Annotated in this window: 54 protein-coding genes and 3 riboswitches (2 of these 57 running past the window's edge); of the genes, 29 read left to right on the top strand and 25 right to left on the bottom strand. The window is 62.8% G+C overall.

What is annotated here, in order from left to right; translation table 11 throughout:
- Positions 1-397, bottom strand: the 5' portion of a protein-coding gene (locus ACYQ47_RS03985; protein ID WP_459904547.1) for a histidine phosphatase family protein. Its footprint begins 152 nt before the window's first position; 397 of the gene's 549 nt are visible here — the first part of the coding sequence; its start codon is at positions 395-397; the stop codon falls past the left edge of the window.
- Between the two features lie 41 nt (positions 398-438).
- Positions 439-562: riboswitch (cobalamin riboswitch) on the top strand.
- Between the two features lie 36 nt (positions 563-598).
- On the opposite strand from ACYQ47_RS03985, the gene ACYQ47_RS03980 reads away from it, so the two are divergent.
- Entirely contained in the window at positions 599-829 is a 231-nt protein-coding gene (locus ACYQ47_RS03980; protein ID WP_459904826.1) for a CbtB domain-containing protein, read from the top strand.
- 9 nt (positions 830-838) lie between these two features.
- Positions 839-1,621 carry a CbtA family protein gene (locus ACYQ47_RS03975; RefSeq protein WP_250493490.1) on the top strand — a complete coding sequence of 261 codons (783 nt, stop codon included), beginning with the start codon at positions 839-841 and terminating at the stop codon, positions 1,619-1,621.
- Positions 1,622-1,682: 61 nt separating this feature from the next.
- Here the strand turns inward: ACYQ47_RS03975 and ACYQ47_RS03970 are convergent, their stop codons facing one another.
- Genes ACYQ47_RS03970 through ACYQ47_RS03955 form a run of 4 tightly spaced genes read right to left on the bottom strand, consistent with a single transcriptional unit; the run spans position 1,683 to position 4,201 of the window.
- On the bottom strand, positions 1,683-1,919 hold the full coding sequence (locus ACYQ47_RS03970) for a DUF1289 domain-containing protein (protein WP_250526779.1): 237 nt from the start codon (positions 1,917-1,919) through the stop codon (positions 1,683-1,685).
- Entirely contained in the window at positions 1,916-3,217 is a 1,302-nt protein-coding gene (locus ACYQ47_RS03965) for a cobyrinate a,c-diamide synthase (protein ID WP_459904544.1), read from the bottom strand. The genes ACYQ47_RS03970 and ACYQ47_RS03965 overlap by 4 nt, the downstream gene beginning before the upstream one ends.
- 4 nt (positions 3,218-3,221) lie before the next feature.
- Complete coding sequence (cobO, locus tag ACYQ47_RS03960) at positions 3,222-3,824, bottom strand: cob(I)yrinic acid a,c-diamide adenosyltransferase (protein ID WP_244829493.1); 603 nt, start codon at positions 3,822-3,824, stop codon at positions 3,222-3,224.
- The gene (locus ACYQ47_RS03955) at positions 3,821-4,201 is read right to left on the bottom strand and encodes a cobalamin biosynthesis protein (RefSeq protein ID WP_459904542.1); all 381 of its coding nucleotides are present in this window, start codon (positions 4,199-4,201) and stop codon (positions 3,821-3,823) included. Before ACYQ47_RS03955 ends, cobO begins: the two co-directional genes overlap by 4 nt.
- 116 nt (positions 4,202-4,317) lie before the next feature.
- A riboswitch (cobalamin riboswitch) is annotated at positions 4,318-4,568 on the top strand.
- A gap of 145 nt (positions 4,569-4,713) precedes the next feature.
- On the opposite strand from ACYQ47_RS03955, the gene cobW reads away from it, so the two are divergent.
- The 4 genes from cobW (at position 4,714) to ACYQ47_RS03935 (ending at position 11,257) form a co-directional block, all read left to right on the top strand.
- Positions 4,714-5,793, top strand: a complete 1,080-nt coding sequence (gene cobW, locus ACYQ47_RS03950) for a cobalamin biosynthesis protein CobW (RefSeq protein WP_459904540.1) — start codon at positions 4,714-4,716, stop codon at positions 5,791-5,793.
- A 3-nt stretch (positions 5,794-5,796) separates the two neighbouring features.
- On the top strand, positions 5,797-9,570 hold the full coding sequence (gene cobN / locus ACYQ47_RS03945) for a cobaltochelatase subunit CobN (protein WP_459904538.1): 3,774 nt from the start codon (positions 5,797-5,799) through the stop codon (positions 9,568-9,570).
- Positions 9,567-10,577: an ATP-binding protein gene (locus tag ACYQ47_RS03940; protein ID WP_250467222.1), complete on the top strand. Its 1,011-nt coding sequence runs from the start codon at positions 9,567-9,569 to the stop codon at positions 10,575-10,577. Before cobN ends, ACYQ47_RS03940 begins: the two co-directional genes overlap by 4 nt.
- A 71-nt stretch (positions 10,578-10,648) precedes the next feature.
- Positions 10,649-11,257 (top strand): vWA domain-containing protein, encoded by a 609-nt coding sequence (locus ACYQ47_RS03935; protein WP_309960189.1) that lies wholly within the window; start codon positions 10,649-10,651, stop codon positions 11,255-11,257.
- Positions 11,258-11,267: 10 nt separating this feature from the next.
- Here the strand turns inward: ACYQ47_RS03935 and cobJ are convergent, their stop codons facing one another.
- Genes cobJ through cobG form a run of 4 tightly spaced genes read right to left on the bottom strand, consistent with a single transcriptional unit; the run spans position 11,268 to position 15,481 of the window.
- Positions 11,268-12,920: a precorrin-3B C(17)-methyltransferase gene (cobJ, locus tag ACYQ47_RS03930; RefSeq protein WP_459904535.1), complete on the bottom strand. Its 1,653-nt coding sequence runs from the start codon at positions 12,918-12,920 to the stop codon at positions 11,268-11,270.
- Positions 12,908-13,633, bottom strand: coding sequence for a precorrin-2 C(20)-methyltransferase (locus tag ACYQ47_RS03925; RefSeq protein WP_244829500.1), 726 nt, complete (start codon positions 13,631-13,633; stop codon positions 12,908-12,910). The genes cobJ and ACYQ47_RS03925 overlap by 13 nt, the downstream gene beginning before the upstream one ends.
- A complete protein-coding gene (locus tag ACYQ47_RS03920; protein WP_459904533.1) occupies positions 13,633-14,259 on the bottom strand; it encodes a precorrin-8X methylmutase in 627 nt (208 codons plus the stop codon). The genes ACYQ47_RS03925 and ACYQ47_RS03920 overlap by 1 nt, the downstream gene beginning before the upstream one ends.
- The gene (gene cobG / locus ACYQ47_RS03915) at positions 14,252-15,481 is read right to left on the bottom strand and encodes a precorrin-3B synthase (RefSeq protein WP_459904531.1); all 1,230 of its coding nucleotides are present in this window, start codon (positions 15,479-15,481) and stop codon (positions 14,252-14,254) included. The genes ACYQ47_RS03920 and cobG overlap by 8 nt, the downstream gene beginning before the upstream one ends.
- Positions 15,482-15,584: 103 nt before the next feature.
- Positions 15,585-15,784: riboswitch (cobalamin riboswitch) on the bottom strand.
- An 80-nt stretch (positions 15,785-15,864) separates the two neighbouring features.
- On the opposite strand from cobG, the gene cbiE reads away from it, so the two are divergent.
- The 6 genes from cbiE to ACYQ47_RS03885 all read left to right on the top strand — a co-directional run bounded on the left by cbiE (position 15,865) and on the right by ACYQ47_RS03885 (position 20,354).
- On the top strand, positions 15,865-17,067 hold the full coding sequence (cbiE, locus tag ACYQ47_RS03910) for a precorrin-6y C5,15-methyltransferase (decarboxylating) subunit CbiE (protein WP_459904529.1): 1,203 nt from the start codon (positions 15,865-15,867) through the stop codon (positions 17,065-17,067).
- 24 nt (positions 17,068-17,091) lie between these two features.
- The gene (locus ACYQ47_RS03905; RefSeq protein ID WP_459904825.1) at positions 17,092-18,180 is read left to right on the top strand and encodes a cobalt-precorrin-5B (C(1))-methyltransferase; all 1,089 of its coding nucleotides are present in this window, start codon (positions 17,092-17,094) and stop codon (positions 18,178-18,180) included.
- Entirely contained in the window at positions 18,177-18,908 is a 732-nt protein-coding gene (locus ACYQ47_RS03900) for a cobalt-precorrin-6A reductase (RefSeq protein WP_250526770.1), read from the top strand. Before ACYQ47_RS03905 ends, ACYQ47_RS03900 begins: the two co-directional genes overlap by 4 nt.
- Positions 18,905-19,630 carry a precorrin-4 C(11)-methyltransferase gene (cobM, locus tag ACYQ47_RS03895; RefSeq protein WP_250467207.1) on the top strand — a complete coding sequence of 242 codons (726 nt, stop codon included), beginning with the start codon at positions 18,905-18,907 and terminating at the stop codon, positions 19,628-19,630. The genes ACYQ47_RS03900 and cobM overlap by 4 nt, the downstream gene beginning before the upstream one ends.
- A 6-nt stretch (positions 19,631-19,636) precedes the next feature.
- Positions 19,637-20,035 carry a DUF4186 domain-containing protein gene (locus ACYQ47_RS03890; protein ID WP_459904526.1) on the top strand — a complete coding sequence of 133 codons (399 nt, stop codon included), beginning with the start codon at positions 19,637-19,639 and terminating at the stop codon, positions 20,033-20,035.
- Between the two features lie 91 nt (positions 20,036-20,126).
- The gene (locus ACYQ47_RS03885; protein ID WP_244829508.1) at positions 20,127-20,354 is read left to right on the top strand and encodes a hypothetical protein; all 228 of its coding nucleotides are present in this window, start codon (positions 20,127-20,129) and stop codon (positions 20,352-20,354) included.
- 4 nt (positions 20,355-20,358) lie between these two features.
- Here ACYQ47_RS03885 and ACYQ47_RS03880 read toward each other — a convergent pair whose 3' ends face one another.
- Positions 20,359-21,123: a TerC family protein gene (locus ACYQ47_RS03880; RefSeq protein WP_459904524.1), complete on the bottom strand. Its 765-nt coding sequence runs from the start codon at positions 21,121-21,123 to the stop codon at positions 20,359-20,361.
- A 310-nt stretch (positions 21,124-21,433) separates the two neighbouring features.
- Here ACYQ47_RS03880 and ACYQ47_RS03875 point away from each other — a divergent pair, with 310 nt between their 5' ends.
- From ACYQ47_RS03875 to ACYQ47_RS03865, 3 genes are all read left to right on the top strand, one after another.
- Positions 21,434-22,567: an OpgC domain-containing protein gene (locus ACYQ47_RS03875; RefSeq protein ID WP_459904522.1), complete on the top strand. Its 1,134-nt coding sequence runs from the start codon at positions 21,434-21,436 to the stop codon at positions 22,565-22,567.
- Positions 22,568-22,700: 133 nt separating this feature from the next.
- Positions 22,701-22,874, top strand: coding sequence for a DUF1328 domain-containing protein (locus ACYQ47_RS03870; protein ID WP_087628737.1), 174 nt, complete (start codon positions 22,701-22,703; stop codon positions 22,872-22,874).
- A gap of 123 nt (positions 22,875-22,997) precedes the next feature.
- Positions 22,998-24,863: a sigma-54-dependent Fis family transcriptional regulator gene (locus ACYQ47_RS03865; RefSeq protein ID WP_309960206.1), complete on the top strand. Its 1,866-nt coding sequence runs from the start codon at positions 22,998-23,000 to the stop codon at positions 24,861-24,863.
- Positions 24,864-25,043: 180 nt separating this feature from the next.
- Here ACYQ47_RS03865 and eutC read toward each other — a convergent pair whose 3' ends face one another.
- Together eutC and ACYQ47_RS03855 are read right to left on the bottom strand one after the other, a co-directional pair.
- Positions 25,044-26,003 carry an ethanolamine ammonia-lyase subunit EutC gene (gene eutC / locus ACYQ47_RS03860; RefSeq protein WP_459904519.1) on the bottom strand — a complete coding sequence of 320 codons (960 nt, stop codon included), beginning with the start codon at positions 26,001-26,003 and terminating at the stop codon, positions 25,044-25,046.
- Positions 26,003-27,391, bottom strand: a complete 1,389-nt coding sequence (locus ACYQ47_RS03855) for an ethanolamine ammonia-lyase subunit EutB (RefSeq protein ID WP_459904518.1) — start codon at positions 27,389-27,391, stop codon at positions 26,003-26,005. Before ACYQ47_RS03855 ends, eutC begins: the two co-directional genes overlap by 1 nt.
- Positions 27,392-27,571: 180 nt before the next feature.
- On the opposite strand from ACYQ47_RS03855, the gene mnmH reads away from it, so the two are divergent.
- Positions 27,572-28,639 carry a tRNA 2-selenouridine(34) synthase MnmH gene (mnmH, locus tag ACYQ47_RS03850; RefSeq protein WP_250493472.1) on the top strand — a complete coding sequence of 356 codons (1,068 nt, stop codon included), beginning with the start codon at positions 27,572-27,574 and terminating at the stop codon, positions 28,637-28,639.
- Between the two features lie 27 nt (positions 28,640-28,666).
- Positions 28,667-29,722: a permease gene (locus ACYQ47_RS03845; protein WP_459904516.1), complete on the top strand. Its 1,056-nt coding sequence runs from the start codon at positions 28,667-28,669 to the stop codon at positions 29,720-29,722.
- A gap of 58 nt (positions 29,723-29,780) precedes the next feature.
- On the opposite strand, the gene ACYQ47_RS03840 is transcribed toward ACYQ47_RS03845, so the two are convergent.
- From ACYQ47_RS03840 to ACYQ47_RS03830, 3 genes are read right to left on the bottom strand one after another with little or no spacing between them, the layout of a single operon-like run.
- On the bottom strand, positions 29,781-29,942 hold the full coding sequence (locus tag ACYQ47_RS03840) for a hypothetical protein (RefSeq protein WP_250467195.1): 162 nt from the start codon (positions 29,940-29,942) through the stop codon (positions 29,781-29,783).
- Positions 29,920-30,921 carry a cytochrome d ubiquinol oxidase subunit II gene (gene cydB / locus ACYQ47_RS03835; RefSeq protein ID WP_459904515.1) on the bottom strand — a complete coding sequence of 334 codons (1,002 nt, stop codon included), beginning with the start codon at positions 30,919-30,921 and terminating at the stop codon, positions 29,920-29,922. The genes ACYQ47_RS03840 and cydB overlap by 23 nt, the downstream gene beginning before the upstream one ends.
- Before the next feature lie 4 nt (positions 30,922-30,925).
- Complete coding sequence (locus ACYQ47_RS03830) at positions 30,926-32,332, bottom strand: cytochrome ubiquinol oxidase subunit I (protein WP_250467191.1); 1,407 nt, start codon at positions 32,330-32,332, stop codon at positions 30,926-30,928.
- A gap of 403 nt (positions 32,333-32,735) precedes the next feature.
- On the opposite strand from ACYQ47_RS03830, the gene ypfJ reads away from it, so the two are divergent.
- From ypfJ to ACYQ47_RS03815, 3 genes are all read left to right on the top strand, one after another.
- Positions 32,736-33,620, top strand: a complete 885-nt coding sequence (gene ypfJ / locus ACYQ47_RS03825; protein WP_250467189.1) for a KPN_02809 family neutral zinc metallopeptidase — start codon at positions 32,736-32,738, stop codon at positions 33,618-33,620.
- A gap of 136 nt (positions 33,621-33,756) precedes the next feature.
- The gene (gene waaC / locus ACYQ47_RS03820; protein WP_459904513.1) at positions 33,757-34,767 is read left to right on the top strand and encodes a lipopolysaccharide heptosyltransferase I; all 1,011 of its coding nucleotides are present in this window, start codon (positions 33,757-33,759) and stop codon (positions 34,765-34,767) included.
- A 155-nt stretch (positions 34,768-34,922) separates the two neighbouring features.
- A complete protein-coding gene (locus ACYQ47_RS03815) occupies positions 34,923-35,822 on the top strand; it encodes a flagellar brake protein (protein WP_459904512.1) in 900 nt (299 codons plus the stop codon).
- A gap of 109 nt (positions 35,823-35,931) precedes the next feature.
- On the opposite strand, the gene ACYQ47_RS03810 is transcribed toward ACYQ47_RS03815, so the two are convergent.
- Both ACYQ47_RS03810 and ACYQ47_RS03805 read right to left on the bottom strand, forming a co-directional pair.
- Positions 35,932-36,582 carry a DsbA family oxidoreductase gene (locus ACYQ47_RS03810; protein WP_250467183.1) on the bottom strand — a complete coding sequence of 217 codons (651 nt, stop codon included), beginning with the start codon at positions 36,580-36,582 and terminating at the stop codon, positions 35,932-35,934.
- Between the two features lie 125 nt (positions 36,583-36,707).
- Entirely contained in the window at positions 36,708-38,048 is a 1,341-nt protein-coding gene (locus ACYQ47_RS03805; RefSeq protein ID WP_459904511.1) for an NAD(P)/FAD-dependent oxidoreductase, read from the bottom strand.
- Between the two features lie 346 nt (positions 38,049-38,394).
- On the opposite strand from ACYQ47_RS03805, the gene ACYQ47_RS03800 reads away from it, so the two are divergent.
- Complete coding sequence (locus ACYQ47_RS03800) at positions 38,395-38,826, top strand: OsmC family protein (RefSeq protein ID WP_244829538.1); 432 nt, start codon at positions 38,395-38,397, stop codon at positions 38,824-38,826.
- Positions 38,827-38,887: 61 nt separating this feature from the next.
- Here ACYQ47_RS03800 and ACYQ47_RS03795 read toward each other — a convergent pair whose 3' ends face one another.
- Positions 38,888-39,862: a GGDEF domain-containing protein gene (locus tag ACYQ47_RS03795; RefSeq protein ID WP_459904510.1), complete on the bottom strand. Its 975-nt coding sequence runs from the start codon at positions 39,860-39,862 to the stop codon at positions 38,888-38,890.
- Between the two features lie 282 nt (positions 39,863-40,144).
- On the opposite strand from ACYQ47_RS03795, the gene ACYQ47_RS03790 reads away from it, so the two are divergent.
- The 4 genes from ACYQ47_RS03790 to ACYQ47_RS03775 all read left to right on the top strand — a co-directional run bounded on the left by ACYQ47_RS03790 (position 40,145) and on the right by ACYQ47_RS03775 (position 43,932).
- The gene (locus ACYQ47_RS03790; RefSeq protein WP_409014897.1) at positions 40,145-41,251 is read left to right on the top strand and encodes a calcium:cation antiporter; all 1,107 of its coding nucleotides are present in this window, start codon (positions 40,145-40,147) and stop codon (positions 41,249-41,251) included.
- 129 nt (positions 41,252-41,380) lie between these two features.
- Positions 41,381-42,190: an ABC transporter substrate-binding protein gene (locus tag ACYQ47_RS03785; RefSeq protein ID WP_244829543.1), complete on the top strand. Its 810-nt coding sequence runs from the start codon at positions 41,381-41,383 to the stop codon at positions 42,188-42,190.
- An 84-nt stretch (positions 42,191-42,274) separates the two neighbouring features.
- On the top strand, positions 42,275-43,390 hold the full coding sequence (locus ACYQ47_RS03780; RefSeq protein ID WP_459904509.1) for a succinylglutamate desuccinylase/aspartoacylase family protein: 1,116 nt from the start codon (positions 42,275-42,277) through the stop codon (positions 43,388-43,390).
- A gap of 77 nt (positions 43,391-43,467) precedes the next feature.
- Positions 43,468-43,932: an RbsD/FucU family protein gene (locus ACYQ47_RS03775; protein WP_244829546.1), complete on the top strand. Its 465-nt coding sequence runs from the start codon at positions 43,468-43,470 to the stop codon at positions 43,930-43,932.
- A gap of 42 nt (positions 43,933-43,974) precedes the next feature.
- Here the strand turns inward: ACYQ47_RS03775 and ACYQ47_RS03770 are convergent, their stop codons facing one another.
- Complete coding sequence (locus ACYQ47_RS03770; RefSeq protein WP_250467174.1) at positions 43,975-44,310, bottom strand: hypothetical protein; 336 nt, start codon at positions 44,308-44,310, stop codon at positions 43,975-43,977.
- Between the two features lie 453 nt (positions 44,311-44,763).
- Here ACYQ47_RS03770 and ACYQ47_RS03765 point away from each other — a divergent pair, with 453 nt between their 5' ends.
- Entirely contained in the window at positions 44,764-45,138 is a 375-nt protein-coding gene (locus tag ACYQ47_RS03765) for a hypothetical protein (protein WP_459904508.1), read from the top strand.
- On the top strand, positions 45,139-45,408 hold the full coding sequence (locus ACYQ47_RS03760; RefSeq protein WP_250510095.1) for a DUF1488 family protein: 270 nt from the start codon (positions 45,139-45,141) through the stop codon (positions 45,406-45,408).
- A 39-nt stretch (positions 45,409-45,447) separates the two neighbouring features.
- On the opposite strand, the gene ACYQ47_RS03755 is transcribed toward ACYQ47_RS03760, so the two are convergent.
- Positions 45,448-47,127, bottom strand: a complete 1,680-nt coding sequence (locus ACYQ47_RS03755) for a response regulator (RefSeq protein ID WP_250467170.1) — start codon at positions 47,125-47,127, stop codon at positions 45,448-45,450.
- A 4-nt stretch (positions 47,128-47,131) separates the two neighbouring features.
- Complete coding sequence (locus tag ACYQ47_RS03750; RefSeq protein ID WP_244829552.1) at positions 47,132-48,649, bottom strand: ATPase domain-containing protein; 1,518 nt, start codon at positions 48,647-48,649, stop codon at positions 47,132-47,134.
- A gap of 283 nt (positions 48,650-48,932) precedes the next feature.
- Between ACYQ47_RS03750 and ACYQ47_RS03745 the strand changes: the two genes are divergently transcribed.
- A complete protein-coding gene (locus ACYQ47_RS03745) occupies positions 48,933-49,085 on the top strand; it encodes a hypothetical protein (RefSeq protein ID WP_244829554.1) in 153 nt (50 codons plus the stop codon).
- A 154-nt stretch (positions 49,086-49,239) separates the two neighbouring features.
- On the opposite strand, the gene ACYQ47_RS03740 is transcribed toward ACYQ47_RS03745, so the two are convergent.
- The 3 genes from ACYQ47_RS03740 to ACYQ47_RS03730 all read right to left on the bottom strand — a co-directional run bounded on the left by ACYQ47_RS03740 (position 49,240) and on the right by ACYQ47_RS03730 (position 53,561).
- Entirely contained in the window at positions 49,240-50,646 is a 1,407-nt protein-coding gene (locus tag ACYQ47_RS03740) for an NCS2 family permease (protein ID WP_244829561.1), read from the bottom strand.
- A gap of 329 nt (positions 50,647-50,975) precedes the next feature.
- Positions 50,976-52,709 (bottom strand): gamma-glutamyltransferase, encoded by a 1,734-nt coding sequence (ggt, locus tag ACYQ47_RS03735; protein ID WP_250467169.1) that lies wholly within the window; start codon positions 52,707-52,709, stop codon positions 50,976-50,978.
- Between the two features lie 90 nt (positions 52,710-52,799).
- Positions 52,800-53,561 (bottom strand): SDR family NAD(P)-dependent oxidoreductase, encoded by a 762-nt coding sequence (locus ACYQ47_RS03730; RefSeq protein ID WP_250493457.1) that lies wholly within the window; start codon positions 53,559-53,561, stop codon positions 52,800-52,802.
- Positions 53,562-53,727: 166 nt separating this feature from the next.
- Between ACYQ47_RS03730 and ACYQ47_RS03725 the strand changes: the two genes are divergently transcribed.
- Positions 53,728-54,198 carry a VOC family protein gene (locus tag ACYQ47_RS03725; RefSeq protein WP_244829566.1) on the top strand — a complete coding sequence of 157 codons (471 nt, stop codon included), beginning with the start codon at positions 53,728-53,730 and terminating at the stop codon, positions 54,196-54,198.
- A 190-nt stretch (positions 54,199-54,388) separates the two neighbouring features.
- On the opposite strand, the gene ACYQ47_RS03720 is transcribed toward ACYQ47_RS03725, so the two are convergent.
- Positions 54,389-55,229, bottom strand: the 3' portion of a protein-coding gene (locus ACYQ47_RS03720; RefSeq protein ID WP_459904506.1) for a LysR substrate-binding domain-containing protein. Its footprint extends 62 nt past the window's final position; the window shows 841 of its 903 coding nt (coding positions 63-903); its start codon lies beyond the right edge, outside the window; the stop codon is at positions 54,389-54,391.

Raw genomic sequence — 55,229 nt, 5'->3', positions numbered from 1 at the left:
AGCATTCGTGCTCCGTATTCGAAGCAAGCCCCTCGAGCGCTTTCTCAACGCGCTTTGACAGCATTGCCACGCTCTCGCCGCCATGCGGCCTTGCATGGGGATCGGAAAGCCACGCCGCAACGTCTTGAGGCTCGCGCTCACTAATCTCGCGAATGGAACGACCGCGCCATTCTCCATAGTCGATATCGTCGAATGCGACATCGATCGAAAAATCTGTCGTGATCCAAGCCGCTGTTTCGCAAGCAACGCGGGCCGGGCTGGATGTGACGCGGCTTGGCTCGCCCGGGACATCGAGCGTGCATTTAGCCTGTTCGACAGGCTCGTCGCCTTGCGGAAAACGCCCGCTTTTCATGGCATGCGTGGCGGCGTGGCACAGCAAAATCAGTGTCGATTGCATAGGCTTTAGCTCATGGTCGTTTTACTTTGCCGGCAATCATCATAGAATGGCAAGCCTGCAGTGCGAGGAAGCCGGTGGAAGCCCGGCACGGTCGCGCCACTGTATGCGGTTCGCGCTAAGAGCGCGATGCCGCGAGTCAGACCCCGCTGCATGCTCTTCGTCTATCGGGACGCGCTTTTCCCTGGAGAAATTTCAATGAATATGTCCAACGCGCCGGCTTTTTCCGCTGGCATTGCAACGCCCGCTAACGATGCGCCGGTCCCCATTCCGGTGCGTGAGGTCCTTCCTTGGGCCGTTTTTATCGGCCTCGTTCTGCTGATCGCGATTTATTTCGTCAGCGCCGAGCAAGGTGCAACGTCCATTATCTCGGGCATGTACGTCCACGAATTCGTTCACGATGGCCGACACTTGCTCGGCTTTCCGTGCCACTGAGGACGAAGCATGATTCGCAACTTGCTTATACGCGGCATGGTCGCGGGACTCGTCGCGGGCCTGATCGGCTTTGGCTTTGCGCGCGGCTTCGGCGAACCTTCAGTTGCTCGGGCTATCGCGTTCGAGGAACAGCACGAGCATGCACAAGCGCCCGCACACGATCATCACGATGAAGCGGCGGCAGCGCAATCGCATAGTCACGGTGATGATGAAGAACTCGTTAGCCGGGACACGCAAGCGGGTTTGGGCTTACTAACGGGCGTGGTGGTATTCGGCACGGCTTTAGGCGGTATTTTCTCGCTGATCTTTGCCTTGGCTTATGGGCGGCTCGGCTCGTTGCATGCGCGCGGAACGTCGGTTTTGCTTGCGCTCATTGGTTTCGTTAGCGTTGCGCTCGTGCCGTTCATCAAATATCCCCCAAACCCGCCCGCCGTGGGCAATGCCGAAACCATCGGTCCGCGTACGGCGCTTTTCTTCGGCATGGTGGCCATATCAATCGTCGGCGCGGTGTTCGCGGTCTATGCGCAGCGACGCTTGCAGGCGCGTCGCGGCAACTGGAACGCGGCGCTTATTGCGGCGGCTGGTTATGTCGTCTTGATGGTTATCGCGCAAGTGGCACTGCCTTCTGTCGACGAAGTACCCGCCGACTTTTCCGCGTCGTTGTTGTGGAATTTCAGGCTGACTGCCGTCGGTATTCAAGCATTGATCTGGGCAACGCTTGGACTGCTCTTCGGCGCGCTTGCGTCACGTGAACTCGAGCGTCCGGCAGCGCGTCGCATGGCCGCTGCCTGAATCGAATGCTCGATGGATGTCAAAAGGCCCGCGTCGCTTGAGCACGAGCGCGAGCCTTCGTTCATTGCGAGGCCGCGCGCCGCTCAAGCAACTGGTCGAACAACGCGAGCTTCGCGTGATCGTCCATCGTTCTAAAGAATTTAATTTCCTCGCGGCTTCTAAAGCATCCCGCGCACAGGCCGCTCGATGCGTCGAGCTTGCAAACGCCGGTGCACGGCGAGCCGATTGGCTCCTGCGCGCTGGCGCGTTCGATCATCTCGGCGAGATCGCGTGGCCCGATTTCGGTCGATGTCGTCATAGCGCTTCGCCGCGAAAGAGCGCAGCCATTGCTGCAGGATTCGAGGGCCAGTAAGCGTGCATGTAAGTGGCCGTTATCGCGCCATGACGATAAAGCGCTTCGCCCTGCGCACCTGTCGTTGCGTGCGTGGCTGTCGTGAAAGGCTGCATCGATGTCTTGAGCGTCGAATAGTGAAAGGTGTGGCCGGTGAGTGGACCGTGGGCGGTGTCGACTCGTTGCATCGCCAGCCGCGAAAGACGGCGTTGCATGGTGGCGTCGCCGGGAAGGGCGCTTAGCATTGAATGACGATTGCCTTCGACATCCGTCAGTGCGTCGAGCAGGTAGAGCATACCGCCGCATTCCGCGACTACCGCGCGATTGCGCGCGATATGTTCTTTTATCGAAGCGCGCGTGCACGCATTGGAAGCAAGCGTCGCGGCATGAAGCTCGGGATAGCCGCCGGGCAAGTAGAGCGCATCGACATGGGCGGGTACGGGCTCATCCGCTAGCGGGGAAAAATAGCTGACGCTTGCGCCCGATGCCTTTAGCAAATCGACATTTGCGGGATAAATAAATGAAAACGCGGCGTCCCGCGCGATCGCAATGTGCAATCCGTCGAGAAGACGCGGCGGTTCACTTAGCGTGATGTCGTCGTCGAAGCGAACGAGCGGCGGCAAATCGGCAAGCGTGGTCGCGGCAATGGCATCGGCGGCGCGGTCGAGACGCGCATCCAGGTCCGCCACTTCCCGCGCTTGAGTAAGGCCGAGGTGACGTTCGGGTAGCGCGATATCGTCCGCGTTCGAAAAATGACCGCAATAGCGCAGCCCTTCGGGGATGGCTTCGGCCAGCATCTGTGCATGGCGCGCAGACGCCACGCGATTTGCAAGCACGCCGTGAAACGGCACATCAGGCCGATAACGCGCAAGTCCGAACGCAAGCGCGCCGAAGGTTTGCGCCATGCCATGCGCGCCGATTACCGCAAGCACGGGCACATTGAACGCAGCGGCGAGATCGGCGCTGCTCGGCGTGCCATCGAAGAGGCCCATTACGCCTTCGATCAAAATAAGGTCGGCTTCCTTGGCGGCCGCGGAAAGCATCGCGCGGCACGCTTCCAGTCCGACCATCCAAAGATGCAGCGAATAAACGGGCGACCCGCATGCCCGCTCGAGAATCATCGGATCGAGAAAATCCGGCCCGGTCTTGAAGACGCGCACGCGCCTGCCTTGCCGCGTGTGATGACGCGCAAGCGCGGCCGTCACCGTGGTCTTGCCTTGATGCGACGCGCTCGCGCCGATGAAGAGTGCGGGACAGTCTGCCATTGCGTCAAAACTCGACGCCGCGTTGCGCCTTGACGCCCTGCTCGCGATAAGGGTGCTTTACGAGGCGCATTTCGGTGACGAGATCGGCTATTTCTATGAGCTCATCGGCCGCGTGTCGTCCCGTCACGACGACATGCAGCATGGCCGGCCGTGCCTTGAGCACGCCGAGTACTTCCTCAAGCGGCAAATATTCGTACTTGAGCACGGCATTGAGCTCGTCCAGCACGACCATCTGATACTCGCCGCTTTGGATCATGCGTCGTGCTTCGTCCCATCCCTTGCGCGCCGTGGCGATGTCCGCCTCGCGATTTTGCGTGTTCCACGTATAGCCATCGCCCATCGTCACGAAATCGCAATGCGCGATTGCGCCAAGGAAATCGCGTTCCGACGTATGCAGCGCGCCTTTGATAAATTGCACCACGCCGAGTTTCATGCCGTGCCCGAGCACGCGCATGGCCATGCCGAATGCAGCGGTGGTCTTGCCTTTGCCGTTGCCGGTATTGACGATCAACAGGCCCTTTTCATGGTCGGCGGCGGCCTGCTTTTTTTCATGGCCTTCCTTGCGCCGCTGGGTCATGCGCAAATGCGATTCGGTATCGGTTTTCATGCTTGTTTCTTCGATGGTGTCTCTGCAATAGCGACCGTCACGCCGCCCGCGATAGTCTTGTGCACGACGAGCCGGCCGCCGCTGGCAATGAGCGCGCAAGGCTCGCATACGCCGTCGACATTCAAATGCCGCCTTGCCTGCGATAAGAATTCCCCAGGCGCGCGCTTGATTTGATCGGCGCTAAAGAAATCCACGCGCAATTGATGACGCTCGCAAAATGCGAGCAATCCTGCTTCGTCTTTCTTAGCGTCGATGCTTGCCACGCTGACGATATCGGCAAATGCGAGCGTGCCAAGCGCACCACGCACAGCGCGTTCTATTGCTTCGGCGCTTACGCCGCGGCGGCAGCCGATGCCGATGACGAGCGCGGCGCTCATGCTAAACGAAGCCAATTCATGGAGGTCGACTTGAAAAGCCTTAAGGCGGAGGAAAGATACCATACCGGACGCTTAGGCAGGCACCATGCTTTCTTGACGCCTAACCCCGCTAGCCCTAGACTTTCAATAGTTCAGGTGCTCGCGCGCCAAGTCTTTAGCGCGCAGTTGAACGGGAAACAGGAAGCGCGCGTTCAGGCGAACGCAAGCCAACCTGTGCTGCCCCCGCAACGGTAAGCGAAAGCCACGCATGACATGCGCGGCAAGCCGGTTTCAAAGCCACTGTGCTAGGCGTTCAAAGCGTCCGGCGCGGGAAGGCGAAGCGGCTATTTTCGTCAGCCCGGATACCGGCCAGAATTACCGAAGGGATTTCCTTAGCCGCGGGGTTGCGGCGTATCCCCAGATCCACCGAGTCGTGCGCTTTTCCATGTCCATGCCGCTGCAAAGGTCGAATAGACCGCATCGCGCACACCATCACGCATAGGGCGCACGCATCAATCAAGCACGGAGCAACGATGCAAACGCGCAAGATCCCCGTCACGGTCGTGACCGGCTTCCTCGGCAGCGGCAAAACCACGCTGATGCGGCACATTCTTTCGAACGCGCAGGGCAAGCGCATCGCGGTCATCGTCAACGAGTTCGGCGAGCTCGGTATCGATGGAGAAATTCTCAAGGGCTGCGGCATCGGTTGCGACGACGAAGCAGGCTCCGCCGAACGCAATCTCTATGAACTCGCGAACGGTTGCTTGTGTTGCACCGTGCAGGAAGAGTTTTATCCGGTGATGGAGCAACTGCTTGAACGGCGCGACAGGATCGATCACGTGTTGATCGAAACGTCCGGGCTTGCCTTGCCCAAGCCGCTCGTGCAGGCCTTCAACTGGCCGTCCATCAAGAACGCCTTCACCGTGGACGCGGTCGTTACCGTGGTCGACGGTCCGGCTGCGGCAAGCGGTCAGTTCGCGGCAAATCCCATCGCCGTCGATGCGCAGCGCAAGGCCGATCCGAATCTCGATCACGAATCGCCGTTGCATGAGTTGTTTGAAGACCAACTGTCGTCGGCGGATCTCGTCATCGTCAACAAGACCGATCTCATGGATGCCGCCGCGTTGAGCAAGGTCGATGCGCTCGTGCGCCCCGAGATTCCGCCCGAAGTGAAGATCGTTCCCGCGCAGATGGGCAAACTCGACGTGCATGCGCTGCTCGGCTTGCAATCCGCATCGGAAGAGACCATTCATCTGCGGCACGACCATCATGGCTCGCCCGACGAAGACGGTCATGCGGATCATCATCACGACGAGTTCGATTCCGTGGTGGTCGCAGCGGATGTCGAGTCGCGCGAACAGCTGCTTGCGGCACTGCACGTGCTGGTGGAAAAGCACACGATTTACCGTGTGAAGGGCTTCGCGGCGTTGCCGGGTGCCGCCATGCGGCTCGTCGTGCAAGGCGTGGGGCGACGCTTCGACAGTTACTTCGACAGGCGCTGGAACGAAGGCGAGGCATCGAGTCGCTTCGTGCTTATCGGCGAGGACCTCGACCGCGAAACGCTGCAACGTGCCTTCGTTTCCGCGTTGCAGAACTTACCCGTGCAGGCCTGAGCGATGCATCTGCTGCGCACGACTCCGGGAGGCTTCGTCGACGACGCAGCAGGCGTGATGCGGATAGAGCAGACGCGCGCGCCCATCGTCGTGCTCAGTTCGGCCGATACCACGCTCGCGCTGCTCGCAAGCGTCTTTCCACGTCTCGGCCCCGGCTTTCCGGAAGTGCGGCTCGCAAATCAATCGTTCCTGCGCCAGAACGCTTCGGTCGACTTTTATGTCGACGACATTCTGCGTCATGCAAAGGTCGTCATCGTCGATCATCTCGGCGGCGAATCGTATTGGCCCTACGGTATCGAGCGTCTCGTCGCTTTGGCAAAGCGCGAAAAGCAAATGCTCGCCATGTTTTCGGGCGATCTTGCGGAAGACCCGAATCTCATCGGCAAGAGTACGGCCGATGCCGCGTTCTGCCGCGACCTGTCGCGCTATTTACGTGAAGGCGGCGCGCGCAATGCCGAAGAGTTTCTACGCGCCATTGCGCATCGCGCGTTCGGTTGGGGACGCGAAGCGCACGCGCCGAGCGCGTTGCCCGCGGTCGCGATCTATCACCCCGAGCGCGAAAGCGCTTCTAGCGACGATTGGCGCGAACGCTGGACCGAAGGCGCGCCGGTGGTTGCCATTCTTTTCTATCGCGCACACCTTCAATCAGGCAACACCGCTGTGTTCGATGCATTCATCGAAGCGCTCGAACGCGAGGGCATGAATCCGCTGCCCATTGCGATTGCATCGCTCAAGGAAAGTCTGAGCCGCGAAGTAGTGGAGCGTTTGTGCGCGCAGCATGGTGCATCGCTCGTGCTCAATACCACGGCGTTCGCTGCGGGCGTGATCGGAGAAAGCGAAGCATTCGAAGTGGCCGGCGATGCGCCCGTGATGCAAGTGATCTTGAGCGGGGGCAATCGCGATGACTGGCAGAAGGACAATCAAGGCCTGAATTCGCGCGATGTCGCCATGCACGTGGCGCTCCCCGAGGTGGATGGCCGTATCATCACGCGAGCGGTGAGCTTCAAGGGGCTTGCTTATCGATGCCCGCATACGCAGGTCGACGTGGTGCGTTATCAAGCCGATACCGAGCGCATGCGCTTCGTCGCCGAACTCAGCGCGCGCTGGTGCAAGCTCAGACATACGCCGAACGAGCGCAAGCGCATCGCGCTTGTCTTGGCGAATTATCCGGCGAGCGAAGGGCGCATTGGCAACGGCGTGGGACTGGACACGCCGGCATCGGCCATCAACATCTTGCAGTTGCTCGAGCGTGAAGGCTATCGCTTAGACCAGATTCCCGAACATGGCGATGCGCTCATCGAAGCGCTTACACGAGGCGTGACGAACGACCCTGTCGTGCGCGATCTTCGCCCGGCCCTGCAAAGTCTTGCGCTCGAAGATTATCTCGATGCCTATCGCGCGTTGCCGCTGGATGCACGGCAAGCACTGGAAAAGACATGGGGCGCGCCTGAAGACGATCCGACGATACGGCGCGGCCGCTTCATGATTGCAGGCTTGCGTTGCGGTGAAGTGTTCATCGGCATTCAGCCTTCGCGCTCGCGCGAGCGCAACGATTATGCGAGCTATCACGATGCCGAGCTCGTGCCGCCGCATGCGTATCTCGCGTTTTATTTTTGGTTGCGCTTGCGTTTCCAGGCCGATGCGCTCGTGCATGTCGGCAAGCATGGCAGCCTCGAATGGCTGCCGGGCAAGAGCGTTGCGTTGTCGGCATCGTGCTGGCCCGATCTCATTCTCGGTCCCATGCCGCATCTCTATCCGTTCATCGTGAACGATCCGGGCGAAGGAAGTCAGGCCAAGCGTCGCGCGCAGGCGGTCATCATCGACCATCTGATGCCGCCGCTCACGCGTGCCGAAAACTATGGGCCGCTGCAGGATCTCGAACGACAAGTGGACGAATACTACGAAGCGCTCATGGTCGATACGCGCCGCGCGAAGCTGCTGCGCAAGTCCATCCTCGCGAACATCGTCGAGAACAGGTTGCATGAGGAACTCGGGCTCGACGCACCGGGCGACTTGCAGGGTGAAGACACACTGCTTACGCGTGCCGATGCCTATCTGTGCGAACTCAAGGAAGCGCAGATACGCGATGGTCTGCATGTGTTCGGCGTATCGCCCGAAGGCGTGCAAAGGCGCGATACGCTGCTCGCATTGGGCCGTTTTCCGACCGGCGACGGACGTGGTGCGAATGCAAGTCTCATCACGGCCATGGCGCGCGATCTCGCGCTCGGTGAAGCGTTCGATCCGCTCGATGCCGACTGGGCGGCGCCATGGAATGGACCTCGCCCCGACGCGCTTCAAAACGCGGTCGACGCGCCTTGGCGGCATCATGGCGATACACGCGAACGCCTCGAATCGTTAGCATTGCAACTATTTCAAGGCGATGCCGAATCGCCGGGGCCGCAAACGACGCTGGTGCTCGAACGCTTGCAAGGCGATGTGCTCGCGCGTCTTGACGCGTGTGGTCCGCAAGAGCTCGAGCAACTGAAGCGCGGGCTTGAGGGCCGCTTCGTGCCGCCTGGTCCGAGCGGTTCTCCATCGCGCGGCAGACCGGACGTGTTGCCTACCGGACGCAATTTTTATTCGGTCGACACACGCGCATTGCCGACGCAGGCCGCATGGTCCATCGGCCTCAAGTCGGCCAATCTGCTGGTGGAAAGACACGTGCAGGATCACGGCGATTTCCCGCGCGCCATCGGCCTTTCCGTGTGGGGCACGGCGACCATGCGCACTGGCGGCGACGATATGGCCCAGGCGTTCGCACTGATCGGCGTACGGCCGAAGTGGGCGGCGGGAAGCAATCGCGTGACGGACTTCGAGATACTGCCAATCTCCATCTTCAACCGGCCGCGTATCGACGTTACCTTGCGCGTATCGGGGTTCTTTCGCGACGCCTTCGCCAATCTCATGCATCTTTTCGATGCGGCGGTGCAAGCCGTCGCCGAACTCGAAGACGAGCCCGAGGATATCAATCCGATTCGCGCGCGCGTCATGCGTGAGCGCGATGAACTGATCGGTCGCGGTATGAATGCGAAAGAAGCGCGGCAACGTGCAGGCTGGCGCGTGTTCAGCACAAAGCCGGGCGCGTATGGCGCGGGCTTGCAGGAACTGATCGATGCGAAGCAATGGCAGAGCGACGCCGATCTCTCGGCCGCGTATCAAAGCACGGGAGGCTATGCGTATTCGCAGGCGCAAGACGGCGTGGATGCGCGAGCGAGCTTCGGCACGCGGCTTTCCGCGCTCGATGTCGTGCTTCAGAATCAAGATAACCGCGAGCACGATCTGCTGGACTCGAACGACTACCATCAGTTTCAGGGCGGCATGGTCGCGGCCGTGCGTTATCTTTCGGGCCTGCAACCGCAGGCGTATAACGCGGATCATAGCAATCCCGCCGCGCCGCGCGTGCGGACCTTGAACGAAGAAATTGCACGCGTGGTGCGCTCGCGCGTGGTCAATCCAAAATGGATCGACGGCGTCAAGCGTCACGGCTACAAAGGCGCATCCGAACTCGCTGCAACGGTGGATTATCTTTACGGATACGACGCCACGGCGCGTGTCGTATCGGATCATCAATACGCGCTCGTTACCGACGCTTACGTGAACGACGCAGACACGCGCGAGTTCATCACGCAGCACAATCCTCACGCGCTCCAATCGATATGCGAGCGTCTGCTCGAAGCCATGGAGCGCGGTTTATGGCAAGAGCCGGGCGGCTATCGCGCTGACGTGACGCGCCATTTGCTCGATGTCGAACTGCAACTCGAAGGCCGACAGACTTGAACCCGAACGACGCTGATTTTCCGGTGTTTCCCTTTACCGCGCTCGTCGGGCAGGAGGCCTTGCAGCAGGCGCTCGTGCTCGCGGCTATCGATCCGGCGCTTGGCGGCGTGCTCGTCAGCGGCCCACGCGGAACGGCGAAGTCCACTGCCGCACGCGCGCTTGCCGAGCTATTGCCCGAAGGCCGGCTCGTCACGCTGCCGCTCGGCGCAAGCGAAGAGCAGTTGATCGGCACGCTCGATATTCAAAGCGCCTTGCGCGACGGCGGCGTGACCTTTTCGCCGGGCTTGCTTGCAAAAGCGCATCTCGGCGTGCTCTATGTCGATGAAGTGAATCTGCTGCCCAACCCGCTCGTCGATCAGTTGCTGGATGTCGCGGCAAGCGGCGTGAACGTCATCGAGCGCGATGGTATTTCGCATCGGCATGAAGCGCGTTTCGTATTGATCGGCACGATGAATCCCGAAGAAGGCGAATTGCGTCCGCAATTGCTCGATCGCTTCGGGCTCGCGGTCGAATTGAACAATTGCTTCGATGCGAGCGTGCGGCAACGGATCGTCAGGGCGCGGCTCGCGTTCGATATGGATGCTGAAGCATTCTGCGCACGCCATGCCGACGCACAGTCCGCGCTAGCAGAACGCATTCATGCAGCACGTGCCGTGCTATTCGCGCTCGATCCGGACGACGCGGTGCATGCGCGCGTGAGCGCGCTTTGCATCGCCGCCCACGTGGATGGCTTGCGCGCCGATCTCGTGATGCTGCGTGCGGCGAGAGCGCTCGCGGCATTCGAAGGCGCGAGCAACGTGCAGACGCTTCATGTCGATCGCGTGGCCGACGCCGTGCTGAAGCATCGACGACGCGAGGCCGATGCATCGCAAGGCGAAGCGCCGCAGCAGCCCGCCCCGCGCGATAACGGCAGCACGAATGAAAGCGATTGGGGCTACATGCCGCCCGAGCCAGCAGGCACGGCGAAGGTCAAGCAAGTCAGACCGCTTGCCGCAAAAAAAGCCTGAGCCATCGGAGACACGAAGCGGATGCTCAAGAGCATCGTCTTCGATGGCGTGAAGCGCGGGCACGCGGTCGCATGACCGGTCGCGAAGGCGATGAAAGCACCACGCTCGACTGGATATCGACGCTACGCGCGAAACGTGCCGAGCGTCTCGATGCACGGCATCTTCGCTATCGACGTGTGCAGGGCGAAGCGGCGTCGTTGCATTGCTTTCTTCTCGATTGCTCGGGATCGATGCTCACGGGTGAACGGCTCGCGCGTGCCAAGGGCTTGTTGATTGCGTTGTTCGATCGGGCTTATCGTGAGCGTGCGGAAATTGCGCTCGTATGTTTCGGTGGCGGGCGTGCGGAAGTGCGTCGTCAGCCGGGCGCCGCGCATTGGTGGAACGAGCGCTGGGTGAGGCCTATCGGTGGCGGTGGTGGCACGCCGCTGGCGTTGGGTCTTTCGAGTGCGCAGACCGTGCTTGCACGAGCCGCGCGTCGAAGACCCGCGCAGCGTCGCTGGCTATGGGTGCTGACCGATGGCCGCACGAACGAGACGCCCGCGCCGCCGCAGTGCGCGGACCGCGTCGTGCTGGTGGACTTCGATGAAGGGCAATTCGGAGTCGGGCAAGCGAGCACGTTGGCGCTACGCTGGGCGGCGGAGTACTTTCATGCGAGCGAACTGAGCGCGGACTTGCGATAGCCTGCGCGTGTCATTCATACCATCGCGGCGTATAAACCCATGCGCCATCGCCGATCACGCGCGTGGTCGATGATCCGACGATCACCATCGTTCGCATGTCCACCATCGTGCTGTCCAACTCGCCAAGCGTCATGATGCGAAGCGTCTCGCCCGCGCGTCCCACATCGCGCCCGAGCACGACGGGCGTTTTGGCATCGCGATGCTGCTTCACGATTTCGATCGCGCGATCGAATTGCCAGGGCCGTGCCTTCGATAGTGGGTTGTAGAACGCCATGACGAAATCGGCCTGACCCGCATGCGCAATGCGTTTCTCGATGACGCCCCACGGCTTCAAATTGTCCGATAGCGACAAAACGCAGAAGTCATGGCCGAGCGGTGCGCCCGCACGCGCCGCCGTGGCAAGCGACGCCGATACGCCCGGCACGATCTCGAGTTTCACGGCATGCCATGACGCGTTCGCTTCCTTGTCGAGTGCTTCGAGCACGGCTGCCGCCATGGCGAACACGCCCGGATCGCCCGACGATACGACCACGACCCTGCGTCCCTCGCTTGCCAGTTCGAACGCATGTCGCGCGCGCTGCAACTCTTCGCGATTGTCCGTCATATGCGCGCGTTGATCGGCGCGAAACGGGCCTGCCATGCGCACGTAGGTTTCGTAACCGAGCACGTCTTCTGCGGCACGAAGCGCGGCTTTCGCGGCGGGCGTCATCATCTCGGAGCTGCCGGGACCGAGACCGATCACGGTCAACCTGCCGCGTGCACGGCCTATCGCCTGCGCATCGACGGGCGCGTTGGCGACGTGCAATGCAACGTCGCCGTTGTGCGAAACATCGAAAGGCGGGGCGTCGCTGAAACGCAATGGCACGTCGAGCGCTTGCGCGGCATCGGCAAGACGTTGCGATGTCATTGCGTGCGTGGGCGTGACCAGCACAGCGAGTGCGAGCGGCGCGAGGCTTCGTGCTTGAAGTGCCTTGCGTACGCATTCCGCTACATCGCCGTTCGTCGCGTCATCTTCGATCCATGCAATCACACAACGTGGATGAATCACGAGACTGTGTTCATCGTGGGCGCTTTCGGGCGTGATGCGGATGGCGCGCAACGCATCGTCGGCGCGAGGAAGGGCTGCCTGATCGAGCCACGGTGCGTGGCCTTCCAAGCGCGTCGTTGCTCCGCCAAGCAAGTCGGACACGAAGCGCTTGCCGCGTTCGATATCCGCCAGTACGTAGCCTTCGGGCGGCGCGAGCAGACATTGACCGAAGCGTAATTCGCCGCTCGTCGTGATGGCCGGTACGATACCGAGCATCTGGCCGATATCACGCGCAAGCATGTTCACGCCGCTCATGCCGCCGAGCAGCGGCACGACCGCGCTGCCGTCCTGCGCGACAGCGAGCACCGGCGGCTCCGCGCCCTTATCCGCAAGCGACGCTGCCAGCGCGCGAATTACGATGCCTGCTGAACACAGTGCGACGATTGGCGAGCCTGCCGCGTAGAGTGCCCGCACGTGCGCGCCGAAGTCGTCGAAGGAGGCGTCCACGTTCACGCGACTAGCGAGTCCATGAACGAGCGATCCCGAACGACACGCCTGAATCTTGCGCGCGATAGTCAGCGCACCGTTGCCGAGCACGACGATGGCAAGCGGCTTCGCTACGTCTATGCGCTCCATTTCGTCCCCGGCACGACCAACAGCGAGAAGTAGGGCGATGCCATTGGATCGACTTCGTTCAGCGGCACGATGCGTTGATTCGCCATCGTCGCGCGTTCCACATACAACGCGCGTTTGTCGAGCCCGAGTTCCGCCAGCACACGACGCACTTTGTCGAAGTTGCGGCCGAGCTTCATAATGACGGCGGCATCGCTCGTCGCCAGCTTTCGTTTTAGTTCGGCTTCCGAAAGAACGCCCGAAAGCACCGCAAGGCTCTGATTACGATAAACCAGTGGCACGCCAAGCACTGCGACGCCGCCCAGCATCGAACAGACGCCGGGCACGACTTCTGCCTCGAAGCGCGCGGCAAGGCGATCATGCAGATACATGTACGAGCCGTAGAAGAACGGATCGCCTTCGCAGATCACCGCCACGTCGCGGCCGGCTTCGAGATGATCCGCAATGGCGAGCGCGCATTCATCGTAGAACGCGCTGATGATCGTCTCGTAGCAAAGCGGCGGTTCGAGCGCTTCCGTCGTCACGGGATAGACGAGCGGCAAGCGCGTCTGCGTGTCTTCGAGATGAGATTCGATGATTCCGAACGCGTTGCCCTTCTTCCCCTTCGCGACGAAATACGCGACCACGGGCGCCGCCTTGAGCAGCTTCAACGCCTTCACCGTGATGAGATCGGGATCGCCCGGACCGACGCCCAGACCATGGAGTCTTCCGCTCATCACTCGGCCTCCGATGCGAGCGCATTCACGGCGGCCGCCGCCATCGCGCTGCCGCCGCGTCGTCCGAGCAACGCGACGAAAGGAATGCCACGGCTGTCGGCGGCAAGCATGGCTTTCGATTCCGCCGCGCCGATAAAGCCCACTGGAAAGCCGAGGATGAGCGCGGGCTTCGGTGCGCCGTCGTCGATCATGTCGAGTAGATGAAAGAGCGCGGTGGGCGCATTGCCGATTGCGACGATCGCACCCGCAAGATCGGGCCGCCAGAGTTCGAGTGCGGCAGCGGAGCGCGTGTTGCGCATCGCACGGGCGCGTTCCGGCACGGAGGCATCGCCGAGCGTGCAGATCACGCGATTATTCGCGGGAAGGCGCGCGCGCGTGATGCCTTCGGCGACCATGCGCGCATCGCAGAGAATGGGCGCGCCGCTCACGAGCGCTTCACGGCCCGCGATACCGGCATCGGACGAGAAGCGCAGGTCATTGACGATATCGATCATGCCGCACGCATGAATCATCCGCACGGCGAGCTTTTCGAGGTTTGCGGGAATGGCGGCGAGGTCGGCTTCGGCGCGAATCGTCGCGAACGATTGCCGGTAAATCTCCGCACCGTCGCGGATATAGTCAGACATCGGCATGACTCCGGGCGAGCCATGCGGCCGCCTCTTCGATGAGGAGGTTATGGGCGATCACGTGTGTGCCTCGATGCACGTCGTAGCGGCCGGGCGCAACGGCAACGAGCGTGTTTTCGACGGGATGCGCCGCCGCACAAAAGCGCTCGCAGCCGCTCAGATGCGCGTGCGCATGCTCGGGCAGCAAGGCGGCTAAACGATGCGCGTCCGCTTTCGTATCGGCACGGCTTTTCGCGCAGCCCGAAGAACCCGCGCATGCGATCAGACGCGCGAACGGATCGCGTGGATCGGTGGCGAGGCCAAGCGCGCGAAGGGCGTCGACGACATGCGTCATGCGATTCGCGTGCACGTCAGGCAGCAACACGCTTTGCCAGGGCGTCATCACGACGCGTTCTTCGGCGAGATCGGTGATTGCGTGAAGCGTATTAGCATCGAGGCGGCCGAGCGGCGCTTGCGCGCCGACATAGTCCGCATGCGCGCCGAGTCGTAACGTTGCATTGGAAGGCGCGCGACGCCATGACTGAAGTGCGGCGTCGTGCTGTGTTTCGAAGTCGAGGGCATGGAGAAAGCCCGCTATTCCAACGCGTGCGAGCACATCGCGCATGCGGTGTTCTTCCACCGATGCCAGCGCCAGAAACGCCTGCAGCACGGCCAGGATGAAGCGCTTCGCGTCGTCACGCGCAATCGCGCCCGAGGCAGGCGCATGTTCCTCACGATGCGGCATCGATCCTGCAAAACCGAATGCGAAGCGCGCGCCATTGTCCAGCGCCGAAAGCCAAAGATCGTGCGGATGATCGAGCATGGCAAGCGTTTCGCCATCGTCGATCTGCAACGCGAACTTCGGCGACAACGCGTGCAACGCGGCATCGGCCTGCATGCTTTCGACGATATCCGCTGCAAGCGCACGCGTTCCCGTGCTCGCAAGCGGGCTCAGCATGACGTTTCGGATATCGTCGGCGCTGGCCGTGGTCGGACCGAGGCCCGCCGCGAGCACGATATCGATGAGTTCCGCGTGGGCATCGTCGCGAATGCCGCGCAGTTGCAGATTGGCGCGATTGGTCACTTCGATCGTGCCGGAACCGCAGCGCTCGGCGGCGTGCGCCACGGCATGCGCGGCTTCGCGACGCAACTCGCCACCGGCAAGACGCACGCGCGCAAGGGCGCCGTCGCGTGCGGGCACGATACGCATGAGGCCGGGACAGGCCGAAGACCAAGGCGGCAAGAACGATTCCAAAAGCTCGACCGTATGCTTAAGCGCTTGAGTAGCGAACCGGTACACCCCGCCCGGCAGGCTTCGCGCAATTGCGTTGAATAGCGTTGAATAGCAGTGAATGCTTACGTCGGCAGGTCTCTTGGCTGGCAGGTCGACATTCGCGCTAGCCTTCCCGGTAAAAACCAGTGGCAGTGGAGCGCGGACTCGCTGCGTACAATTGCGGGGGCAGCCACAGTTTTGCTGTGTTCCCTGTTAGGCCATGAGGCTCAATACCGATCGAACCCTTCAGGCACCGACGAACGCGCTATTATGCCCGCTTTTATCGACCATCAGACCGCTTCCCGCCTTGCGCGGGTGCTTCAAACGCGGGATTCGCCCGTAGGAGGCCGCACATGTCGAACTGGCTGACCGTCGTGGGTATCGGCGAGGACGGCTGGCATGGGCTTGGCCGCGAGGCGCGGCGCGCGCTCTTCGAAGCACGGTCGATCCACGGCGGCGAACGTCACCTCGCGTTTCTGCCGGCGCGTATCGCGGCGCGCCGCGTGCCATGGCCAAGCCCGTTTTCCGTCGATGCCGTGCTCGCCGAGCGCGGCGTCCAAACATGCGTGCTTGCGAGCGGCGACCCCATGTTCTTCGGCGTCGGCGCCACGCTTGCGCGCGAATTATCCACGGAAGAAATGCGCGTCATGCCCGCGCCTTCGTCGCTGTCGCTGGCGGCGGCGCGCTTGGGCTGGCCGTTGCAGGACGCGCAATGCGTGTCGCTCGTCGGGCGGCCGGTGGCGTCCCTGCTCGCGCATGTGTTTCGCGGCGGACGTCTGCTCGTCCTGAGCGCCGATGGCGCGACGCCCGCCGCCGTCACGCAGCTTCTCACGCTGCATGGTTTCGGCGCGAGCCGCGTGACGGTGTTCGAGCATCTGGGCGGCACGAATGAACGCCGGTTCGACGAACGTGCGGACGACTGGCGCGAGCCGCGCGTGGCGGCGCTCAATCTCATGGCGATCGAATGCCGCACGCATGCGGGCCACGCGGGGCCATCGCTCACGCCGGGTCTTGCCGACGACGCGTATCGGCACGACGGCCAGCTCACCAAGCGCGATGTACGCGCCGTGACGCTCGCACGTCTCGCGCCGCAACCGGGCGAATTGCTGTGGGATGTCGGCGCGGGTTGCGGGTCCATCGGTATCGAGTGGATGCGCGCGCATCCCGCTTGCCGCGCGATTGCAATCGAAGCGAACGAGGGGCGGCAGCGTCTCATCGAACATAACCGCGATGCGCTCGGCGTGCCTGCGCTGCAACTCATCAAGGGCGAGGCGCCCGGCGCGCTCGACGGTTTGAGCGCGCCGGATGCCGTGTTCATCGGCGGCGGCGTGACCGTGCCGGGTCTCCTCGATGCGTGCTGGGCGCGCGTGCGGCAGGGCGGTCGGCTGATCGTCAACGCCGTGACCTTGCAGAGTGAAGCGGCGCTCGTTGCATGGCGCGCGGAGCATGGCGGCGAGCTGACGCGGATCGGCATCGCACGGGCCGAGCCGCTCGGCAGTTTCGATACATGGCGGCAAGCGCTGCCGATCACGCTTCTGCACGCGAAGAAGCCATGAGCTCGCCGGCGGATGACCATCCCGATGCGTGACGAGACGCCCGAACAGTCCGCGCCGCTCAGAAGCGGCTACACGACGGGAAGCTGCGCGACCGTGACGAGTCTCGCGGCCGCGCGCCTTCTGTTGCTCGGCGAGCCGAGCGAGCGCGCGGAGATCGTGCTGCCGAAGGGCCAGTCCGTGACCATGCCGCTCGCGTTCTGCCGTCTTGCCGGCGATGCAGCGGAAGCGGGCGTCATCAAGGATGCCGGCGACGATCCCGATGTCACGCATGGCGCGCTCGTCATAGCTCGCGTGCGGCTTGCGGCGCGGCATGGCGTGCGCTTTCACGCGGGACCGGGCGTTGGCACCGTGACGCGCGCGGGCCTTGCGTTGCCGATCGGCGAGCCGGCCATCAACCCCGTTCCCCGCAAAATGATGCGCGAGCATCTCGAAGCACTCGCCACGCGAGCGGGTTATGCGGGCGGTTTCGACGTGAGCATCGGCGTGGAGAATGGCGAGGCGCTTGCGCTCAAGACGATGAATCCGCGGCTCGGCATTATCGGCGGACTGTCGATACTCGGGACCACCGGCATCGTCCGGCCGTTTTCGTGTGCGGCTTATATCGCGTCGATCCATCAGGGGATCGATGTCGCGCGCGCCAATGGCGTGCAACATATCGCGGCGTGCACCGGCAATCAGAGCGAGGACGCCATGCGCGCGCGTTACGGCTTGCCGGATATGGCGCTCATCGAAATGGGCGATTTCGCGGGCGCGGTTTTGAAGCACTTGCGCCGCGCGCCGGTCGAAAAACTCAGTGTTTGCGGCGGCTTCGGCAAACTCAGCAAGCTCGCGGCGGGACATATGGATCTGCACAGCCGCACGTCGAGTATCGACTTGCCGCTTCTCGCCACCTGGGCCGCCGATGCTGGCGCGAGCATCGCGTTGCAGCACGCAATTCGCATGGCCAACACGAGTCAGGAAGCGCTTAAGCTGGCGCGCGGCGAAGGCATCGCGCTCGGCGATATCGTCTGCGCGCGAGCCCGCGAAGTGGCGCTCGACGTCGTGCCGCAAGGCATCGTCGTGGAGACTTTCGCCATCGACAGGCAAGGGCAAATCGTCGGGAGCGCGCAATGAAGCGCGTGCTATTGCTCGGCGGCACCGGCGACGCGCTCGTCATCGCGCGCAAGCTGGGCACGTCGCATGTCTACAGTCTCGCGGGGCTCGGGCGTGTGCCGACGGATCTCGCATGTGAGGTTCGCGTCGGCGGTTTTGGCGGCGTGGCGGGTCTGGCAACGTATCTGCGTGAAGAAGGCATCGCGCTCGTGCTCGATGCCACGCATCCCTACGCCGCGCAGATGAGCCGTCATGCACGCGAAGCATGTACGCTCGTTGGCGTGCCCTTGTGGGCCGTGCGTCGTCCGGCATGGCAGCCGCGAGCAGGCGACATCTGGCGCGAGGCGCGCGATTGGCCAGGCGTCGTCGATGCAATCGCGGCCTATGAAAAGCCGTTATTCACGCTCGGACGCGAGCCGCTTGCGCATCTTGACGAGATACCCGCGTCGCAATTCTGGACTGTCCGTTGTCTCGACCCGCACGAAGGCAACGCGCGTGCGCGGATCGTCGATGCGCGCGGGCCGTTCAGTATCGAAGGCGAGCGCGCGTTGTTCGATGCGGCGCGTATCGATGTCGTCGTCAGCAAAAACAGCGGCGGCCGCGCGACCGAAGCGAAGCTCGCGGTGGCGCGCGAACGCGGCTTGCCCGTCGTGATGCTTGCGCGGCCCGCGCTTCCCGAAGCCGATCGCGCATTCGACGATCCGGCAAGCGCGCTCGATGCACTCACAACCGAACTTCCTCTTCCATGACCGTCTATTTCATCGGCGCCGGACCGGGCGACCCGGAACTCATCACCGTGAAGGGCCAGCGGCTCATCCGCTCGTGTCCGGTGATTCTTTATGCGGGCTCGCTCGTGCCCGACGAAGTGTTGAGCGGGCATCGGGCGACGCGTGTCGTGAACACGGCGGAACTCGATCTCGATGCGATCGTCGCGTTGCTCGAAAACGCGCACGCGCGGGGAGAAGACGTGGCGCGCGTGCATTCCGGCGACCCTTCGCTTTACGGCGCGACAGGCGAGCAGATGCGCCGTCTCGATACGCTCGCGATTCCTTATGAGATCGTGCCGGGCGTGACGGCGACGGCGGCATCGGCGGCGGCGCTCAAACGCGAACTCACCTTGCCGGGCATCTCGCAGACCGTGATTCTCACGCGCTATGCCGCGAAAACGTCGATGCCCGAAGGCGAATCGCTCGCGGATCTGGCGCGTCATCGTGCGACGCTCGCCATTCATCTTGGCGTGCGGCATATCGAGCGTATCGTCGACGATCTGCTGCCGCATTACGGCGCGGATTGTCCTGTCGCCGTGGTGTTTCGCGCGAGTTGGCCGGATGAAACGCGCGTGGAAGGCACGCTTGCGGATATCGCGGTGAAGGTGCGGGCAGTGCGTTTGCAACGCACGGCGCTGATTCTCGTGGGCCGTGTGCTCGACGCCCAGGGTTTCGCCGATTCCACGCTCTACGGCAAGGAATGAAGGTCGATGCGCGATCTCGACGCCGTCTTCGCCTCGCTCGCGAAATCCGCGTTTCGCAGGCGTTTTGCGTTGGGTGTGCGGGAAGGGCGCTATCTGCGCGAACGCGGGGTGGAAGCGGTCGTCGCGCAGGCGCACGAGCTGATCGCGAAGCGCCTTGCGCCGCAAGCGCCGCTCAACGATGGCAAGCAGACGCCGTTTCGCGGGCATCCGGTGTTCATCGCGCAGCACGCGACGGCGACGTGCTGCCGCGGTTGTCTGGCGAAATGGCACGGCATCGCGGCGGGCAAGGTACTCGATGAAACCGAACGTCGGCATGTCGTCGACGCGATCGATCGCTGGCTGCGCGCGCAGCCGTTGCCGGAGACCGCGGTTGTTGAAAAGCGGCAGGGCGAGTTGCCGTTTTGAGGTGCGGCTTATAACACCCCCGCCGTGCAAGCGCGACGCCACCGGACCTGCTGAGCCTCAAGTCTCCATCGCCAATGCCGATAAGCACGGCATGGACAATTTCGACTTCGGCCCGGCGAAGGGGCCGCTCATCGCATCGATCGTGGCGCCCGCGAAAGCTTTGCTGAGCGCGCACAACGTCATCCGCAAGGCGCGCGGCGAACCGCCATTCACCGACGACGTGAAGGCATTCGCCGCATGGGTCGACCGAGGCGAACCCGAGGAGCCCGCGATGGCGCCGGTTCTATGCCGCCTGATCCGCGACGGCTACACGAGCTGATGCATCAGTTCTCGCCGCGTCGGTTCCGAGCCGGATCGGACTTCCGCTTCGCCCGCCGCGCCAGCATGTTGAGCGCTTCGACAAGCGCGGAGAACGCCATCGCCGCATAGATATAGCCTTTCGGCACGTGCGAGCCGAATCCTTCCGCGATCAGCGTCATCCCGATCACGAGCAAGAAGCCGAGCGCCAGCATCACGATAGTCGGATTGCGTTCGATGAACCGCGAAAGCGGCCCCGCCGCGAACAGCATGACCGCGACCGCCGCGATCACGGCAACGAACATGATCGGAATGTGTTCCGTCATGCCGACCGCCGTCACGATGCTGTCGATGGAAAACACCAGATCGAGCAGCAGAATCTGGCCGATCGCCGACAACGGTGTGAGGCGCGCGCCCGCATTCGCGCCAGCGTGATCGTCGGCGTCGTGCGTGACGTGATGGCGGATTTCCGTGGTCGCCTTCCACACGAGAAAGACGCCGCCCGCGATCAGGATCAGGTCGCGCCACGAGAAGCCGTGCCCGAACGCCTCGAAGATCGGCGCGGTGAGGCGCACGATCAGCGCGACCGTGCCGAGCAAACCGAGCCGCATCACGAGCGCGAGCCCGATGCCGACGCGTTGCGTGCGCTCCCGATGCGCCTCGGGCAGCTTGTTGGTCAGGATCGAGATGAAGATCAGGTTGTCGATGGCAAGCACCACTTCCATGACGACGAGCGTCGCGAGAGCGGCCCAGGCGGCGGGATCGGTCAGCAGTGTGGCAAGGTAGTCCATGCGCGTCGGAAGCCTTTGAGTTGTGCGAAAGCCGCATCGAGTGGATTGAGCGCGTGATATTAACGCAGACTTGGATGAATGAAAGGAACTTGAAAACTTTTCGAGACACCAAGCGTGGGAGACACAGAGATGCGTTGCGAAGTGTCAGCGTTTGCGCTCGAAACACAACAAGCGCCGGATTTGAAACGGTTTTTTCCTTACGCGAAGATGCTCACCGCAGACGATTAAGGGTAAACTCTCGGGCTCGTTTGCCGCCGATTGCGGCGCCTGCCCACCCTCCTGCGCGCCGCAGGAAAACTCCTTGAGCAGCATGTCAGGAAAATCTCAACGCCTCGTCGAGCTGGACTTCTTTCGCGGACTCGTGCTGCTCGTCATCGTCGTCGATCACATCGGCGGCAGCATGTTGTCGCGCTTCACGCTGCACGCCTTTGCGCTCAACGATGCCGCCGAAGTCTTCGTGTTCCTCGGCGGCTTCGCCACGGCGACGGCCTATACCGCGATGGCCAGCCGGCGCTCGGAAAGCGCCGCCTGCGTGCGTTTTCTCAAGCGCTCGGTCGAAATCTACCGCGCGTTTCTCGTCACTGCCGCGCTGATGCTCGTCGCGACCTTCCTGCTGCGACCGTTTTTCGGCAGCGCGCCGAATCTGGCGCTGCATGACCTCGACAGTCTCACAGCCGCGCCGGTGTCGTCACTGACGCAGATTCTCACCTTCGAGCGCCAGCCGTATCTTGCCGCCGTCCTGCCGATGTACGCGCTCTTCGCGCTGTCCGTGCCGCTTACGCTGCCGCTCGCGCGCAGCAAGCCGTGGTTGCTGCTCGGTCTGAGCCTCGGCCTGTGGGCGTTTGCGCCGCAAATCGGTGAATACTTGCCATCCGCCAACGATACGCTTTGGGACTTCAATCCCGCCGCCTGGCAACTGATGTTCGTGCTCGGCGTGCTGGCGCGCTGCACGCCGGTGTATCAGCGCGTGAGTTCGCATCGCATGGGATGGGTCGTCAGTCTGGGCGCGCTCGCGCTGATCATCGGCATGGCGTACTACAAGCTGCTCGTACTGCCGCCCGTCTTGGATAGCGCGTTCAAGCGTGACCTCGCCGGCGCGCGCGTCGTCAATTTTCTCGCCATTGCGTGGATCGCCACGAATTTTGCGCGCTACGGTCTGATCAAGGAAATCGCATCGCGCCTGCCGTGGGTCGGGGCAGTCGGGCGTGACGGCATGGTGTGCTTTGTCGTCGGCACGGTGATATCGCTCGTCGTCGATTCCATCCTCTTCACGCTGACCGATGGCCTCATCAACGTGCCCGCCGGTCTGGCCGCGGATGCGATTGCCGTAACCGCGCTGCTTGCCGTGCCTCAAGTGCATCAAGCGGTCTTGCGATGGCTGGGCGGGCGGCCAAGGACGATTCCGGCCGTGGCTCCTGCGGCCGAGAAGGGCGGGGCGCAGTAAGGAAGGGCGGCGAACAGGCCGCCTTTTTAACGCGCCCACGAGCAACTAACGGTCGAGTTCAGCGGCAGCTTAAAAGGGATTGGGCACAAGCTTTGCAGACAAGGCGAAACCTTAACGATAAACCATCGACGTCATGTTAAAACTTGCCATTCTTTTCGCGGTCATTTCGGTCATCGCCGGCTTCTTCGGTTTCGGACGCGTGTCGTCCGGTGCGGCCGGCATCGCGAAGATTTGCTTCTTCATCTTCCTGATTCTGTTCGTCATCTTCCTGATCGTCGCCATTTCGGCGGGCTCGCTCGTCTTGTGACGACTGCGCGCTTCCTCGCATCGACCCGGTCGCCGGGTCGGTGTTACTCTGCGTCAAGAGACATTCACGCGACGGCATGGGCGCCCGACGACCCCGCCGCGCTGAATTCGAAAGGAGGAGGCGATGCAGCATGCCATCGGCGCGGCGCTTCGGCCCGCGCATCACGACGTAATTCATCAATCGCATGAGCGCTCGGCCACTTTTGGTCTTTCCGCGACCATGCGTCCCGAATACGAAGTCTTGTCCGGCGCGCAACTCGCCTTGAAGCGCGACGAGAGCCGCGCGCTCTTCGCTCACGCGTTGCCGGTGATGGAAACGCTCTACGCGCAGATCGCCAACACGCACAGCATGATCGCGCTCACGGATTCGAGCGGGCTGATTCTGCACTCCCTGGGCGATGACGACTTCCTCGCCCGCGCGCAAAAGGTCGCGCTGCAGGCGGGCGCGGTGTGGAGCGAGGCGCATCAGGGTACGAATGCCATCGGCACGACCATCGCCGAACGGCAGGCCGTCACCGTCCACGGCGATCAGCACTATCTGCGCGCCAACCATTTTCTGACGTGTTCGTCGGTGCCGATTCTCGATCCGCGCGGCGGCCTGAGCGGCGTACTCGATGTCACCGGCGACCGCCGCGGCTATCACCAGCACACGATGGCGCTCGTCAAAATGTCCGGCCAGATGATCGAGAACCGCCTGATTGCAAGCGCGTTCGGCGACGGACTGCGAATTCATTTTCATAGCCGCCCGGAATTCATCGGCACGTTGATGGAAGGCATCGCCGTATTCGATCTCGATGGCCGGCTTCTGAGCGCCAATCGCAGCGCGCAGTTTCAACTCGGACTGGAGCTTGGGCATCTGCGCGTGCAGACGCTGGCATCGCTATTCGGTGCGACTCCCGACGAACTGATCGAGCGGGCCGGCAAGCCGCCGCGCCGCCTTCAGCTGCATAGCGGCGTCGGCGTGTTCGCGGGCGTCGAATATCGCGAGCGCACGGTCGCGCCGGTCGCGGTGCCAGTCAGAACAACTGCGCCCGTTGAAAGCAAGACGCCGTCGCGTCTTGCCGATCTCTGCACGGGCGATGCGCGCGTGTACGAACTCATCCAGCAAGTCAGGAAAGTGGTCGGCAAGGAGATTCCTATCCTGATCGGCGGCGAAACCGGCGCGGGCAAGGAGATGCTGGCGCGCGCCATTCATCGCGATTCGCCACGGCGCGATGGACCGTTCGTCGCGGTGAACTGTGCGTCGTTGCCGGAGACGCTGATCGAATCCGAGCTATTCGGCTATGCGCAGGGCGCGTTCACCGGCGCGGCCAAGCGCGGTGCGTCGGGCAAGATCGTGCAGGCGAACGGCGGCACGCTCTTTCTCGATGAAATCGGCGACATGCCGCTCGCGCTTCAAAGCCGGCTCTTGCGCGTGCTGCAAGAGCGCGTGGTCGAGCCGCTCGGCGCGGCGCGCGCCGTGCCGGTCGACTTCACGCTGGTCTGCGCGAGCAACCGCAAGTTGCGCGAGCAGGTTGCGAAGGGCGAGTTTCGCGAGGACCTGTTTTATCGCGTGAACGGCCTGGCTGTGACCTTGCCGCCGCTGCGCGAGCGCACCGATTTGCGAGCGGCCGTCGAGCGCATCTTGCGCCACGAGTGTCTTGCGGATCGCGTGTTGAGCGTCGACGAAGACGTGCTGGCGCTGTTTGCGCGGCATCGCTGGCCAGGTAATTTCCGGCAGTTGAGCAACGTGCTGCGCACGGCATCGGCGATGCTCGATGATGACGAAACGCGCATCGGCGTGACGCATTTACCGCGCGATTTCATCGATGATTTCGAGTCTCCCGTTCGCGACGAACCGAGCGCTGCTCCCGCTGGCGATGCGCGGCTCGCGGATATTGCCGCGAGCGTGGTTGCGGCGGCGCTGGAGTCGCATGGCGGCAATGTGTCGGCGACGGCGCGGGCGCTGGGTGTGTCGCGGACGACGGTTTATCGGAAGTTGCGGCGATAGCGCTCTCGTCACTGATACGACATGGTGAAGAGTGCCTGCCGCTGACTCGGCCCATTTGCAGAGTCGCCGCGGTGCGCATGTACTGTGCGATAAGCGGAACGGTCATCGCGCCGCCACGCGAATTGCGAACGCTCGCGAGGCGATGCAAGTGCGCGCGAAACGAAGGTGGCGATCGTGCCGTTACGCGTGATGATTCAGCGAACTTGCATCGCCCGCGGCAGACGGCAGCGCGCCGCTATGATCCTTGAGGCCCACGCCGGTCAGCTTCAGGCGGCGCGCTTCGTTCAGCAGCCAGTGCAGCTTGAACGCGGCCGCATCGTAGTTCAATCCCTCGGGCCGCACGTTCGAGATGCAGTTGCGCTCGGCGTCGTGACGGCCTTGCCTCGGCGCAAAAGTCACGTAGAGCCCGAGGCTGTCGGGCGAACTGAGGCCCGGCCGCTCGCCGATCATCACCACGACGATGCGCGCTCCCAGCAACTCGCCGATCGGGTCGCCGAGCGCGACACGCGCCTGTGTCGCGATGACGACAGGCGCGACTTTCCAGCCATCGAGCTTCGGACGCAGGCGGGCGAGAAACGCGGCGGCGTGTCGCTGCGCGGCGAAAGCCGAGAGGCCATCGGCGGCGACGAAAACAATGTCGGGCGCCGCTTCTGTTCGTGCGGCATGTTCGGCAAGGCGGGCGCGGCTGGCATCGTCGAGTGCGCGGCCCAGGTCGGGACGCCGCAAATAATGATCGCGATCCGGCGCGGCGCTCGCCGCTTCGAGCGTGTCGAAGCCGGCTGCATGTAGTTCCGCGGCGAGCGCGGCGGTGTCGAGCGGCTGATGCACGGCGTCGCGCGCCTGCGCATGCGCCAGGCCGAAGGCGAGCAGCGGCGCGGTTGGCAAACTGTCGCCGGTGCGTCCCAGAGCAATGCGCGCGTTGGTGAAGCGCTTGAGCGCATCCCAGGGATTGGTTTCGATGCCGTTGGTGGAGCTCGAACCACTGGCAGATGCACTCGCGCGAACGCTGTCGCCCTCGTGCTTCGGCGCGCCAGTGTGCAAGCCCGCCATGTCGCGTCTTTGCACTGACGCGTCCGCGCGCTCATCGACGCGGTCCTCGCGCGCCGATGCATCCACGCTCCGCTTATCGATCTCATCCATCACGCATCGATCCAGTCGAGCAACGGCTGTCCCTGCGCGCTGCCGGATGCCGACAGCAAGCCGCCACGTCCATCCGTCACGCGCATTTTTTGCAGCCACGCTTCGAATTCCGGCGCGCGCTTCAGGTTCAGCACGCGGCGAATATAAAGCGCGTCATGGAACGACGTGCTCTGATAGTTCAGCATGACATCGTCCGCGCCCGGCACGCCCATGATGAAGTTCACGTTGGCCACGCCCAGCAGCGTCAGAAGCGTGTCCATGTCGTCCTGATCGGCTTCGGCGTGGTTCGTGTAGCAGATGTCGCAACCCATCGGCACGCCGAGCAGCTTGCCGCAAAAGTGATCTTCGAGGCCGGCGCGGATGATCTGCCGGCCATCGTATAAATATTCCGGACCGATGAAACCGACCACCGTGTTCGTCAGAAGCGGCTTGAAACGGCGCGCGACCGCATAGGCGCGCGCCTCGCAGGTCTGCTGGTCGACGCCATGATGCGCATTGGCCGACAACGCGCTGCCCTGGCCCGTCTCGAAGTACATCACGTTGTCGCCGACCGTACCGCGACCGAGCGACAGCGCGGCATCGTGCGCTTCCTCCAACAGCTTGAGCGATACACCGAAACTCGCGTTGGCGCGCTCGGTGCCCGCGACCGACTGGAACACGAGATCCACGGGCGCGCCTTGCCCGATTGCCGCGAGCGTGTTGGTGACGTGAGTCAGCACGCACGATTGCATCGGCACGTCGTAGCGCTGGCGGAAATCGTCCATCATCGTGAGCAGCGCCGTGATGGCGGCAGGCGAATCCGACGCCGGATTGATGCCGATCACCGCGTCGCCGCAGCCGTAGAAAAGGCCGTCGAGCATGGACGCGGCAATGCCTTTCGGATCGTCGGTCGGATGGTTCGGCTGCAGCCGCACCGAAAGATGCCCCGGCAAGCCGATGGTCGTGCGAAACCGCGTGATCACCGGACGCTTGCGCGCGGCGAGGATCAGGTCCTGATTGCGCATGAGCTTGGAAACGGCTGCGACCATTTCCGGCGTGAGGCCCGCGGTGACGCCTTCGAGCGCGGCGGTGTCCGTGGTGTCGGCGAGCAGCCATTCGCGGAACTCGCCGACGGTGAGATGCGCGATGGGCGCGAAGGCATGCGCGTCATGGGTATCGACGATCAGGCGCGTGACTTCATCGTGCTCGTAGGGAATGAGCGGTTCGTCGAGAAACGCGCGCAGCGGCACCTGTGCAAGCGCGAGTTTTGCGGCGATGCGCTCTTCTTCCGTCGCCGCCGCGAGGCCCGCGAGTTCGTCGCCCGAACGACGCGGACTCGCGCGCGCGAGCAACGTTTTCAGATCGTCGAAACGGTAGCGCCGTGCGCCGATCGTCTCCTGATATGTCATCGCGTCTCCTTCGTTCAAGGGAAAGCCGCCACGTCTTCCGTACGTGCCGCCACTCACTTTAACCGCTTCGCGCAGCGCCCGCGCCTCGTCAAAAAAGCCCGCCGCGCCGAAATCCGCGCCCGTGCGATAATTTCGCGCTTGTCCCGCCTCTTGCGTTGCGCCCGTGCAGCGTCATCGCCCGTGAAAAATCTCCTCGTGAACCTCGACCGTATCGGCGCTTTCGACGAAATCGTCGATGTCCGCACGCCGCTCGAATACGCCGACGATCACATCCCCGGCGCCCTCAACGCGCCGGTGCTGACGAACGAGGAGCGCGTGATCGTCGGGACCATGTACAAGCAGGTTTCGCCTTTCGAAGCCACGCGCGTCGGCGCCGCCATGGTCGCGCGCAATATCGCGCGACATCTGGATACGCTCTTTTCCGACCGGCCGCGCAACTGGCGCCCGCTCATTTATTGCTGGCGCGGCGGCAAGCGCTCCGGCTCGATGACGACCTGGTTCAACATGATCGGCTGGCAGGCGCGTCAACTGGAAGGCGGCTACAAGACTTATCGGCGCGAAGTGCTCGATTCCCTCGTCACGCTGCCGTGCCGTTTTCGCTACGTCGCGCTGACGGGCCATACCGGCAGCGGCAAGACGCGTCTGTTGCACGCGCTCGATCAGGCCGGCGCGCAAACGCTGGATCTGGAAGGGCTCGCGGCACATCGCGGTTCGTTGCTCGGCGCGTTGCCGGGACAGACGCAGCCTTCGCAGAAGGCGTTCGAGTCGGCGCTCGTGAGTGCGTTGCGTGGTTTCGATGCGGCCAAGCCCGTGTATATCGAAGCGGAAGGGCGGCGCATCGGCGCGCTTTCGGTGCCGGATGCATTGCTGGACGGTCTGCATGGCGCGGCGTGCGTGGAAGTGGAGGCGCGTCGCGAAGATCGCATCGCGTTTCTGTTGCAGGACTACGCGCATCTTTTCGACAATCCCGCGTTCTTCAAGTCGCAACTGGCGCGACTCATCGGGCTGCATAGCCGCGAGCGCGTGGAGCGCTGGCATCGGCTGATCGATGAAAACGCGCGCGCCGAGCTGTTCGCGGAACTCATCGACCGTCATTACGATCCCGCGTATGGCCGCAGCAGCCGCGCGCTTTATACGCATCTGGCAAAGGCGTCCCACATGACCTTCCGGCCCAACGATGCCGACAGCGTCGCGCAGGCCGAGGCGCTTCTCGCGCAATTGGCGCAGACATCGCCCGCGGCGAACTGAGATTAATCTTCATCATTCGAGTCAAACATGAATACTCACGCGCCCCGACCCCATCGCATCGCGCCCGGCTGGATCGTTTTTCTGCTGATCGCGGTCGTCGGTCTCTTCTATGTCAAATGGTTTCCGTACTACAACCGCGCGTTCGTGGCGGCGAGTCAGCATTCCATCGGCAAGTCCATTTTGATGGGCGCGTCCGCGAGTGCGCCGGCACCGTCGTGGCAAGCGGCGCTCGACTACGCCATGGCTTACGGCAAGGCCATCTGGCAGGCGATGGTGCTCGGCCTGTTGCTCGGTTCGGCGGTGCAGGCGTTGATTCCGCCGCGCTGGGTCGCGCGTGCGCTCGGCGAACGAAACTTCGGCAGCGTGTTGAATGGCGGCTTGATGTCCTTGCCCGGCATGATGTGCACGTGCTGCGCGGCGCCGGTCGTGGCGGGGTTGCGCGCGCGGGAAGCGGCGCCGGGCGCGGCGGTCGCATTCTGGCTCGGCAACACGGTGCTCAATCCGGCGGCGCTGGTGTTCATGGGCTTCGTGCTCGGCTGGCAATGGACCGGGCTGCGCCTCGTGCTCGGTGTGCTGATGGTGTTCGGGTTGGGTTACGCGGTCAATCGCATGGTGACGCCCGCGCAGGCGGCGCAATCACGCGAGGCGCTTGCAAACCTCGTCAAGGAAGATGAGCCGGGCACGGCGTTTTCGCGCTGGTTGCGCATTCTCGGGCGTATGACGTTGCGGCTCGTGCCGGAGTACATCGTGCTGGTGTTGTTGCTAGGCGCGGCGCGCGCGTGGCTGTTTCCGCATATCGGACCGAATATCGACGACAGCATGCTGTGGATCGTCGCATTCGCGATTGCGGGCACGCTGTTCGTCATTCCGACGGCGGGCGAAGTGCCGATCATTCAGGCGATGCTTTCACTCGGCATGGCAGCCGGCCCAGCAGGCGCGTTGCTGATGACTTTGCCGCCCGTCAGCGTGCCCTCGCTCGCCATGCTCGCGCGCTCGTTTCCGCCGAAGGTGCTCGCGTTCGTCACGGCGGCGGTGGTCGTGTTCGGGGTAGTGAGTGGGGCGGTGGCGGCCTGGTGGTTTTGAGCAGACGGGCTCGGGTGCTCAACGACGATCGCCGTCGTGAGCGCCTTGCCCACCCGCATCAATGCAAAGCCGCTCCAGCCTTGATCAACAACTTGAACGGCAAAGCCAGCAGCATCGCGCCGCCCACACCTGTGACCCAAAGCGCGACGAACCAGAAGACCTTCTTCGCGCGCATCATCGCAATAGAGCCGCCGCGTTCAGTGATAGTGATGTTCGCCATGACGCACCTTTCCTCTGAATACCCAATAACTCAGCATGGTGTAACCCAGGATCACCGGCAAAATCACCGCCGCGCCGACAATCGTGAATAGCTGCGAGGAACGCGGCGAAGCGGCATCCCAAAGCGACACGCCCGGAAAAATCTCCTGCGGCGAAATGCTCGCAACCAATCCCGCGTAACCCAGCAACATGAAGCCGAGCGCCACCGCGAACGGCCGCGTTTCGTGCCGCGAACGGATCGAGCGATGCATCGCCCAAGCACAGGCCACGACTAGCGCCGGCACCGGCAGCATCCGATAAAACCACGGCGAGTCGAACCAGCGCGATGCAATGCCCGCGTCCTGCAGCGGCGTCCACACGCTCACCACGACAATCGTTGCAAGCTGCAGCAGCGTCAACGGCCATACGACGCGATACAGCCGTCGCTGCAAATCGCCTTCGGTCTTCGCGATCAGCCAGCATGCGCCGAGCAGGGCGTAAGTCACGACGAGCGCGCCGCCCGTGAACAGCGAAAACGGCGTGAACCAGCCGAAGGCGTCGCCGGCGAAGCGGCCATCGGCAACGGGGATGCCATCGAGAAACGCGCCGAGCGCCACGCCTTGAAAGAACGTCGCGCCCGCCGATCCACCGATGAACGCAAGATCCCACATGGACTTCGTGCGCGACGCCTTGGCGCGAATCTCGAACGACACGCCGCGAAAGATCAGGCACACGAGCATCAACACGAGCGGCAGATAGAGCGCGGAAAGCACGGTGGAGTAGACCATCGGGAACGCGGCGAAGAGGCCCGCGCCGCCCAGCACGAGCCACGTTTCGTTGCCGTCCCACACGGGCGCGACGGTGTTCATCATCACGTCGCGGTCGTGCTGGTCGGGAAAGAAGGGAAACAGGATGCCGATGCCCAGATCGAAGCCATCGAGCACGACGTAGAGAAAAAGGCCCAGTGCGATGATCGCGGCCCACGCGACGGTGAGGTCCATATGTTCAAGCTCCTTCGATGGACTGATGCGGAAGACTCATCGGACGGCGCGCGGTGCCATCGGACGAATCGGGCGTATGAGACGGCGCGCCTGGCAACGCCGGCCCATGACGCAACAATTTCAGCAAGTAGTAGATGCCGGTGCCGAAGACGATCGTGTAGACGATCACGAACGCGAGCAGCGAAACGCCGACCTGCTGCGCGGTGACGGGCGAGACGGCGTCGGCCGTGCGCATCACGCCGTAGACCACCCACGGTTGACGGCCCGCTTCGGTCGTGACCCAGCCCGCGAGCAACGTGATGAAACCGCTCGGACCCATGATCAGCACGAAGCGATGGAACCAGCGCGCATCGAATAATTTGCGCTTGCGATGCAGCAGCCAACCGGCGATGGACATGAGGATCATCAAGACGCCGAGTCCCGCCATCACGCGAAAACTCCAGAACACGATGGTCGAATTCGGCCGCTCGTCTTTCGGGAACGTCTTGAGGCCGCGAATCTCGCCGTTCCAGCTATGCGTGAGGATCACGCTGCCGAGATGCGGAATCTGCACGGCGTACTTCGTCGTTTCCGCTTCCATGTCCGGGATGCCGAAGAGATTGAGCGCGGTGCCGCCTTTCTCCGTTTCCCAGATACCTTCGATAGCCGCGATCTTCGCCGGCTGATACTTGCGCGTGTTGAGACCGTGCGCGTCGCCGACGAAAGCCTGGATCGGCGTCAGGACCAGCAGCAGCCAGAGCGCCATCGAAAAAGTCTTTCTGATGGCCGGATCGCGTCGGCCCTTCAGCAGATGCCACGCGCCCGTCGCGGCCACGACCAGCGCCGCGACGATGAACGCCGCAATCGCCATATGCGCGAGCCGGTACGGAAACGACGGGTTGAAGATGATCGCGAACCAGTCCACCGGCACGACGTGATCGCCTTCGATGCGAAAACCTTGCGGGGTCTGCATCCAGCTATTGGACGCGAGAATCCAGAAAGTCGAGATGAGCGTGCCGATGGCCACCATCAAAGTGGCGCCGAAGTGCGCTTTCGGGCCGACTTTGTTCCAGCCGAACAGCATGATGCCGAGGAAGCCCGCTTCGAGGAAGAACGCGGTCATCACCTCGTAGGTGAGCAAGGGACCCGTGATCGGACCGGCGAAGCTCGAAAAGCCGCCCCAGTTGGTGCCGAATTCGTAAGCCATCACGACGCCCGACACCACGCCCATACCGAACGCAACGGCAAATACCTTCGACCAGAAAAGGCACAGTTCTTTGTAGACGGTTTTGCCGGTCTTGAGCCACGCGCCTTCTAGCACGGCGATGAAGCTTGCAAGTCCGATGGAAAGTGCGGGAAAGATGATATGAAACGAGACAGTGAACGCGAACTGGATACGCGCCAGGTCGATTGCTTCGGGAGTCGCATGCATGATGACTTTTGCTTTGAAATTCACGCGTGCCGTATTGCAACGTGCGGCATGCGCGGGTTGAAACGTCGGTAATTCTGGAGCGGACTGTAGCGCCATTTATGCGTCTCTGTTGCGCTGCGTCAGAAAACGCGCGTTGCGCGCAAATGCCGCGGTTTCAAGGGTTTAGCGAGGCTAATGGCTTGAATGCGCATTGTTTTTGGTATGGAGGATGACTCGTCGAGAGCAGGAATGCGGGCTGCTTTACGCGACAATCGACCGCACTGCATCAAGACTCGTCCGATTCACATTGACGCAGGCTTGTTCGACGAACTTTCACGTCCTCGCGAGACTTCATTTGCGAGACGCGCGAGTACCATAATGGCTTTTGAGCACGCGCCACGCGCGGCTATGCAAGGAGACCCAAATGCGCCTCGATGACGAAGCAGAAAGCAGCAATGTCGAAGACCGGCGAGGCAGCGGCGGAGGCGGCGGATTCAGAGTCGGCGGCGGATCCATCGGCATAGGGACGATCGTCGTCGCGCTCGCGGCATCGTACTTCTTCGGCATCAATCCGATGACCATCATCAACGGCGCGCAAATGCTTCATGGCAACGCGCCCGTGCAGCAGCAAGCCGCGCCGTCGAATACGGCGCCAGCGCAAGACGCCGGCGCCGTATTCGTGCGTCGCGTGCTCGGCAATACCGAGCGAACCTGGCAACACATCTTCAGGACGCAGTTCAATCAGGACTATCCGGCGCCCAAGCTCGTGCTGTTCTCGGGCGGCACGCAAACAGGCTGCGGCACGGGACAAGCGGCGATGGGGCCGTTCTATTGTCCGAACGACCGGCGCGTTTATATCGACTTGTCGTTCTATCGCGAGTTGAAGGATCGCTTCGGCGCGGGCGGCGACTTCGCACAGGCCTACGTGATCGCGCACGAAGTCGGGCATCACGTGCAAAACGTGCTCGGCATCATGGACAAAGTCGATAGCGCACGCGCGCGCATGTCGCCCGCGCAGGCGAATGCGCTTTCGGTGCGCGTCGAGTTGCAGGCGGATTGTTTTGCGGGCGTGTGGGCGGCGGTTGCGCAGCAGGACAATGCAAAGCTCATTCAACCGGGCGATTTCGAGCAGGGCTTGAATGCGGCGGGCGCAATTGGCGACGACCGGTTGCAGCAGCAATCGCAAGGACGCGTGGTGCCGGAAGCGTTCACGCACGGATCGAGCGAGCAACGGCAGCGATGGTTGCGCAAGGGCTTGTCGTCCGGCGATATCCGTCAATGCGATACGTTTTCGGCCAAGACCCTGTAACGCCGTCTAGGCGCCGAAGACGTGACGCGACGGCGGACTTACAAACGCTGACAGCCGTGGCGCGACAAATTCTTTAGAATCGCTGTTTTTCCGGCGCGGCATCGAGCCGCATACACCGGTGCATCCAGGTCTGTCGATGAAGCGAATTCTGATCGTCAAAGTCACGTCTCTCGGCGATATCGTCGAAACGCTGCCGGTTGTCTCCGACTTGCGGCGGGCGTTTCCATCCGCGAAGGTCGACTGGGCCGCCGACGCCGCGTTCGCTGACATCATCCGTTGGAGTCAGGGTGTCGACCGCGTGCTGAGCGCGCCTTTGCGCAAGTTCAAGAAGGCGCGCAACTGGAACGATCTCAAGGAGATCACGGGGTCCATCAGCGAGTTGCGCGCCGAGAAATACGACGTCATCGTCGATATTCATGGCGTGTACAAGAGCGCGATCATCGCGTTCATAGCGCGTGGGCGGCGGCGCTACGGCTATCTGAATCAGGACCTTGGCGAGCGTGGCGCGGCGTTCGCGTACAACGCGCGCTTCGGTCCGCGTCCGCACACCGACGCCTGGCGCGGCATGCGCGTGAGCGTCGCCGATGCGCTGGGCTACGAGATTCAGGAAACGCCCGACTACGATCTTCGACTCCCCGAGCCTACGCATGACCTCGGCATTCCACGCGGCGGCGCGCCCATCGCCATGTTGTTCCACGCGACCTCCGCCGATGTGAAGAAGTGGCCAAAGGATCGCTGGGCCGAAGTCGGGCGCTGGCTCGTCGAGCGCGGCTATCAGATTGCGTTGCCGTGGGGCACGGAGCGCGAGCGCGGCGAAGCGCAGGCTATTGCCGCACTCGTGCCGCAGGCGCTCGTGCTGCCGAAGCTGAGTGTCGAGGAATGCGCGCACTGGATTCAGGCGTCTGAACTGGTCGTCGGAACCGATACCGGGCTCGTCCATCTCGCACATGCTTTGCAGCGGCGCACCGTTATGCTGTTCGCGGCGACATCGCGCGAGCATTTCGGTATCCACGAACCCGGCCGTTCGGTCTCTGTCGGTGATGGCGGAGCGCCGCCTGACGTACCGCAAGTGCTCGGGGCAATACAAAGCGTTTTGGCTCCCACTGAAGCGAATCGCCACGCGCATGCTGGCGTAATAGCGCGTTAAAAAGATTTATGCGCATAAACTTTTGCAGAATGATCGCAAAAGAGGGCGCACGGAAGTCATTTATTAGTGCGCGAACGTAAATTTTGCTTAATAGCCCTTGACGGCGATTCCGCGACCGGAGACGATTGCGAAAACACTTAAGAATCGTCCGATAAATGATCGAAGACTCCGCCATTGATGCACGACAGGCCATCGTGCGTCTTCAATCTGCCGACATCGTGCCGGGCACGCCGCTCGAATGGGCGATCGTTTCCGCCGATGGGACGCCGCTTTTCGCAGCCGGCACTCTCATTCCCGACGAAGCGACGCGCGATTTCATTTTCAGGCAGTTCGATCCGCACCGGACTGCCGGCGACGCGGCGCCTCGACGAAAACCGGAAGAGCCGAGCGAGGAAACGCTCGTTCTCGACGACTTGGGTTTGTCGATCGGCGGCCGGATTGGCGTGCGTGTCACAGGCGGTTCGGGTTCGGCGATGTATGCGAGTCGCGTAATCGGCTTTTCGAATGCACGTCGCAATGGCGAGCGTTCGCTATTTGTCACTCAGCCGCTCATGACGGGATTCGATCCGCTGGACCTCACGCGTGGCGAACTGGTCGATCTCGTCGCGCTGACGGGAAAGGGCGTCTTCCGCTTCGCGTGTACGGTGGATGCGCTTTGCCGCGAGCCGTTCAGTTATGTGGTGTTATCGGCGCCAGGTACGATCCGCCGCCTGCGCACGCGCAAGTTCGTCCGCATGCCAACGCGCATGGCGGCATGCTATGCCATCGAAGGCGACGAGGGCGCGCTCAAACAGCCGGGTCGCGTGAGCGATATCAGTCCCTACGGCATGTCTTTGACTGTCGCGACGCCGAACGCGCGCGTGGGCGATCGTCTCGCACTCTCGTTTCGATTCGCGACCGACGGCGTCGATGTTCAGGTCGATACCATCGCCATCGTGCGTCACGTCGGCGACTTCGATGCATCGACGCAAAGCGCCGCTTATGGGCTTGAATTCGAATCGCTCGAACCAGCGCAGCGTATTGCGCTGAAGTCGTTCATGGCGGAGCACGGTTAGACGGGGCGTCGGCCGGTGCGCTTTGCCGAGCTTACATTCGCGAGCCTGCGCGTCGTCGGCGTCGTGGCCGAGCGCATGCCAGCCCCGCATCGCCCGCTTACCTCGAAGATCAACTCGGAAAGCCATCCGGAAACAATCGCTCGACCGCATTCTCGAAGTGCTGAATCGGCGCGGCGCCACGCAACGCGATGGGCGGCGGCGGTTCCTTGCCCGGCGCGGCTTCGCGCGATAGCACGGCAAACGGCACGCCGCTCACGCCCAGTTGCTTGGCAAACTCTTCGTCTTCGATCACGAGGTCCGTGTAGGTGCCTTCGTCGAGCGCTTCTTCGAGCAACTCGGGATCGATGCCGCATGTCGCGGCAATATCGATGAGCGCGTCCGGATCGCCGATATCGATACCTTCCTCGAAGTAAGCCTTGAAGATCGCGCGATGCACGATATCGAAGCGCCCCGATTCCTGCGCAAAAAGCGCGGTCTCGAACGCCTTGCGGCTGCGTGGCGCGACGGGCGGCGGACGCATCAACACGTTGCGCTCCTCGGCAAGCGGGACCACCGAGTTTTCCCAGGCGTCCTGGGCTTGTTCGCTATTCGGATCAGGCAGCGGGGTGGGTTCGGGACGCAGTTCGAACGCGTGCCAGCGAAGCTCTACTGCGTTGCCATACGCCTTGGCGAACTGATCGAGCACCGGTGTTTCCAGGTAGCAGAAAGGACATGTGAAGTCCGACCAGACATCGACATACAAAACAGGCGTGGTTGCCATGAAAAAACCTCGAATGCAGGGCGATGCATGCGCGCGCCCGGAAAGGACAAAACCGCAAAACCGGTATGTTAGCGCGTGCTGCGAGTCGATGTAGGCATGGCGCGGCGCGTTCAAAATTCGCCGGCTCAGAACCCGCCGTCGAGCTCGATCTTGCTGCCGTCGAAGAAGCGCGACAGACGGAAGGCGCGCGGGTCGACGAGCGGGGTGTCGTTCGCGACGATATCCGCCATCAACCGACCCGCACCCGGACCGATGCCGAAGCCGTGCCCCGAAAATCCCGTGGCGATGAACACCCCGGGCGTTCCGTCGATGCCCGAGATGACCGGCACCGCATCGGGCGTTACATCGATATAGCCGGCCCACGACTGCTCGACCTTCACCGCGCCAAGCGCCGGAAAAACCGCGCGAAATTCGTCGAGCGCGCGCTGGTTGAAGGCCTCGACAGGCGCGGGGTCGAGCGTGCGCACGGACTCGAATACCGTCGGCCGATTCAGCGGCCAGTGGCGCGGACGGCGTAGTTCCTCGAAGAAGCGCGCGTTGAAGCCGAGCTTGAGCGCGCCGAGTTGGCTTTTTAGCGCGGGCAAAAACTTGAAGAGCAGCCGGAAACTGTCGGGCGTGATGTCGCTGTAGTTGCGGAATGCGTTGGCGATGGTATAGCCGCCGTCGAGCCGCTTGCGATAACCCATCGCGTGATTGCACGCGCTCACGTCGGGACCGCCTTCGAGCGGCGCCGTGCGCATGACCGACGAACGCACCATGAGCTGTGGCACATCGACATCGAGGTTGCCCGCGAAGAGCCGCGTCCACGCGCCGCCCGCGACCACCACGCTCGTGCACGCGATCCGTCCGTATTCCGTCGCCACGCCGCTGACCTTGCCGCCGCTCGTTTCCACGCCGCGCACGGCGCAGGGCGTGAGGATCTTGACGCCTCGCTTGCGCAGCGCGGCGGCCATCGCCGGGACGGCGCGTTGCGGTTCGGCGCGGCCATCGCCGGGCGTGTAGATGCCGCCCGCGAAGCGGCGTGACGCGCCGGTCATCAGCGCGGCGGTTTCATCGGCGGAGATGATGCGCGAGTCGAGCGCGTCGCGGCCGACTTTTGCGACCGCGCGCGCGAGCCACGCTTCGTGATCGGCGAGCGCTTTGGCGTCGTCGGCGGCGTAGAGGATGCCGCACTCGCGAAAGCCGGTGTCGATGCCGAGTTCTTCATCGATGCGACGCCACAGCTTCAGACTCTCGAGACTGAGTTCGAGCTCGCGCAGGTCGCGATGTGTCGCGCGGCACCAGCCCCAGTTGCGGCTCGACTGCTCGCCCGCGATGTGCCCTTTCTCGCACACCGCCACCGACAAGCCCTTGGCCGCCAGCGAGCGCGCGGTGCTGATGCCGATCACGCCGCCGCCCACGACGACCACGTCGACACGTTCGGGCAGCGTTCTGTCTTCGTCGATACGTTCTGTCAGCGGTCCCATGTCAGGACGCGCGCTCGTCAAGTCGTGCCGTTACGTTCATGTGTCGGTCAGGTTGAGCCGGGAGGCAATCATGCTAAGGGATGCGCCTCTTTTTGACCATATGAATGAAATTGCCGCGATGTTGCATCGGGGCATCCAGCGCATGTTGCACGCCGTCTGCGCATGCGCCGGCGATCCGCTACGATAGGGCAGGCGCGGCCTCCAGGAGCAAACACAAGCGGATGCGCCGCGTCCGACAGCACCCGTCATCGAGCGTCAGGCACGGCGCGTGCGAACTCAGCGCCGCATGCGTCACGCGCCATTGGCGCCAGTCAACGCAATTTCACCCCATCTCTGGAGAACTTTCATGCAAAAGACAGCATCGGCGAAGTGGAGCGGCGGCATCAAGGACGGCAAGGGTTTCATCTCGACGCAAACCGGCGTGCTCAACGAAGCGCCGTATGGCTTCAAGTCGCGTTTCGAGGAAGGTCCGGGCACGAACCCGGAAGAGTTGATCGGCGCGGCGCACGCTGGCTGCTTCACGATGGCGCTTTCGCTGCAACTCGAACTCGCGGGTCTGAAGGCCGAAAGCCTGGAAACGAAATCGACCGTCACGCTCGATAAAGACGGCGAAGGCTTCACCATCACCGCGTGTCAACTCGATCTGAAGGCGAAGATTCCCGGCGCCGACAAGGCTGCATTCGACAAGGCCGCGCAAGCCGCGAAGGAAGGCTGTCCGGTGTCGAAGCTATTTGCGGGCAACGCGAAGATTACGCTGAACGCCGAACTGGTTTCCTGAGCGTTCGAGGCGTGGTTTGAGTGAAAAGACGCGGACCGGTTATCTCGACCGTCCGCGTTTTTTAATGCCGCGCCGCGTTCTTCCTCTCGGCCTTATGCGCGTACATTTTGCTGTCGCTTTCAATCAGAAGGTCGAAGAAACTCGCATGCTGCGCGGGATCGAACTGCGTCTGTCCAACGCTGAAGCGAATCTCGTAACCGCGTGTGGCCGACGCATTGTGGGCAGCCAGCCTTGCGCGCAGACGTTCGAGCGCGTGGGCGGCTTCCTCGTCGCTCGCGTCGGTCAGGAGCGCGACGAATTCGTCGCCGCCAAGCCTGCCGATGACATCGCTTGCACGCAGCGAAGCGCGCAAGGCATCGGCGAAAGTGACGAGCGCGCGGTCGCCTTCCGCGTGACCGAAGGTGTCGTTGATGCGCTTGAAATCGTCGAGATCGAAGAACAGCAGCGACGCGCGCCGATCGAGCCGTTTGCAGATGTTGAGCGCATGCCGCGCTAGCGCTTCGAAACCGCGACGGTTGGCAATGAGCGTCAGGTCATCGACGGTTGCAAGTTCGATCGCCGCGATCTCCTGTTCCGCGATATGCGCGAGATCGCGCAAGAGGCTGCGCTCTTCGCCGTCGAATTCGCGGGGACGGGTATCGATGAGACAAAGCGTGCCCAACTTGCTGCCATTGGGCACCCTCAGCGGATGCCCCGCGTAAAACCGAATGCCGGGCGCGCCAGTCACGAGCGGATTGTCGTGGAAGCGCGTATCGATGCGCGCATCGGGAATCATCAACACGTCGTCATGCAGAATGGCGTGCGCGCAGAACGACACATCGCGCGAAGTCTCCGGCACATCGAGACCGATGCACGACTTGAACCACTGCCGGTTCTCATCGATCAGGCTCACGAGCGCGATCGGCACGCCGAACAGACGCCGCGCCAGGCGCGTGAGACGGTCGAAGCGCTCTTCCGGCGGGGTATCGAGGATATTCAGCGAGCGCAGCGTGGCGAGCCGGGCGGCTTCGGTCGGGGGTTTGGGCGCGGCGAGCATGGATCTCCGTTTCCTGAGACGGTTTGGCGGCAGGGCCGCTGACGACGGGACAATCGGCAACAGCGCTTATTCTCCGACAAATACGCCAATTCTTCAGCACGAAGCCGAGCGCAGCGCTCGCTTCGACAGTCTCGCGCCGCGCGGCGTTTTCGCTATCATGCCGATGGACCGCGGCCCTTTGTCACGGCGCTTTCATCGCCCTTGCAGCGCACCTTCGTCGCGCAGGCGGGTCGGACATGGTGGCACTTCGCCATGAACCGACGACCCCTTTACCTGATTCGCATGGAGCGCCCATTGAAACTCAAGTTCGACTGGACCGTCATCACCCCGATTCTCGCGCTCGTCGTGCTCGTGGCCACCGCGCTCATTCACAACACCGCGCTCATGGCGCTGGCGGCCATCGCGCTGGCGTTCGCGGTGTTCGCGGCCGTGCATCATGCCGAAGTAGTCGCGCATCGCGTCGGCGAGCCGTTCGGCACGCTGGTGCTGGCCATTGCGGTGACGGTGATCGAAGTCGCGCTGATCGTCTCCGTCATGCTGTCCGGCGGCCCCGAAAAAGCCGGCTTGCCGCGCGACACCGTGTTCGCCGCGATCATGATCTGCAGCAACGCGATCATGGGGCTGTGTCTGCTGATCGGCGGCATGCGGCATCACGTGCAGGATTTTCAGTTGCAGGGCGCAAGCGCCGCGCTCGCCATTCTCTGCGCCATGTCCGTGCTCACGCTCGTCCTGCCGAACTTCACGAGCACCGTGCCGGGACCGGGTTTGTCCACTTCGCAACTCGTGTTCGTCGGGGTGATCTCGCTCGTGCTGTATGTGGTGTTCGTGTTCGTGCAGACCATCCGGCATCGCGACTACTTTTTGCAAGCCGTGCCGGATGTCGTCAAGCTAACCGCCACGGAAGACGACGTGCCCCATGCGCCGCCGCCGACCAACGCCGCCGCATGGACCGCGCTCGGCCTGCTCGTGCTTTCGCTTTTGTCCGTGGTCGGGCTGGCGAAGCTCTTGTCGCCTGCGGTCGAGGCGGGCGTCGCGGCAGCCGGTGCACCCGAGGCGGTCGTCGGCGTGGTGATCGCCGCGCTCGTTTTGTTGCCCGAAGGTCTCGCGGCATTGCGCGCGGCGCGTCTGAACCGGCTGCAAACGAGTTTGAACCTTGCGCTAGGCTCGGCGCTCGCGAGCATCGGTTTGACCATTCCCACGGTTGCGATCGTGTCGATCCTCATCGGCCAGCCTATCTCCCTCGGGCTCGCGCCGAAGGAGATCACCATGCTCGCGGTGACGTTGCTCGTCTCCGTGATCACGCTCGGCACCGGGCGCTCGACCGTGCTGCAAGGCGTCGTGCATCTGGTGATCTTCGCGGCCTTCCTGTTCCTGACCGTCGTGCCATGAGCATCGACGCATGCGGTTTTGCTACCATTCACGGTTTTCCGGCGCGCGCTGCGGGTTTCGTCGACCCGTCACGCGCTTGGCAGTAATCGCTCCGGCGTCAATTTTCACCGCAAGTCTCGAAGGATTGGAATGTCGTTCAAGAAGTCAGTCAGCAAGTCCGCATCGTTCGCTTTCTCCGCGATGCTCGCAGCACTCGCCGTCACCTCGGTTTCCGTTCACGCCAAGGAACTCACGCAGATCCGCTTCGCCGTCGATCCCAGCTACCCGCCGTTCGAATCCAAGCAGGCGGATGGCAAGCTGGCCGGTTTCGACATCGACCTCGGCAATGCGCTTTGCGCGCAGATGAAGGTCAAATGCGTGTGGGTCGAAAACAGTTTCGACGGCATGATTCCCGGCCTCAAGGCGCGCAAGTTCGACGCCGTGTTGTCCGACATGGGCATTACCGAAGAACGCCTGAAGCAGATCGATTTCACCCAGCCGCTCTACGATACCCACGCGCAACTCGTCGCGCGCGCGGGCTCGGGCATTCTGCCGACGCCGCAGGCGCTCAAGGGCAAACGCGTCGGCGTCGAACAGGGCACGGTGCAGGAACACTACGCGCGCGTGAAGTGGGAACCGCAGGGTGTGACCGTCGTGCCTTACGGCGATGAGGATCAGGTCGAGAACGATCTGGTCGCGGGCCGTATCGACGCCATGTTCACCGATGCCGCGCAAGCCGCCATCGGCTTTCTGAAGAAGCCGCAAGGCAAGGCGTTCGCGCTCGTTGGGCCGATTGTCGAAGACCGGGCGATCATCGGTCCGGGCACGGCAATCGGCTTGCGCAAGGGCGACGCCGATCTGAAGAACGGCCTGGACCAGGCGTTCGACGCGATCAAGAAGGACGGCACGTTCAAGCGCATCATGGCGAAGTATTTCGCCACCGATATCTCGATTCAGTAAGCGCCCTGGCGTTTAGCGTTCCGAGTATCGACCGAAAAGGCATCGCTTGCGGTGCCTTTCTTTTTTTACGAGGCAATTCATTCCATGCAGGTCACGCACCATCCGCTCGTCGCCGCTTCGCCTGGAACGGGGCGCGCGATCACGAGCTACGCCTTCGGCGCGGAACATGGGCCGAAGGTCTATATCCAGGCGTCGCTGCACGCCGACGAACTGCCGGGCATGGTGGTCGCGTGGTATCTCAAGCGGCATTTCGCTGAGCTGGAAGCGGCGGGGCGACTGAACGCGCGGATCGTGCTCGTGCCCGTGGCGAATCCGGCCGGGCTCAATCAGAACTGGTTCGGCACGCAAATGGGCCGCTTCGACATGCAGTCCGGACAGGATTTCAACCGGCGCTTTCCCGCGCTTGGGCCGGGGCTCGTCGATGGACTCAAGCAACACTTGACTGGCGATGAAGCGCACAACGCCCGCGCCATCCGCGCCGCTTTGCGCAATGCGTTCGCGGCGCTCGAGCCCGCGACCGAACTCGAATCGCAGCGCATCGCGCTGATGACGCTGGCTTGCGATGCCGATCTCATCATCGACATGCATTGCGACTGGGAAGCCGTCGCGCATCTCTACACGACGCCCGAGGCCTGGGTTCGGATCGAATCGCTTGCGCGCTATCTCGGCAGCGAGGCGCAATTGCTCGCGGACGTTTCGGGCGGCGAGCCGTTCGACGAAGCGTGCGTATCGGCGTGGCGTTATCTGCGTGACGCGTTCGCCGGACGCTTCCCCATTCCTCGGGGCGCGGCAACCGTCACTCTCGAACTGCGCGGCGTGCGCGACGTATCGCGCGAAACCGCTGCGCGCGATGCACAGGCAATCGTCGATTATCTGACGCACGCGGGTTTTATTTCGGGCGATGCCCCCGCGCTGCCCGCGCTCACCAATCCGCCGACGCCGCTTGCCGGATGCGAATACCTTCACGCGCCGATCTCCGGCGTGATTCTGCATGCGCGCGAAGTTGGAGAGAGAGTGCGCGCGGGCGATGTCGTCGCTGAAGTGCTCGATCCGCTCCATGACGAACTCGTGCCGCTCATCGCGCAGAGCGACGGCGTGTTGTACGCGCGGCACTGGACGCGGTTCGCGACGGCGGGAATGCTGGTCGCGCGCATCGCGGGCGCGGAAGTCCGGCGCGAAGGCGACCTGCTCGTGCCTTGAGTTGCCGACGAGTCGTCCCACGCGGTTACCATACGTCGGCAAACCCGGTTTCAATGTCCACGGAGAACGACAGGAACATGCTGAAGAATCTCGATCCCTTGCTCAACGCCGACATCCTCCACGCACTCTGCGCGATGGGCCACGGCGATGAAGTCGTCATCTGCGACGCCAACTTTCCCGGCGATTCCGTCGCGCGTCAGACCGTGCGCGGACAGTTGCTGCGTCTCGACGGCATCAACGCGCCGCGTGCGGTGCGGGCCGTGTTGTCTGTGCTGCCGCTGGATACGTTCGTCGATCATCCCGCCGAACGCATGGAAGTGGTCGGCGACCCGGATGCGCTGCCTGCCGTACAGCGTGAAGTACAACGCGAAGTCGACGACGCCGAAGGCCGCGCCGTTCCGCTCGCGCCCGTCGAGCGCTTCGCTTTTTACGAGCGCGCCAAACAGGCTTATTGCGTGATTCAGACGAGCGAAGCGCGCGGCTACGGCTGCTTCATCTTCAAGAAAGGCGTGCAACTCGCGCCCGACACGCCGGCGCAATGACGCGTTGATTTCTCGAAACTAGCGTACGGCGCCTGACCGCGATCATGAAAACAGAATAGCCGGCCGGGCAACCCAGCGCGGCTTTCTGTCGGGCGCCTGCGCAAGCAGGGTCGGCCCGGCGGGAAGCGAGACATCCACGAGCGTATTACGGCGCGAGCACACCTTGCAGATGAAATAGCAGCCGAAGCTGTCGACGCTAGCTTCGGCCTTGGCGCGCGAGATCCTGCCGTTGCATCGTATGCAGGTCCACATAGATTCACCTTCGTTGTCGGAAAACTGGCTTTGGCTGGTTTCGCGCCGCCAGCGAAGTTCTTCCGATACCGGCTCTTTCGAGACCGGCAACTCGTCGAAGGTCTGCTCGCCATGAAACGCGAACACGTTGTCAAATGCACGCGGCTTGGTGCGACGTGTCTCGTGAAATGACAGTCAGAAAACTTGCTCGATAAGCGATGCCGCCAGTACTGGACAAATGCGGATCAGGGCAGTTTCAACGTGTAGTGATGCTGCCTCACCATGCGCTCAAAGCGAGCGAAAAGCAAACGGTATCGGGGAGGAGCAAGCAGAATGAGGCAGTTTCGGCTTGATATTAAGGCATGCTATAAAAGCTTCGAAAAGGCTTCGAGCCATGCTTTCATTCCCTCAAAACTGCCGGTAAAAAAATAAATCGCGACAGTTCCTCCGAAAGCGCCCACACTATGTGGCGCAGCAGTCGCCTTCGCGTCTGTGCAAGTCGGGGAGCAGGATCATGGCAAAAGGTCAGGTACGCGGAAATAAAGAGGCTAAAAAGCCCAAACAGCCGAAGAAAGTAGAGTCGCCGGCAGCGGCTGTATCGTGGGCCACGCCCAAGAAAAGCGCGGAAGCCAGCGCATCCGTGAAGAAGAAATAGCCTTAGCGCGACATTCGTTCAAGCTGTCCTCGGTGCATGGCGCGACGACGCTTTATTTTGACTTCGCCATCGAAGTGGAAGTCAGACGCCCACCATCGAGTCCCGATGTTTTCTCTTTCCGGACTGGAACCAGCATGACAACGAGACCCAAAGTCAATCCCGCCGTGGCCGTCAAACAAAGCGAATATACGATCGCGCAGAAGTCGCGTGCATCGGCGCTGAGCAACGCGGACAGCGAGCGCGCTCAAAAGCGCCGCGATAATGACGCGCTTATCGACGTCAACGCGAGCAAGTGGCGTTACGTGGGCCCGGGTGTCTAGATGGGAAAGCCCGCGGAAGTCCTCAACTTCCCGAACCCCAGCCGCAGCTACGACGCCGCAAGACACGGCGTGTGCTTCTGGGGTTACGACAGCAAGCGCGAGATCAGCTTTCTGGTCGAGGACAAGATGCTTGCCGCGCTGAATCCCGGCATGGGCACGGGTGAGATGGCGCTACTCGCCACGTTCGACCGTAATCGCGAACGCATTCTCGAACTGGCGAAGGGTCTCTACACGGGCGGCCCGCAGAACCGTTATACGATCCACGAGTAGCGTTCAACGCCGTTCAATCGTCACGTTGTCGCGGCGGCTTCAGTTGTCCAGCGCAATACGCACCGTGCGCGCGAGTTCATCGAGCTGAAACGGCTTGCGCAGCGCAGCGAAGCGCTTTTCCTTGATCTTCGATACATCGACGTCCGCATAGCCCGTTGCCAGGATCACCGGCAGATCGGCACGCAGTTCACGCGCTTTCGCGATCACCTCCATGCCGTTCATGCCGGGCATCGCGAAGTCGACCATCATCAGATCGGGATGGTCCAGTGGCAGGCGCTTGAGGCCGTTGGGGCCGTCGCAGGCGTGCGTCACCGAATAGCCGAGCGTCTGCAGACATTCGACGAGCATCTCGCGCACGTCTTCGTCGTCTTCGACCACGAGGATGCGCTTCGCGCCCGATGCGCTGTCCTCGGGTTTGAGCGCAACGTCGGCTTCCTGCAAATCCTTCGCGCCCAGCGGCAACCAGATTTCGACGCTCGTCCCTTTGCCCGGTTCGCTTTCGATACGCGCCACGCCGCCCGCCTGCCGCGCGATGCCGTAGACCTGGCTCAAGCCGAGCCCCGTCCCTTTGCCGACTGGTTTGGTCGTGAAGAACGGGTCGAACACGCGCGACAGCACGCCTGGCTCGATGCCCGAGCCCGAATCGCTCACACGGATGACCACGTAGCGTCCAGCCGTGAAGGTTTCGTCGGGCGCGGGGCGCTCGCCCGCGTGGATCGTTAGGCGCCCGCCGCCGGGCATGGCGTCGCGCGCATTGATCGTGAGATTGAGGACGGCCAGTTCCAGCTGATTGGCATCCGCCTGGGTCCAGAGATCTTCGGAATCGGAGGTCGTGGTGAACGCGATCGACGAGCCGAGCGAGATCGAGATGATGTCGCGCATGCCTTGCAAAAGCGACGCGACGTTGACCGCTTTCAGATCGAGATTGCTGGTGCGCGAAAACGTCAGCAACTGCGCGGTGAGCTTGGCGCCGCGTTCGGTGGCGCGCTTGGTCGTCGCGGCCATTTTGCGCACGCGCTCGTCGCTGCTGATTCGCGCGATCAATTCCGCGTTCGCCATGATGACATTCAGCAGATTGTTGAAGTCATGCGCGATGCCGCCTGTCAATTGCCCGAGCGCCTCCATCTTTTGCGACTGCACGAGCACGGCCTGCACCTTGGCGCGCTCGTGAATCTCGCGCATCAGGCGATTATTTGCCGATGCCAGTTCCTGGGTGCGCTCGGCGATACGGCTTTCCAGCGAGTCGTTGAGCCGTTCGAGCGCTTCCTGCGCCTTCGAGCGCGCGATCAGATGCTGCTCCGACTCCGCGAGATGCCGGCGCGCATCGTACTGGCGCGCACGCGCCCGCAGCGACGACATCACCGCGCGGCGCAAGGTCTCCGAGTTCAGCGGACGTTCGAGGACGAGCACGTTGCCAAGCCGCTCCAGCATGTCGATACTCGCGGCCGAGCGCCGTTCGGTTGCGCGTCCTGAAAGCAGAATGATGGGAAAGTCGGACCACGCCGGTTGCCGGTCGATCCAGGCGGCGAGCACTTCGCCGTTGTCGCTCTTGAGCGATTCCTCGGTGACGATGGCAGTGCCCGCGCCGCGGTCGAGTTCGGCGGTGAGGCAAACCGAATCGGCGCACGCGAAGCAATCGCGGTCATCGAATGCGAGGACATCGGCGATTACGTCGGCATCGCGGCCGAATGGCGCCACTATCAGAACGCGAAACTCCATGGCGCTAGTTCCCCGAGGAGCCCGCGTGACTGGTGTCGGGAACCAGCATGGCCGTGCCGCCCTTGTACGAAGGCAGGCCGCTCAGAATGCCTTCGAAGTCGCGCAATGCCTCGCCGACGTTCAGCCCGCCCGCGCCCAACTGAAATTGACGAATCGAGCGCTCATGGCCGCTCGCGCGGCTTTTCACGGCGGTCAGCGCCGTCAGCACTTCGCCTTGACGCTCGAAGTAGCGAAACAGCAGAACCACGTCGCTGAGATAACTGATATCCACGTCGCTCTGTATTTCGCCGATGATTCCATGCTGCCCCAGCACCAGCATCGTGATGACGCCGCGCTGGTTCAGATAGGTGAGCAGTTCGTGCATTTGCAGGAGCAGGTAGCGCTCGCCGGGCATCGCTTGCAGATACGCGTTCAGGCTGTCGATGGCAACGTAGCGCGCGTTGCCCTGTTCGACGCTCTGTCGCACGCTGCTCGTGAACTCCCCGGGCGATATTTCGGCGGGATCGACCTGGCGCAAGTTCAGCAAGCCGCTATCGAGATGCGGCCGCAGATCGATGCCGAGGCTCGTCGAGCGCCGCAAAAGCGTGGTGCGCGTTTCATCGAAAAGATAGTAGACACACGGCTCGCCGCGTTCGAGCGCGGCGAGCAGACACGAGGTGACGGTGGTCGTCTTGCCCACGCCCGACGGCCCGACGATGAGCGTATTGGTGCCTGGCACGAGGCCGCCGCCGAGAAGCGCATCCAGCCCGGCCGTGCCGGTGCTGAGCGGCTTTGCCGAGAAATCGGCGTGATGTTCAGACGCGATCAGACGCGGATAGACTTCAATGCCGCCGGTGTTCAGCGTCATGTCGTGAAAACCTTCGCGAAACTTGATGCCGCGCATCTTCGCAATCCGCAGGCGCCGGCGCTCGCCGCCGTAGTCGTGCACGAGATTGTCGAGGCACAGCACGCCGTGCGCGATGCTGTGCAACTGCAGATCGCCCGGCTCGGACGTGTTGTCGTCGAGCAGCATGACGGTGCAGGCGCGCGTCGCGAAGTAACGCTTCAACGCGAGAATCTGTCTGCGATAACGCAGCGGGTTTTGCGAGAGCATGCGCAACTCGGACAAGCTGTCGAAGACGAGTCGCGCGGGCTTCACTTCATCCACTTGCGCGATGACATCGCGCACGGTTTCGCCCAGTTCCACTTCAGCGGGATGCAGAACGGTCTGCTCGTAACGCGGGTCGAGCCCTTCGTCCGACAGAAGTTCGATGATGGTGAAGCGATTCGTGTCCCAGCCATGGCTTTCGGCCACGGCGACGAGTTCTTCCTTCGTCTCCGAAAGCGTCACATAAAGACCTGGCTCGCCGACTTCCGCGCCCTTGAGTAAGAACTGCAAGGCGAGAGTCGTTTTGCCCGCACCCGGCGCACCTTCGATCAGATACATGCGATGCGGCGTCAATCCGCCGCCGAGAATGTCGTCGACTCCCTCGATGCCCGTCGGAATGCGGGCGGGCAGGGCTTGCGTGGTTTTTTCTGGCATGTGCTCGCGCTTTCTGTTGTCTGGCCTTTTAATCTGGCCTTTCGCGCGAGCAATCGGAAAACATTGGAGAACGCCCGCGCCTCGCGGGGCGGTTGCAAGAAGCGAGCCAGTACATGCCGGCGCTGCGACGTTCGTTAAATTTACCGACTATCCAGCAAATTCCTGTTGCAAAAATCCAAACCAGAGCGACGCTTTTTAAGATTTGGTTGCAATGCAGCATGAAAAGCGTATAGTTAGGGTTATCCCCTAGATAGTTACCCTGATTCTTTACCTGAGAGACGCCATGAAAACCACCGCTCAACAATCTTTGTTCGTTTCGTTCGGTTCGTTCCTGCGCTCGGCGAAGGCAACGGTGCGCCGTGAGTGGAATCGCGCGCTGCAATTGCATCTGCAAAACTGCGAGATGCTCGTCGAATCGTATCGCCGCACCAAGTAAGTCGGACAGTACCCGGTCAGAGTTTCAAAGCAACGCCCCGGAAGCGAATGGCTCCCGGGGCGTTTGTCTTTTACGAGCGCGTAGCGCATCGCCAGAGTGACAACGGCGCGCCTCCCCACGGCGAGCGCGCCGTTGTCGCATCGGATGGCGACGTCTAGATCGCCCAGCCGCCGAGATAGAACACCGCGAGCACGATCGCGATCGCGACCGTCCCCACGTTCAGCTTGCGATACTCGCCCGCCACGATCCGCCCGATCACCAGCGTGCAGAAGCCAAGCATGATGCCGGTGACGATATTCGCCGACAGCACGATGAACACGGCGCATACGAGCCCGGACATGGAGTCGACGGTATCGTCCATGTGCAGCTTGCTCACGTTGCCGAGCATGAGCAGGCCGACGTACATCAAGGCAGGCGCCGTCGCGTAGGAGGGCACGAGACCGGCGAGCGGCGAAAGGAACATCACCGCGAGAAAGAGCAGGCCGACAACCGTTGCCGCAAGCCCCGTCTTTGCGCCCGCCGCCACGCCCACCGACGATTCGATATACGCCGCCGCCGGTGCACCACCGAAGCATGCGGAGAAGATCGAGCTGAGCGAATCGGCCGTCAGCGCGCGTCCGCCGTTGACGATGCGCCCGTTGGCGTCGATCTGACCCGCCTGGCCCGCGACGGCGCGGATCGTTCCGGTGGCGTCGAACACGGCGGTCATCACGAGTGCGAGCACGCTCGGCAGCACGGCCATCGAGAGCGCGCCCTTGATGTCCATCGCGCCGATGAGCGACGCGTGTCCCGGCGTCGCGAGCGAAGGCAGCGCAAACACGCCGTGAAAGCGCACGGACGGATCGAAGATCAGGCCGATAGCCGACAGGCCGACCACCACGAGCAGAATGCCGCCCGGCACGCGCCGGCGTTCCAGCCCGAAAATCGCCGCCAGGCCGAGCACCGACATCAGCACGGGAAATGCGCGGATCGCGCCCAGCGAAACCGGCATGCCCGGCGCGGGATTTTTAACGATCAGGCCGACGTCGTTGGACGCGATCAGCAGCAGAAACAAGCCGATGCCGATGCCCGTGCCATGCGCGACGCCCGTCGGCAGATTGCGCAAGATCCACGAGCGCACGCCAGTCACGGAGATCGCGGTGAAAACGACGCCCATCAGGAACACGGCGCCCAGTGCGATGGCAGGCGAGAGGCCTTTGCCGAGCACGAGACCGAACGCGGTGAATGCGGTCAGCGAGATGGCGCAACCAATCGCGATAGGCAGACGCGCCCATACGCCCATCAGCAGCGAGCCGAACGCGGTCGTGAGGCACACGGCGACGAACACCGCGCTGGTATCGAAACCGGCCTTGCCGAGCATGCCCGGCACGACGAACACGGAGTAGACCATCGCGAGAAAGGTCGTGATGCCCGCGACCACTTCGGTCTTTTCCGTGCTGCCAGCGAGCGATATGCCGAAGTAGCGGTCAAGAAAGCCGCCGCTCGCGGTCGGTGCCGTGTCCTCTCGTTCGATAGGGGAAATGTCGATGTCGCCAAGCTGCTGGGCGGGGGATTCCAACATGAGCTGCTCCTTTATCAGCACGCTGAAACGGTCGACCGTGCGCGCAATCAAGCGCACTGCGGTCCGTCGTCAGGGTCGTCTCGTATTTAGTTCTGGATGTAGCCTCGTGCTCGCCGCTGATGGCTGCACTCGGTCAGGACAAAGACTATGGGAACGCAACGCGAGGTCCAATCCCGTGGAAAACATGCCGCTCATGCCAACATTCTTATATTTCTGAGAGTCCTAAGCTGGCTGGGGCTTCCCGCCAGAACGATAAACGCCGGACTAGGGCAAATGCCTAGGCCGGCGTTGGGGGTGAATGCTTCGTCACGTACGCCCTGACAAACCCATTACTGCATGATTCGCGATACACCGCGTCCGCGCGGGTCGGACATGGGCTCGGGCGTGTCGCCGTTGATGCGGATAGCCTGAATGTCGCCATTGAAGCCTTGCATCGTGAACTTGTAGCCCTTGTCTTCGAGCTGCTTCACGACTTCCGGATCGAGCTGATGGAACGGCTCCTGGTAGATCGTGTCCGGCGGCAGCAACTGATGATGAAAACGCGTCGCGCCCACGGCTTCAGGTAGCGGCAAGTTGAAGTCGTAGACGTTCGAGAGCACCTGGAAGATCGACGTGAAAATGCGCGAGCCGCCCGGCGTGCCGATCACCATCGCGACCTTGTCGTCACGCGTGAGGATGGTCGGCGTCATGGAAGACAGCGGCCGCTTCTTCGGCTCGATGGCGTTGGCGTCGCTGCCGACCACGCCGAACATGTTCGGCACGCCCGGCTTGGAAGCGAAGTCGTCCATCTCGTCGTTGAGCACGACGCCCGTGCCTTCGGCGATCACGCCCGAGCCGAAGTAGCCGTTGATGGTGTAGGTGTTCGACACCGCGTTGCCCCATTTGTCGACGACAGAAAAGTGCGTCGTCTCCGCTTTCTCGGGCATCGATGTACCGAGGCCCGGCAGCACGCTCTTCGTCTCCGAGGGCTTGTCGGGATTCACTTCCTGTGCGCGTTTCAGGATGTAGTCGTCGTCGGTGAGTTGTGCGACCGGCACCTTGTAGAAGTCGGGATCGCCGAGATATTGCGCACGATCGGCGAAGACGCGTTTCTCGATTTCCGCGACGAGGTGAATGTACTGCGCCGAATCCAGCGGCACGCCTTCGAACTTGTCCTTCAGGTCCGCCTTCATCTTGAGCAACTGCACGAGGCCGACGCCGCCCGAACTCGGCGGCGGCGCGGTGATCACGCGATAGCCGTTCCAGCTCGCGACGATGGGTTGCCTCCAGACCGCCTTGTAGTCTTTCAGATCGCGCGACGTGATGAGGCCGTGGCCCGCCATGGAAGTGGCGATCAGCTCGGCCGTTCTGCCTTCGTAGAAGCCCTTGGCGCCCTTGTCGGAGATGCGCTGCAAGGTATCCGCGAGATCGGGCTGCTTGAATACCTGACCCGCCTTCATGCCGCCGAAGTAGAGATCGAAATTCGTCTTGCCGGCGAAATCCTTCGATGCGGCGTCACGCCGGGAAATCAGTTGATCGTCGACGAGAAAGCCGTTTTCCGCATACTTGATGGCGGGCGCGAGCACCTGCTTCCACTTCAGCTTGCCGAAGCGCTTTTGCGCCTGCCACATGCCTTCCACCGTGCCCGGCACGCCGACCGCGCGATGTCCGTAAAGGCTCATGCCCTTGATGACCTCGCCCTTGTCGTCGAGATACATGTTGCGCGTGGCGGTGAGCGGCGCGCGTTCGCGATAGTCGAGGAAGTACGGACGATGATCCACGTACAGCGTCATGAATCCGCCGCCGCCGATATTGCCCGCTTCCGGATAAGTCACCGCGAGCGTGAAGGCGATGGCGACGGCTGCATCGACCGCGTTACCGCCTTGCTTCAGGATTTGCTCGGCGGTGTCGGCGGCGAACTTGTCGGCAACCGCGACGGCCGAGGCGGTGAGGACTTGCGGCTGAGTGTCCGCGGTCTTGGCAACGGCGGGCGTGGTTTCGACGAAACCGGCCGCCAGAAGCGCCGAGGCAACGATGGCGCTCAATGCGAGCGTGCGAAAGCGCGGTTCTCTTTTCGACTGCATCTCCTGCGTTCTCCTTAGGCTTTTCGGGGTTGTAAGCGCTTATACCATGTTCGTGGCGCGCCAAGAAATGGCACGCGCCGCATCATGCGCTCAAGGCATCAACTGACCGCCGTTCACGTCGATGATCTGGCCAGTCACATAGCGCGACATCGCCTCGGAGGCGAGATAGAGGAACGCGCCGCTGCAGTCGTCCGGCTCGCCTATGAAGCCCATCGGAATCGACTTGCGGAAGGATTCGAGCTGTTCCGGCGAGGTGAAGCGCTCCTGAAACGGCGTCTGGATCACGCCGGGCGCGACGGCGTTCACGCGGATGCGATCGCCCATCAGTTCCTTGGCCATGCCCTTGGTGATCGTGCTGACAAAGCCTTTCGACGCCGCATAAAGCAGCGCGCCTGGACCGCCGCCGTTGCGCGCCGCGACTGACGTCACGTTGATGATCGAACCGCCGCCGCCCGAACGCAGCGAGGGCAGCGCCGCGCGCGTGAATGCAACCACCGAGCGCGCATTGATATGCATGACTTCGTCGAAGAGTTCGTCGGTAACGTCGCCGATCGGCTCGCGCTTGACGAGGCTTCCCGCGTTGTTGATGAGCACGTCGATCTTGCCGAACGCTTCGACTGTCGCGGCGACGGCGGCATCGATGGCCTTCGAATCGCGCACGTCCGCACCCACGGTAACGGCCGAGACCCCCAGCGCGCGCACGTCGCTCGCGACTTGCTCGGCTTGGTCCTTCGAGCTGTTGTAGTGCACCGCGACATTCGCGCCGTATTGGCCGAACGCACGCGCCGCCGCCGCGCCGATACCCGTGCTCGCGCCGGTGATGAGGATCGATTTGCCTTTCAGATCGTGCATGAGTGCTCCAGTGTGGTTGTTTTATGAACGGGACAGGTTGCGCCAGCCAAGAGTATACGGAGCATTCGCGGGCGGCGTCGGGCGGCGCGCAAGCCGCGCCCAAACCGGCCGCAAACAGTGGCAACATGTTCATCTGCTCACGTCGAAGTGAAACCAGGAGACGCACATGAACGCACAAGTCGATCCCATCCCCGCCGACCGTCAGGGCGTGATCCCGTACATCGCGGTGGCGGGCGGCGTGACGGCCATCGAGTTCTATACGAAGGTGTTCGGCGCTACCGAGATCTACCGGCTCGAACAGCCGGGCGGGCGCATCGGGCATGCGGAGTTGTCTATCGGCGGCAAGGTCGTCTATCTGTGCGACGAATTTCCGGAGATGGATGTGAAAGGCCCGCTCTCCATAGGGGGCAGCCCGGTGATGCTGCATCTCTATGTCGATGACGTCGATGCCGTCGCCCAGCGCGCGGTGGACCAGGGCGCGACCATTCTGCGCGCGGTCGAAGACCAGTTCTATGGCGATCGCGGCGGCAAGATCCGCGATCCGTATGGGCATGTGTGGTGGGTGGCAACGCACCGCGAAGATGTGTCGCCGGAGGAGATGCAGCGGAGGGCGGAGGCGTTGTTTGGCGGGGCGTGATTCTTTAACGCCCATCCGACGCGCTTACGATATGCGCGACGAGTCGGCTCGCGTGGAGCACGCGTCCGTCGGAACGACGCGCCACGATGAATTCGCCAGCTACGAAGCGCGCTTGTCAGCGCGAGCGCCGCGAAGAATTCACTACGCATCGAAACGCGGGTGAACCGCGCGCCACGCTCGAACGAAGCCGCTACGCATCGAACGAATACGTCTCGACCACGCGCCGCACCGATTCCCTGAACGACGCGACGAGATCCGAACGAATGCCGCTGCCCGGATACGACAGCGCGTATTCATATTCGATATCGGTTTCGAACGGCCGCACGACCACGCCGTGCGAGCGCCAGACCTTGGCCGCGAACGGCTCGACGATCGACACGCCCAGACCGCCCGCGACCATCGCGTAGCGCGTGTGGGCAGTGTCGGTGAGCACGGTGTAGCGCGGCCTTTCTTCGGTCGCCGAAATAAGCGATTGCTCCGCCTCGTAAGGCTGCCGCGCATTGGGCAGCCAGCCGATCAGCTTCTCGCCGCGCAAGTCGTCCGGACGGATGATCTTCTTCGCAGCGAGCCTGTGCGACGCGGGCATGGCGCAAAGCGCACGCGCTTTCAGCAAGGTCTCGACTTCAATGCCTGCCACCGCGGGCAATGCCTGACTCAAGGCAACATCGGCGGTGTGATTTTGCAGGCTGACGAGCACCTCGGGCACCTTCACCGAATCCACCTTGATCGGCACGCCCGGATGACGCTCCGTGAAGTCGGCAAGCACGGGCGGCAACAACGTGGTGGCCAACACCGGCATGCAGGCGACGGTCAGGCCGTCCGAGGCTTCGTCGCGGATCATCTGCGCGACTTGTTTCAGGCGCTCCAGGCCGAGGAAGTTTTCCTCGACGGACTTATAGAAGCGCAAGCCCGCGTTGGTCGGATTCAGACGGCCGCCGATACGGCTGAAGAGGCTGAAGCCGAGATCGGCTTCGAGATCGGCAATCAGGCGGCTGATGGCCGGTTGCGTCACATGGAGTTTGCGGGCGGCG

Source organism: Caballeronia sp. HLA56, assembly GCF_054655155.1.
Note: the sequence above shows the minus strand (reverse complement) of the source record. Positions and strands in the feature narration are given on the sequence as shown.

Excerpts from the sequence above, each read along its gene's own strand:
- ACYQ47_RS03730 (WP_250493457.1), bottom strand. The coding sequence starts at position 53,561 with ATGCACGATCTGAAAGGCAAATCGATCCTCATCACCGGCGCGAGCACG.
- cobN (WP_459904538.1), top strand. The coding sequence starts at position 5,797 with ATGCATCTGCTGCGCACGACTCCGGGAGGCTTCGTCGACGACGCAGCA.
- ACYQ47_RS03865 (WP_309960206.1), top strand. The coding sequence starts at position 22,998 with ATGCAGCATGCCATCGGCGCGGCGCTTCGGCCCGCGCATCACGACGTA.
- cobW (WP_459904540.1), top strand. The coding sequence starts at position 4,714 with ATGCAAACGCGCAAGATCCCCGTCACGGTCGTGACCGGCTTCCTCGGC.
- ACYQ47_RS03925 (WP_244829500.1), bottom strand. The coding sequence starts at position 13,633 with ATGAGCGGAAGACTCCATGGTCTGGGCGTCGGTCCGGGCGATCCCGAT.
- cobO (WP_244829493.1), bottom strand. The coding sequence starts at position 3,824 with ATGAAAACCGATACCGAATCGCATTTGCGCATGACCCAGCGGCGCAAG.
- waaC (WP_459904513.1), top strand. The coding sequence starts at position 33,757 with ATGAAGCGAATTCTGATCGTCAAAGTCACGTCTCTCGGCGATATCGTC.
- ACYQ47_RS03745 (WP_244829554.1), top strand. The coding sequence starts at position 48,933 with ATGAAAACCACCGCTCAACAATCTTTGTTCGTTTCGTTCGGTTCGTTC.
- ACYQ47_RS03725 (WP_244829566.1), top strand. The coding sequence starts at position 53,728 with ATGAACGCACAAGTCGATCCCATCCCCGCCGACCGTCAGGGCGTGATC.
- ACYQ47_RS03905 (WP_459904825.1), top strand. The coding sequence starts at position 17,092 with ATGCGTGACGAGACGCCCGAACAGTCCGCGCCGCTCAGAAGCGGCTAC.
- eutC (WP_459904519.1), bottom strand. The coding sequence starts at position 26,003 with ATGGATGAGATCGATAAGCGGAGCGTGGATGCATCGGCGCGCGAGGAC.
- ACYQ47_RS03900 (WP_250526770.1), top strand. The coding sequence starts at position 18,177 with ATGAAGCGCGTGCTATTGCTCGGCGGCACCGGCGACGCGCTCGTCATC.
- ACYQ47_RS03775 (WP_244829546.1), top strand. The coding sequence starts at position 43,468 with ATGCTGAAGAATCTCGATCCCTTGCTCAACGCCGACATCCTCCACGCA.
- ACYQ47_RS03750 (WP_244829552.1), bottom strand. The coding sequence starts at position 48,649 with ATGCCAGAAAAAACCACGCAAGCCCTGCCCGCCCGCATTCCGACGGGC.
- ACYQ47_RS03885 (WP_244829508.1), top strand. The coding sequence starts at position 20,127 with ATGGACAATTTCGACTTCGGCCCGGCGAAGGGGCCGCTCATCGCATCG.
- ACYQ47_RS03970 (WP_250526779.1), bottom strand. The coding sequence starts at position 1,919 with ATGACGACATCGACCGAAATCGGGCCACGCGATCTCGCCGAGATGATC.
- ACYQ47_RS03955 (WP_459904542.1), bottom strand. The coding sequence starts at position 4,201 with ATGAGCGCCGCGCTCGTCATCGGCATCGGCTGCCGCCGCGGCGTAAGC.
- ACYQ47_RS03975 (WP_250493490.1), top strand. The coding sequence starts at position 839 with ATGATTCGCAACTTGCTTATACGCGGCATGGTCGCGGGACTCGTCGCG.
- ACYQ47_RS03755 (WP_250467170.1), bottom strand. The coding sequence starts at position 47,127 with ATGGAGTTTCGCGTTCTGATAGTGGCGCCATTCGGCCGCGATGCCGAC.
- ACYQ47_RS03805 (WP_459904511.1), bottom strand. The coding sequence starts at position 38,048 with ATGGGACCGCTGACAGAACGTATCGACGAAGACAGAACGCTGCCCGAA.
- ACYQ47_RS03875 (WP_459904522.1), top strand. The coding sequence starts at position 21,434 with ATGTCAGGAAAATCTCAACGCCTCGTCGAGCTGGACTTCTTTCGCGGA.
- cbiE (WP_459904529.1), top strand. The coding sequence starts at position 15,865 with ATGTCGAACTGGCTGACCGTCGTGGGTATCGGCGAGGACGGCTGGCAT.
- cobJ (WP_459904535.1), bottom strand. The coding sequence starts at position 12,920 with ATGGAGCGCATAGACGTAGCGAAGCCGCTTGCCATCGTCGTGCTCGGC.
- ACYQ47_RS03935 (WP_309960189.1), top strand. The coding sequence starts at position 10,649 with ATGACCGGTCGCGAAGGCGATGAAAGCACCACGCTCGACTGGATATCG.
- ACYQ47_RS03785 (WP_244829543.1), top strand. The coding sequence starts at position 41,381 with ATGTCGTTCAAGAAGTCAGTCAGCAAGTCCGCATCGTTCGCTTTCTCC.
- cobM (WP_250467207.1), top strand. The coding sequence starts at position 18,905 with ATGACCGTCTATTTCATCGGCGCCGGACCGGGCGACCCGGAACTCATC.
- ACYQ47_RS03855 (WP_459904518.1), bottom strand. The coding sequence starts at position 27,391 with ATGACATATCAGGAGACGATCGGCGCACGGCGCTACCGTTTCGACGAT.
- ACYQ47_RS03795 (WP_459904510.1), bottom strand. The coding sequence starts at position 39,862 with ATGCTCGCCGCGCCCAAACCCCCGACCGAAGCCGCCCGGCTCGCCACG.
- ACYQ47_RS03890 (WP_459904526.1), top strand. The coding sequence starts at position 19,637 with ATGCGCGATCTCGACGCCGTCTTCGCCTCGCTCGCGAAATCCGCGTTT.
- ACYQ47_RS03800 (WP_244829538.1), top strand. The coding sequence starts at position 38,395 with ATGCAAAAGACAGCATCGGCGAAGTGGAGCGGCGGCATCAAGGACGGC.
- ACYQ47_RS03780 (WP_459904509.1), top strand. The coding sequence starts at position 42,275 with ATGCAGGTCACGCACCATCCGCTCGTCGCCGCTTCGCCTGGAACGGGG.
- ACYQ47_RS03845 (WP_459904516.1), top strand. The coding sequence starts at position 28,667 with ATGAATACTCACGCGCCCCGACCCCATCGCATCGCGCCCGGCTGGATC.
- ACYQ47_RS03965 (WP_459904544.1), bottom strand. The coding sequence starts at position 3,217 with ATGGCAGACTGTCCCGCACTCTTCATCGGCGCGAGCGCGTCGCATCAA.
- ypfJ (WP_250467189.1), top strand. The coding sequence starts at position 32,736 with ATGCGCCTCGATGACGAAGCAGAAAGCAGCAATGTCGAAGACCGGCGA.
- ACYQ47_RS03830 (WP_250467191.1), bottom strand. The coding sequence starts at position 32,332 with ATGCATGCGACTCCCGAAGCAATCGACCTGGCGCGTATCCAGTTCGCG.
- ACYQ47_RS03920 (WP_459904533.1), bottom strand. The coding sequence starts at position 14,259 with ATGTCTGACTATATCCGCGACGGTGCGGAGATTTACCGGCAATCGTTC.
- ACYQ47_RS03760 (WP_250510095.1), top strand. The coding sequence starts at position 45,139 with ATGGGAAAGCCCGCGGAAGTCCTCAACTTCCCGAACCCCAGCCGCAGC.
- ACYQ47_RS03810 (WP_250467183.1), bottom strand. The coding sequence starts at position 36,582 with ATGGCAACCACGCCTGTTTTGTATGTCGATGTCTGGTCGGACTTCACA.
- ACYQ47_RS03790 (WP_409014897.1), top strand. The coding sequence starts at position 40,145 with ATGGAGCGCCCATTGAAACTCAAGTTCGACTGGACCGTCATCACCCCG.
- ACYQ47_RS03815 (WP_459904512.1), top strand. The coding sequence starts at position 34,923 with ATGATCGAAGACTCCGCCATTGATGCACGACAGGCCATCGTGCGTCTT.
- ggt (WP_250467169.1), bottom strand. The coding sequence starts at position 52,709 with ATGCAGTCGAAAAGAGAACCGCGCTTTCGCACGCTCGCATTGAGCGCC.
- ACYQ47_RS03740 (WP_244829561.1), bottom strand. The coding sequence starts at position 50,646 with ATGTTGGAATCCCCCGCCCAGCAGCTTGGCGACATCGACATTTCCCCT.
- ACYQ47_RS03870 (WP_087628737.1), top strand. The coding sequence starts at position 22,701 with ATGTTAAAACTTGCCATTCTTTTCGCGGTCATTTCGGTCATCGCCGGC.
- ACYQ47_RS03980 (WP_459904826.1), top strand. The coding sequence starts at position 599 with ATGTCCAACGCGCCGGCTTTTTCCGCTGGCATTGCAACGCCCGCTAAC.
- ACYQ47_RS03880 (WP_459904524.1), bottom strand. The coding sequence starts at position 21,123 with ATGGACTACCTTGCCACACTGCTGACCGATCCCGCCGCCTGGGCCGCT.
- cydB (WP_459904515.1), bottom strand. The coding sequence starts at position 30,921 with ATGGACCTCACCGTCGCGTGGGCCGCGATCATCGCACTGGGCCTTTTT.
- ACYQ47_RS03840 (WP_250467195.1), bottom strand. The coding sequence starts at position 29,942 with ATGGCGAACATCACTATCACTGAACGCGGCGGCTCTATTGCGATGATG.